Annotated in this window: 51 protein-coding genes and 2 tRNA genes (1 of these 53 only partly in view); 26 read left to right on the forward strand and 27 right to left on the reverse strand. The window is 74.1% G+C overall.

What is annotated here, in order from left to right:
• Window positions 1-28: 28 nt before the first annotated feature.
• Window positions 29-688 (reverse strand): SDR family oxidoreductase, encoded by a 660-nt coding sequence (locus ACH9D3_RS06125; protein ID WP_396398593.1) that lies wholly within the window; start codon window positions 686-688, stop codon window positions 29-31.
• A gap of 184 nt (window positions 689-872) precedes the next feature.
• Here ACH9D3_RS06125 and ACH9D3_RS06130 point away from each other — a divergent pair, with 184 nt between their 5' ends.
• On the forward strand, window positions 873-1,040 hold the full coding sequence (locus ACH9D3_RS06130; protein WP_396398594.1) for a hypothetical protein: 168 nt from the start codon (window positions 873-875) through the stop codon (window positions 1,038-1,040).
• A gap of 72 nt (window positions 1,041-1,112) precedes the next feature.
• On the opposite strand, the gene ACH9D3_RS06135 is transcribed toward ACH9D3_RS06130, so the two are convergent.
• The 3 genes from ACH9D3_RS06135 to ACH9D3_RS06145 form a co-directional block, all read right to left on the reverse strand.
• Complete coding sequence (locus ACH9D3_RS06135; protein WP_396398595.1) at window positions 1,113-1,445, reverse strand: cupin domain-containing protein; 333 nt, start codon at window positions 1,443-1,445, stop codon at window positions 1,113-1,115.
• Complete coding sequence (locus ACH9D3_RS06140) at window positions 1,433-1,726, reverse strand: hypothetical protein (RefSeq protein ID WP_396410259.1); 294 nt, start codon at window positions 1,724-1,726, stop codon at window positions 1,433-1,435. The genes ACH9D3_RS06135 and ACH9D3_RS06140 overlap by 13 nt, the downstream gene beginning before the upstream one ends.
• Window positions 1,727-1,826: 100 nt before the next feature.
• Entirely contained in the window at window positions 1,827-2,327 is a 501-nt protein-coding gene (locus ACH9D3_RS06145; protein ID WP_396398597.1) for a pyridoxamine 5'-phosphate oxidase family protein, read from the reverse strand.
• 170 nt (window positions 2,328-2,497) lie between these two features.
• Between ACH9D3_RS06145 and ACH9D3_RS06150 the strand changes: the two genes are divergently transcribed.
• Complete coding sequence (locus tag ACH9D3_RS06150) at window positions 2,498-3,340, forward strand: NAD-dependent epimerase/dehydratase family protein (protein WP_396410260.1); 843 nt, start codon at window positions 2,498-2,500, stop codon at window positions 3,338-3,340.
• Here ACH9D3_RS06150 and ACH9D3_RS06155 read toward each other — a convergent pair.
• Window positions 3,298-4,596: a cytochrome P450 gene (locus ACH9D3_RS06155; protein WP_396410261.1), complete on the reverse strand. Its 1,299-nt coding sequence runs from the start codon at window positions 4,594-4,596 to the stop codon at window positions 3,298-3,300. The genes ACH9D3_RS06150 and ACH9D3_RS06155 overlap by 43 nt on opposite strands.
• 126 nt (window positions 4,597-4,722) lie before the next feature.
• Window positions 4,723-4,929, reverse strand: a complete 207-nt coding sequence (locus ACH9D3_RS06160; RefSeq protein ID WP_396410262.1) for a hypothetical protein — start codon at window positions 4,927-4,929, stop codon at window positions 4,723-4,725.
• Between the two features lie 212 nt (window positions 4,930-5,141).
• On the opposite strand from ACH9D3_RS06160, the gene ACH9D3_RS06165 reads away from it, so the two are divergent.
• A complete protein-coding gene (locus tag ACH9D3_RS06165; RefSeq protein WP_396410263.1) occupies window positions 5,142-6,152 on the forward strand; it encodes an ABC transporter ATP-binding protein in 1,011 nt (336 codons plus the stop codon).
• On the forward strand, window positions 6,149-7,753 hold the full coding sequence (locus ACH9D3_RS06170) for an ABC transporter permease (RefSeq protein WP_396410264.1): 1,605 nt from the start codon (window positions 6,149-6,151) through the stop codon (window positions 7,751-7,753). The genes ACH9D3_RS06165 and ACH9D3_RS06170 overlap by 4 nt, the downstream gene beginning before the upstream one ends.
• A gap of 162 nt (window positions 7,754-7,915) precedes the next feature.
• Here ACH9D3_RS06170 and ACH9D3_RS06175 read toward each other — a convergent pair whose 3' ends face one another.
• Window positions 7,916-8,458, reverse strand: coding sequence for a DJ-1/PfpI/YhbO family deglycase/protease (locus ACH9D3_RS06175; RefSeq protein ID WP_396410265.1), 543 nt, complete (start codon window positions 8,456-8,458; stop codon window positions 7,916-7,918).
• Between the two features lie 494 nt (window positions 8,459-8,952).
• On the opposite strand from ACH9D3_RS06175, the gene ACH9D3_RS06180 reads away from it, so the two are divergent.
• Entirely contained in the window at window positions 8,953-10,023 is a 1,071-nt protein-coding gene (locus ACH9D3_RS06180) for a HoxN/HupN/NixA family nickel/cobalt transporter (protein ID WP_396410266.1), read from the forward strand.
• Between the two features lie 5 nt (window positions 10,024-10,028).
• Window positions 10,029-10,532: a YfcE family phosphodiesterase gene (locus tag ACH9D3_RS06185; protein WP_396410267.1), complete on the forward strand. Its 504-nt coding sequence runs from the start codon at window positions 10,029-10,031 to the stop codon at window positions 10,530-10,532.
• A gap of 55 nt (window positions 10,533-10,587) precedes the next feature.
• On the opposite strand, the gene ACH9D3_RS06190 is transcribed toward ACH9D3_RS06185, so the two are convergent.
• Window positions 10,588-11,157 carry a hypothetical protein gene (locus tag ACH9D3_RS06190; RefSeq protein ID WP_396410268.1) on the reverse strand — a complete coding sequence of 190 codons (570 nt, stop codon included), beginning with the start codon at window positions 11,155-11,157 and terminating at the stop codon, window positions 10,588-10,590.
• A gap of 241 nt (window positions 11,158-11,398) precedes the next feature.
• Between ACH9D3_RS06190 and ACH9D3_RS06195 the strand changes: the two genes are divergently transcribed.
• The 6 genes from ACH9D3_RS06195 to ACH9D3_RS06220 all read left to right on the forward strand — a co-directional run bounded on the left by ACH9D3_RS06195 (window position 11,399) and on the right by ACH9D3_RS06220 (window position 17,327).
• Entirely contained in the window at window positions 11,399-11,929 is a 531-nt protein-coding gene (locus ACH9D3_RS06195) for a carboxymuconolactone decarboxylase family protein (protein WP_396410269.1), read from the forward strand.
• Entirely contained in the window at window positions 11,926-12,948 is a 1,023-nt protein-coding gene (locus ACH9D3_RS06200; RefSeq protein WP_396410270.1) for a pirin family protein, read from the forward strand. The genes ACH9D3_RS06195 and ACH9D3_RS06200 overlap by 4 nt, the downstream gene beginning before the upstream one ends.
• Before the next feature lie 21 nt (window positions 12,949-12,969).
• Window positions 12,970-13,317, forward strand: a complete 348-nt coding sequence (locus tag ACH9D3_RS06205; RefSeq protein ID WP_396398611.1) for a GNAT family N-acetyltransferase — start codon at window positions 12,970-12,972, stop codon at window positions 13,315-13,317.
• A 188-nt stretch (window positions 13,318-13,505) separates the two neighbouring features.
• Window positions 13,506-14,288 carry a cyclase family protein gene (locus ACH9D3_RS06210; protein WP_396410271.1) on the forward strand — a complete coding sequence of 261 codons (783 nt, stop codon included), beginning with the start codon at window positions 13,506-13,508 and terminating at the stop codon, window positions 14,286-14,288.
• Window positions 14,285-16,054 (forward strand): thiamine pyrophosphate-binding protein, encoded by a 1,770-nt coding sequence (locus ACH9D3_RS06215; RefSeq protein WP_396410272.1) that lies wholly within the window; start codon window positions 14,285-14,287, stop codon window positions 16,052-16,054. Before ACH9D3_RS06210 ends, ACH9D3_RS06215 begins: the two co-directional genes overlap by 4 nt.
• A 370-nt stretch (window positions 16,055-16,424) precedes the next feature.
• Window positions 16,425-17,327 carry an ion channel gene (locus ACH9D3_RS06220; RefSeq protein WP_396410273.1) on the forward strand — a complete coding sequence of 301 codons (903 nt, stop codon included), beginning with the start codon at window positions 16,425-16,427 and terminating at the stop codon, window positions 17,325-17,327.
• 93 nt (window positions 17,328-17,420) lie between these two features.
• Here ACH9D3_RS06220 and ACH9D3_RS06225 read toward each other — a convergent pair whose 3' ends face one another.
• The 5 genes from ACH9D3_RS06225 to ACH9D3_RS06245 form a co-directional block, all read right to left on the reverse strand.
• Window positions 17,421-17,633 (reverse strand): hypothetical protein, encoded by a 213-nt coding sequence (locus tag ACH9D3_RS06225; protein ID WP_396410274.1) that lies wholly within the window; start codon window positions 17,631-17,633, stop codon window positions 17,421-17,423.
• A gap of 134 nt (window positions 17,634-17,767) precedes the next feature.
• Window positions 17,768-18,673: an ATP-binding cassette domain-containing protein gene (locus ACH9D3_RS06230; RefSeq protein ID WP_396410275.1), complete on the reverse strand. Its 906-nt coding sequence runs from the start codon at window positions 18,671-18,673 to the stop codon at window positions 17,768-17,770.
• Complete coding sequence (locus tag ACH9D3_RS06235) at window positions 18,663-19,436, reverse strand: ABC transporter permease (protein ID WP_396398617.1); 774 nt, start codon at window positions 19,434-19,436, stop codon at window positions 18,663-18,665. The genes ACH9D3_RS06230 and ACH9D3_RS06235 overlap by 11 nt, the downstream gene beginning before the upstream one ends.
• Complete coding sequence (locus ACH9D3_RS06240; protein ID WP_396398618.1) at window positions 19,433-20,227, reverse strand: ABC transporter permease; 795 nt, start codon at window positions 20,225-20,227, stop codon at window positions 19,433-19,435. Before ACH9D3_RS06240 ends, ACH9D3_RS06235 begins: the two co-directional genes overlap by 4 nt.
• A gap of 39 nt (window positions 20,228-20,266) precedes the next feature.
• On the reverse strand, window positions 20,267-21,220 hold the full coding sequence (locus tag ACH9D3_RS06245; protein WP_396398652.1) for an ABC transporter substrate-binding protein: 954 nt from the start codon (window positions 21,218-21,220) through the stop codon (window positions 20,267-20,269).
• Between the two features lie 244 nt (window positions 21,221-21,464).
• Here ACH9D3_RS06245 and ACH9D3_RS06250 point away from each other — a divergent pair, with 244 nt between their 5' ends.
• Entirely contained in the window at window positions 21,465-22,415 is a 951-nt protein-coding gene (locus ACH9D3_RS06250) for a LysR family transcriptional regulator (protein ID WP_396398619.1), read from the forward strand.
• A gap of 96 nt (window positions 22,416-22,511) precedes the next feature.
• Here the strand turns inward: ACH9D3_RS06250 and manA are convergent, their stop codons facing one another.
• A complete protein-coding gene (gene manA, locus ACH9D3_RS06255) occupies window positions 22,512-23,615 on the reverse strand; it encodes a mannose-6-phosphate isomerase, class I (RefSeq protein WP_396398620.1) in 1,104 nt (367 codons plus the stop codon).
• A gap of 73 nt (window positions 23,616-23,688) precedes the next feature.
• Between manA and ACH9D3_RS06260 the strand changes: the two genes are divergently transcribed.
• Window positions 23,689-25,089, forward strand: a complete 1,401-nt coding sequence (locus ACH9D3_RS06260; protein WP_396410276.1) for a phosphomannomutase/phosphoglucomutase — start codon at window positions 23,689-23,691, stop codon at window positions 25,087-25,089.
• A 67-nt stretch (window positions 25,090-25,156) separates the two neighbouring features.
• On the opposite strand, the gene ACH9D3_RS06265 is transcribed toward ACH9D3_RS06260, so the two are convergent.
• The 3 genes from ACH9D3_RS06265 to ACH9D3_RS06275 all read right to left on the reverse strand — a co-directional run bounded on the left by ACH9D3_RS06265 (window position 25,157) and on the right by ACH9D3_RS06275 (window position 28,937).
• Entirely contained in the window at window positions 25,157-26,344 is a 1,188-nt protein-coding gene (locus tag ACH9D3_RS06265; protein ID WP_396410277.1) for a globin domain-containing protein, read from the reverse strand.
• A gap of 58 nt (window positions 26,345-26,402) precedes the next feature.
• Complete coding sequence (locus tag ACH9D3_RS06270; RefSeq protein WP_396410278.1) at window positions 26,403-26,894, reverse strand: Rrf2 family transcriptional regulator; 492 nt, start codon at window positions 26,892-26,894, stop codon at window positions 26,403-26,405.
• A gap of 177 nt (window positions 26,895-27,071) precedes the next feature.
• Window positions 27,072-28,937 carry a phosphoenolpyruvate carboxykinase (GTP) gene (locus ACH9D3_RS06275; protein ID WP_396410279.1) on the reverse strand — a complete coding sequence of 622 codons (1,866 nt, stop codon included), beginning with the start codon at window positions 28,935-28,937 and terminating at the stop codon, window positions 27,072-27,074.
• Between the two features lie 287 nt (window positions 28,938-29,224).
• On the opposite strand from ACH9D3_RS06275, the gene ACH9D3_RS06280 reads away from it, so the two are divergent.
• Window positions 29,225-29,300, forward strand: a tRNA-Arg gene (locus ACH9D3_RS06280).
• Window positions 29,301-29,389: 89 nt separating this feature from the next.
• On the opposite strand, the gene ACH9D3_RS06285 is transcribed toward ACH9D3_RS06280, so the two are convergent.
• The 5 genes from ACH9D3_RS06285 to upp form a co-directional block, all read right to left on the reverse strand.
• A complete protein-coding gene (locus ACH9D3_RS06285) occupies window positions 29,390-30,574 on the reverse strand; it encodes an FAD-dependent oxidoreductase (protein WP_396410280.1) in 1,185 nt (394 codons plus the stop codon).
• Between the two features lie 11 nt (window positions 30,575-30,585).
• A complete protein-coding gene (locus tag ACH9D3_RS06290; RefSeq protein ID WP_396410281.1) occupies window positions 30,586-31,572 on the reverse strand; it encodes an aldo/keto reductase in 987 nt (328 codons plus the stop codon).
• Window positions 31,573-31,683: 111 nt separating this feature from the next.
• Entirely contained in the window at window positions 31,684-32,223 is a 540-nt protein-coding gene (locus ACH9D3_RS06295) for a SixA phosphatase family protein (RefSeq protein ID WP_396398628.1), read from the reverse strand.
• 100 nt (window positions 32,224-32,323) lie between these two features.
• The gene (locus tag ACH9D3_RS06300) at window positions 32,324-33,148 is read right to left on the reverse strand and encodes a winged helix-turn-helix domain-containing protein (RefSeq protein ID WP_396398629.1); all 825 of its coding nucleotides are present in this window, start codon (window positions 33,146-33,148) and stop codon (window positions 32,324-32,326) included.
• Between the two features lie 506 nt (window positions 33,149-33,654).
• Window positions 33,655-34,290: a uracil phosphoribosyltransferase gene (upp, locus tag ACH9D3_RS06305; RefSeq protein ID WP_380214748.1), complete on the reverse strand. Its 636-nt coding sequence runs from the start codon at window positions 34,288-34,290 to the stop codon at window positions 33,655-33,657.
• Between the two features lie 102 nt (window positions 34,291-34,392).
• Here upp and tadA point away from each other — a divergent pair, with 102 nt between their 5' ends.
• From tadA to ACH9D3_RS06355, 10 genes are all read left to right on the forward strand, one after another.
• A complete protein-coding gene (gene tadA, locus ACH9D3_RS06310; RefSeq protein WP_396410282.1) occupies window positions 34,393-34,938 on the forward strand; it encodes a tRNA adenosine(34) deaminase TadA in 546 nt (181 codons plus the stop codon).
• Window positions 34,939-34,967: 29 nt separating this feature from the next.
• Window positions 34,968-35,057: transfer RNA gene (locus ACH9D3_RS06315), tRNA-Ser, on the forward strand.
• A 133-nt stretch (window positions 35,058-35,190) separates the two neighbouring features.
• Window positions 35,191-35,937 carry an ion channel gene (locus ACH9D3_RS06320; protein ID WP_396410283.1) on the forward strand — a complete coding sequence of 249 codons (747 nt, stop codon included), beginning with the start codon at window positions 35,191-35,193 and terminating at the stop codon, window positions 35,935-35,937.
• A 160-nt stretch (window positions 35,938-36,097) separates the two neighbouring features.
• The gene (locus ACH9D3_RS06325; RefSeq protein WP_396410284.1) at window positions 36,098-36,931 is read left to right on the forward strand and encodes an acyl-CoA thioesterase domain-containing protein; all 834 of its coding nucleotides are present in this window, start codon (window positions 36,098-36,100) and stop codon (window positions 36,929-36,931) included.
• Between the two features lie 214 nt (window positions 36,932-37,145).
• Window positions 37,146-37,472 carry a 2Fe-2S iron-sulfur cluster-binding protein gene (locus ACH9D3_RS06330; RefSeq protein WP_396398655.1) on the forward strand — a complete coding sequence of 109 codons (327 nt, stop codon included), beginning with the start codon at window positions 37,146-37,148 and terminating at the stop codon, window positions 37,470-37,472.
• Window positions 37,473-37,556: 84 nt separating this feature from the next.
• Window positions 37,557-40,427, forward strand: a complete 2,871-nt coding sequence (locus tag ACH9D3_RS06335; RefSeq protein ID WP_396410285.1) for an FAD-linked oxidase C-terminal domain-containing protein — start codon at window positions 37,557-37,559, stop codon at window positions 40,425-40,427.
• Window positions 40,428-40,570: 143 nt separating this feature from the next.
• The gene (locus ACH9D3_RS06340; protein WP_396410286.1) at window positions 40,571-40,759 is read left to right on the forward strand and encodes a hypothetical protein; all 189 of its coding nucleotides are present in this window, start codon (window positions 40,571-40,573) and stop codon (window positions 40,757-40,759) included.
• Window positions 40,749-45,890 carry an Lhr family ATP-dependent helicase gene (locus tag ACH9D3_RS06345; RefSeq protein ID WP_396410287.1) on the forward strand — a complete coding sequence of 1,714 codons (5,142 nt, stop codon included), beginning with the start codon at window positions 40,749-40,751 and terminating at the stop codon, window positions 45,888-45,890. Before ACH9D3_RS06340 ends, ACH9D3_RS06345 begins: the two co-directional genes overlap by 11 nt.
• A gap of 27 nt (window positions 45,891-45,917) precedes the next feature.
• Window positions 45,918-46,760 (forward strand): DNA-formamidopyrimidine glycosylase family protein, encoded by an 843-nt coding sequence (locus ACH9D3_RS06350; protein WP_396398660.1) that lies wholly within the window; start codon window positions 45,918-45,920, stop codon window positions 46,758-46,760.
• Window positions 46,761-46,836: 76 nt separating this feature from the next.
• Window positions 46,837-48,417 carry a stealth conserved region 3 domain-containing protein gene (locus tag ACH9D3_RS06355; protein WP_396410308.1) on the forward strand — a complete coding sequence of 527 codons (1,581 nt, stop codon included), beginning with the start codon at window positions 46,837-46,839 and terminating at the stop codon, window positions 48,415-48,417.
• Window positions 48,418-48,492: 75 nt separating this feature from the next.
• Here ACH9D3_RS06355 and ACH9D3_RS06360 read toward each other — a convergent pair whose 3' ends face one another.
• On the reverse strand, window positions 48,493-49,587 hold the full coding sequence (locus tag ACH9D3_RS06360; protein WP_396410288.1) for an aminotransferase class V-fold PLP-dependent enzyme: 1,095 nt from the start codon (window positions 49,585-49,587) through the stop codon (window positions 48,493-48,495).
• Between the two features lie 133 nt (window positions 49,588-49,720).
• Window positions 49,721-50,083 (reverse strand): hypothetical protein, encoded by a 363-nt coding sequence (locus ACH9D3_RS06365; protein ID WP_396410289.1) that lies wholly within the window; start codon window positions 50,081-50,083, stop codon window positions 49,721-49,723.
• Window positions 50,084-50,499: 416 nt separating this feature from the next.
• Between ACH9D3_RS06365 and ACH9D3_RS06370 the strand changes: the two genes are divergently transcribed.
• A complete protein-coding gene (locus ACH9D3_RS06370) occupies window positions 50,500-50,991 on the forward strand; it encodes a deaminase (RefSeq protein ID WP_396410290.1) in 492 nt (163 codons plus the stop codon).
• A gap of 351 nt (window positions 50,992-51,342) precedes the next feature.
• Here the strand turns inward: ACH9D3_RS06370 and xdhC are convergent, their stop codons facing one another.
• The 3 genes in view from xdhC to ACH9D3_RS06385 are tightly spaced (at most 1 nt apart) and all read right to left on the reverse strand, a layout consistent with a single transcriptional unit that may run on beyond the window.
• Window positions 51,343-52,158: a xanthine dehydrogenase accessory protein XdhC gene (xdhC, locus tag ACH9D3_RS06375; protein ID WP_396410291.1), complete on the reverse strand. Its 816-nt coding sequence runs from the start codon at window positions 52,156-52,158 to the stop codon at window positions 51,343-51,345.
• 1 nt (window position 52,159) lies between these two features.
• On the reverse strand, window positions 52,160-54,532 hold the full coding sequence (xdhB, locus tag ACH9D3_RS06380) for a xanthine dehydrogenase molybdopterin binding subunit (RefSeq protein ID WP_396410292.1): 2,373 nt from the start codon (window positions 54,530-54,532) through the stop codon (window positions 52,160-52,162).
• Window positions 54,529-56,028: the 3' portion of an FAD binding domain-containing protein gene (locus ACH9D3_RS06385; RefSeq protein WP_396410293.1), read on the reverse strand. The gene runs 9 nt beyond the window's last position; only the last 1,500 of its 1,509 coding nucleotides appear in the window; its start codon lies beyond the right edge, outside the window; it ends in the stop codon at window positions 54,529-54,531. Before ACH9D3_RS06385 ends, xdhB begins: the two co-directional genes overlap by 4 nt.

Raw genomic sequence — 56,028 nt, forward strand, 5'->3', positions numbered from 1 at the left:
CCGCCCCTCGTCGGGTGCGCTCAGGCGGTCACGCCTGCACCTCGAGCGCGTCGGCGATCAGCGTGCTCCCGTCGGAGAACTCGATGGTCTTCCCGATCGTGGAGGGGTCGTCCAGCACGGCCGCGATCACGAGCGCCACGTTGGCCCGGGAGGTCTTGTGGTCGCCCTCGCGGTCGCCGGTGGGCACCTCGATCGTGCCGGTCCCCTCGTCGTCGGTGAGGGCGCCGGGACCCACGATCGTCCAGTCCAGCGACGAGGCGCGCAGGTGGTCGTCCGCGTCCGCCTTGGCCTGGGCGTAGGCGTGGAAGGGATCGTCCTCGGGAATGCCGTGGTCCTGGCCGGCGCCGAAGTAGGAGACCATGACGAAGCGCTTGGCGCCGGCCATCACGGCCGCGTCCATCGCGCGGGTCGCCGCGTCCCGGTCCACGGCGTAGGTGCGCTCGGGGCTGCCGCCGCCGGCGCCGGCGCTCCACACCACGGCGTCGTGGCCCTCGAGCAGATCGGCGAGCTGCGCGACCGAGAGCTGCTCGACGTCGGCCACCGAGGGACTCGCACCGGTGTCCTCGACGTCCTGCGTGTGGTCGGGGTTGCGGAAGATGCTCGTGACGTCGTGACCGCCGGTCTTGAGCAGCTGGGAGAGGATGAGTGCGACCTTGCCGTGGCCGCCGATGATGGCTGTGCGGGACATGGGAGTGCTCCTTCGGGTGCAGAGGGGACGTGGTGTTCCTCCCCGACGCTAGCCCTGTCACCTCCGCAGGGACACGCCTCACGCGGAGGGCGAAACCGGGAATGCGCAGCACCCTGCCGGTCCGGGGCGCCGCCGGCTCGGGTAGCCTCGATGCGGCCCGTGATTCCCGACCGAAGGCTCCCCCGTGCTGATCTTCCAGATCCTGCTGTCCGTGATCGCCCTGGTCCTGCTGGTCGCCGCGCTGATCGACGGCGCGTGGACGCTCGCGCTCATCGCCGCGATGATGCTGCTGATCGCCCTCACCGGCGTGTTCGTCGCCTACCGCAGGGAGCAGCACCTGGGCCGCCGCTGACCCGGCCGGCCCCCTGCCGGCACGCCGCGGCGCCCGTCCGGCGGCCCCGGGGGATGCGCGGCGGCGCTGCGGCTACTCCGCGGCGTCCTGGATGCCGGTCACGGCGGTGAGGATGAACACCGAGTCCTCCACGGCCTCCACGGAGTGGCGCTCCACCGGGATGACGTGCAGCTGACCGGCCTCGAGCACCAGGTCCTCGCTCGAGGAGACGCGGATCCGCCCGTGCAGCACCTGCAGGCTCCCGGCGTACGGGGCGCTGTGCTCGGCGAGCACCGTGCCCTCCCTCATGGCCAGCAGGGTCTGGCGCAGCACCTTCTGGTGCAGCAGCCGCTCCGAGCTGCGGCCGTGGCCGTTGTGCCGGGCCTCGTTGAGGTGCTGCAGGGCGATCTCGTTCAGGTGCTGCATGGTTCTCCTCCTGGGTGGGTGATCCGGTCTCCCTCGACCACGGCGACGTCCCGCGGCGTCGCGGGGTTCGGCTGGCCGGGGCCCATGATGTGCTGGACGTCGTACCCGCGCAGCAGCAGGGCCTCGGCCCCGAGGGAGCGGTGGCGGGGCCGCCGGACCGGCTCCGCGCACTCGGTCGCGACGACGACGAGGCGCTGCGCACCGGACTCCTGCAGCAGCTCCACGGACTCCTCGGCGGAGTGTGCGGAGTGCCCCACGGTGTGGACGGTGTGCGCTGCCATGCCCCCACTCTAGTGAGGGTCGTCACCCGGGCACGGGTCGCACCGCGCCGGGGCGCGGCGGCGCGCCCGGGGAGGCAACCGCCCCGGGCGCCGCGGGCGCTCAGCTGCTCCCGGGGTCGTGCTGGACCCAGCGGATCGAGCCCGTGGGCGTCCTCCGGTCGCCGCCCAGCCGGGAGTTCCACGCCTCGTGGTCGGCCATGGTGAAGCGGCGGCCCGTCACCGTCGTCGCGACGACGCGGACGAACCGGTCCTTCACCCCCTCCTGCCAGGGGAACAGCGGCAGCTGCAGGGCCTCCATCAGGGCATGGCCGGGCCGGACGGCCTCTGCCTCGCCCTTGACGACCACGCTCCACGCCGTGGCGGTCGCCGGGTCGTGCCCGTCGATCTCGAGGGCGACCGGCAGGTCCGCGAGCGCTCCGCTCACCTTCGTGCCCAGGCCGGAGCGGAAGACGACCGTGTCGCGGTCGACCACGTAGTTGACGGGGAAGATCTCCGGCGCCCCGTCCACCACGACGGCCAGGCGGCCGACGCCGTCCGCCCGCAGCAGCTCCCAGCACTCGTCGGGCGAGAGCTCCTCCACGTCCTTCCGGTACCACTCCACCGTCGTCCCCTTCCCGTGCGCCTCGGCTGCCCGGACGTGCCCGGCCACCACCTCCCAACCTACGGCGCCGCCCCCGCCGACGGAACAGGACCTCCCGCGCCGACCCGGTCCCGGGACCCGGTCCCCGCTCCAGCTCGGTGCGCGGAGGGGGACGTGGAAGAATCGGCGGCATGAGCGTGGTGATCGCGGGATGCGGAGACCTGGGCACGGAGATCGGGCTGCGGCTGGCCGAGCAGGGGCACGAGGTGCTGGGGCTGCGCCGCCGGGCGGAGCTGCTGGGGCCGCCCCTGATCGGGCTGCCGGTCGATCTGAGCACGGAGGTGCCCGAGCTCCCCGGAGACGTCGAGCTGCTCGTCGTGGCCACCGCCGCGGACGGGCGGACGCCGGAGGCCTACCGGGCGGCCTACGTCGACGGGCTGCGGCACCTGTTCGACGGGCTGAGGGCGGCCGGCGCGCTCCCGCGGCGGGCCCTGCTGATCTCCTCGACCGCCGTGTGCGGGGACGCCGACGGCGCGGAGGTCTCGGAGGACACCCCGCCGGACCCCTCGACCCACACCGCGCAGGTCCTGCTGGAGGCCGAGGAGCTGTTCCACGAGCAGTTCCCGCACGGCACCGTCCTGCGGCTGTCCGGGATCTACGGGCCGGGCCGGACGCGGCTGATCGACAAGGTGCGCTCGGGGGACAGCGCCGCCGGGGCCGCGTGGACCAACCGCATCCACCGGGACGACGCCGCGGCGGCCGCCGTGCACCTGCTCACCATGGACGACCAGCCCCTCACGCTCTACCTCGGCACGGACGACGAGCCCGTGCCCGAGCTCGAGGTCCTCGAGTTCCTGGCGCAGGAGCTCGGCGTCCCGCGACCGGAGGACGTGCCGGAGGCGGACGCTCCCCGCCGCGGCTCGAAGCGGCTGTCCAACCGCCGGCTGCGGGAGTCCGGCGTCGAGCTCCGCCACCCCACCTACCGGGAGGGCTACCGGGCGGTGCTCGCCGGGGAGGGTGTGCGCCACCCCTGACCGGCCCGCACCCGCAGCGCGACGTCGCGCACCTCGTAGGCGGCGATCAGCTCGAGCCACGAGACCTTCGGCGGGCGCGCGAACTCCAGGGGCAGCCGCAGCAGGCGCTGCAGGAAGATGTCGGTCTCCTGGATCGCGATGAACCCGCCCGGGCAGCGGTGCGCGCCGTCCCCGAAGGACAGCACCTCGGGCCGGACCCCCCGTGGCCGGGCCCGCTCCGGGCACAGCTGCCGGGCGTCCTCCCCGAGGGCGTGCTCGTCGGCGTTCGCCTGGCGGACGTAGAGGTCCAGCAGGGTCCCGGCGGGAACCTCGTGCCGCTCGTCGCCGTCCTCCAGGACCAGGTCCTGGGTGGTCCGGCGGTACAGGTGGCCCACCACGGGCTCCAGGCGCAGGATCTCGTGCAGCACGGCGTGCCGGGCCGGTTCGTCGGCCTCGAGGTACTCCTCCCGCAGCCGGTCGTCCTCGAACAGGTGCCAGGCCGCCACCGAGATGAACTCCCGGGTGGTGGCCATGCCGGCGGCGGCGTAGGTGACGCACTCCACGAGGATCTCCCGGTCGGTGTAGCCCTCCGCGAGCAGGTGCGAGACCACGTCCTCCCGGGGCTGCTCCCGCCGCGCCCTGATGGCCGGGCGCACGTCCCGGAGCCGGAAGGCGTTCATCGCCCACATCGGACGCAGGGAGCCGACCACGGCTCCCGCCCGGCCGGCGAGTCGCCGCGGCGCACCGGCGGACGCCGAGGATCCCGTGGGGTGCATGACCGGGCCGCTGAAGAAGCGCTCCAGGCGCCGCGACATCCCGTCGATGTCCGAGTTCGTCAGCCCCACCACCTGGGCGGCGACCTCCACGGAGTAGCGCAGGGTGATCGCCGAGAGCTCGGCCCCGCCGTCCTGCCGGATCCGCTCGACCAGCTCGTCGGCGCGCTCCTCCATCAGGTCCCGGTAGCGGCGGCTGACCGTGGCGGGGGTGAAGAACCGCGCGGTGGCGCTGCGCTGGCGACGGTGCTCGGGACCGTCCGCGTAGAGCACGGGGACGTGGTCTCCGGTCAGACCCCGGCTCGCGGTCTCGGCGCTGAACCCGGCCTGCACCGTGGCGTCGGCCTCCCGCAGCACCTGACGGACCATCGGCAGCGACCGGACGTGCCACACGCCGTCGACCACCTCCACCCGCGGCGTGGCGGACTCACCGGGCGGGGCGGTCCTGCGCCGGTCGCCGTGCGGGACGGGGCAGCGGATCTCGGGACGGGCGTCGTCGCTCATGGAGGACACACTAGCGGCCGGGTGTGACCGCGGACACGCGTCCCGTCCCGGGAACCACCCCCGTGCACGGCGGAGCTCCCCGGTGACCGTCCACCGAAGAGCTCCGCCGCAGGCCCGCGGGGAGGGTCAGTCGTCCTCCTCCTCGCCGCCCTCCTGCTCCTGGCCCTGGTCGTCCTCCTCCTCGCCCCCCTCCTGCTCCTGTCCTTGCTCCTGCTCCTCGCCGCCGCCGGCGGTCTCGGTGTTCTCGCAGCCGGCGACGCCGAGCGCGGCGAACGGGAGGATCCCGATCGCCAGCGCCCTGCGCCACGCGTGCTTGTCGATCTGTACGGTCATGGCTTCACCTCCGGTGCTCCAACGGTAGGCCCGTGACCCCGGGCGGGACAGCCCTCCGGCCCGATCCGTGGCCGGCTCACCGCGACGCCGATCCGCCGGCCGGAAGGCCGGGGCTCCCGGCCACCACGGAGCGCCTCCCTTGTCCCGCCCCGGGCCCGTGCCTAGCGTGGGCGCAGGACCCCCTCGCCGGCACCGACCCGTCAGGAGCACCCATGGACACCCCGGTCATCGAGGCCCGCGGGCTCGTCAAGACCTTCGGCCCCACCGCGGCCCTGGACGGCTTCGACCTCACCGTGGCGCCGGGGCAGGTGGCGGGGTTCCTGGGACCCAACGGCTCCGGGAAGTCCACGGCGATCCGGGTGCTGCTGGGCCTGCTCCGGGCGGACTCGGGGACGGCCACGGTCCTGGGCCTGGACGCCTGGGCGGACGCCGTGGCGATCCACCGCCGCACCGCCTACGTCCCCGGGGACACGAACCTGTGGCCCAACCTGACCGGCGGGGAGATCGTGGACCTGCTCACCGGCATCCGCGGCGGCCGACGACGGCGCCGCCGCCGCGACGAGCTCATCGAGCGCTTCGAGCTCGACCCCACCAAGAAGGCGCGCAGCTACTCGAAGGGCAACCGGCAGAAGGTGGCGCTGGTGGCGGCCCTGGGCGCCGAGGCGGAGCTCTACGTCCTGGACGAGCCGACCTCCGGGCTGGACCCGCTCATGGAGGCCGTGTTCACGGACGAGGTGCGGCGGCTGAGCGAGCAGGGCAGCACCGTCCTGCTCTCGAGCCACATCCTGGCGGAGGTCGAGAAGCTGTGCGACACCGTGACCATCATCCGCGCCGGCCGGGACGTGGAGAGCGGCACCCTCGCCCAGCTGCGCCACCTCACCCGCTCCGCCGTCACGGCCACGACGTCCGCCGCCCCCGGCCGGCTGCGCGACCTGCCGGGCGTGCACCACCTCGAGCACGACGACGGGAGGCTGAGCTTCGACGTCGACGACGCCCGGGTCCCCGAGGTCCTCCGGGCGCTCGCGGACCTGCGGGTGCAGAACCTGACCGTCACGCCGCCCTCGCTCGAGGAGCTCTTCCTGCGCCACTACGGCGACCGGCCGGGTCGGGGCGGCACCGGGCACGACAGCGGGGACGGCAACGGGGACCGCACGGGCAGCGGGGACCGCACGGGCAGCGGCACCGGGGACGACGCCGGGCGGCCCGCGGCGGCGCCGCGATGAGGACCGCCGAGCCGTGGGCCGGGACCGGGCGCCTGTTCCGGCTCAACCTGCGACTGGACCGGGTGCGGGTCCTCGTGTGGGTGCTCGCACTCAGCGGCACCGTCTTCGCGACGGTGCTGGCCCTCGAGGAGACCTTCCCGGACGGCGAGGCCCGCCAGGCCCGCGCGGCCCTGCTGGACAACCCGTCCGCCGTGATGATGACCGGCCCGGCCTTCGGCGCGGACGACTACACGCTGGGGGCCATGACGGTCAACGAGCTGAGCCTGTCGGTGCTCGTGGCGACCGCGATCATGAGCATCCTGCTGGCGAGCCGGCACGTGCGGGCCGAGGAGGAGTCCGGGCGGCTCGAGGTGGTCCGCGCCCTGCCGGTGGGCCGGTTCGCACCGGCCGCCGCCGCGCTCGGGGCGGTCGCCGTGGCGGACGCGGCGGTCGGCGCGGGGATCACGGCGGGGTTGTCCGCCGCGGGCCTGGGCGGGGTCGACGCCGTGGCGTGGGGGCTGGCCACGGCTCTCACGGGTCTCGTGTTCGGGTCCGTGGCGGCCGTGACCGCCCAGCTCACCGAGCACGCGCGGACCGCGTCCGGCACGGCGATGGCCGTGCTCGGCGCTGCCTTCCTGGTGCGCGGGATCGGTGACGTCCTGGAGCCCACCGGCTCGTGGCTGTCCTGGTTCTCGCCGATCGCCTGGGCCCAGCAGACCCGGCTCTACGTGGACCTGCGGTGGTGGCCGCTGGCGCTCTCGGCGGCACTGACAGCGGTGCTGCTCGCAGCGGCCGTGCTCCTGGCCCAGCGGAGGGACCTGGGCGCCGGGCTGCGGCCGGCCCGGCCCGGTCCGGCCGCCGCGCGCCCGTCCCTGCTCTCCGCGACCGGGCTCGCGCGCCGGCTGCTGCGCGGCACGTTCCTCGGGTGGACCGCGGGACTCGTCCTGTTCGGACTGGCGTTCGGGTCGCTGGCCGACTCCCTGGAGGACAGCATCGCGGACATCCCGTCGATCACCGAGTGGCTCGCGATGGACCTCGACGCGCTCACCGAGTCCTTCGCCGCCGCGACGCTGTCCTACCTCGCGCTCGGGGTGGCCGCGTTCGCCGTCTCGGGCGTGCTGCGGCTGCGCGCGGAGGAGGACGCCGGCCGCACCGCCCTCGTCCTCTCGACGGGTCCCACCCGGGTGCGCTGGGTGCTGGGCTGGCTCGCCGTCGTCGTCGTGCAGGCCCTGCTGGCCCTGGTGCTGGCCGGGGCGGCGCTGGGCGCCGGCGTCACGGCGACCACGGGCGACCCGCGCTGGACCGGTGAGCTCGCCCTGGCGGCCCTGGCCTACTACCCCGCGGTGCTCGTCGTGGCCGGGGTCGCCGCCGCGCTGGTGGGTCTCGCCCCGCGGGCCGCCGCGCTGAGCTGGGCCCTGGTCGCGTACGTGGTCTTCGTCGCGTGGTTCGGCCTGCTGCTGGACATGCCCGACTGGGCCATGGACCTCTCCCCCGTGCAGCTCACGCCGCTCGTGCCCTCCGAGGACCGGGCGGCCGCCCCCCTCCTGGGTCTGGGGGCGCTGGCGCTCGTGCTCCTGGCCGCGGGCGTCGCCGGGTTCCGCCGCCGGGACCTGCTGACCTGAGGCCGGCCGCCCTGCGACGGCCCTGCTCCTGCCGTCCTGGGCCTGCCGCCGCACAGCACCGAGGGGGCGCTGCCGGAGGGCATCGCATCGGATGCCGTCCGGGAGCGCCCCCTCGGCGTGCAGGTGGACGGGAGGAGCCCCCTCGGGGGAGGAGGGAGCCGGTCAGCCCGCGATCAGCTTCAGCGCCTCCCGGTTGAAGGCCTCGAGGTCGCCCGGGTTGCGGGAGGTGACGAGCCGGCCGTCGACGACGACCTCCTCGTCGACCCAGTCCGCGCCCGCGTTCCTGAGGTCCGTGGCGAGGGAGGTGTAGGACGTCAGCCGCTTGCCCTGCGCGAGCCCGGCCTCGATGAGGATCCAGGGGGCGTGGCAGATGGCGGCGATCGGCTTGCCCGCGGCGTCGAACTCCTGGACGAGGCGCAGCGCGTCCTGGTCCACGCGCACGTTGTCGGCGTTGAGGGTGCCGCCGGGCAGGACCAGCGCGTCGAAGTCCTCGGCCCTGGCCTCGGCGAGGGTGCCGTCGACGTCGTAGCTGCCGGCCCGGTCCCAGTCGCCGGTCAGGGCGGTGATGCTGCCGGACTCGGCGGAGAGCAGCACGGGGGTGCCGCCTGCCTGCTCGACGGCCTTCCAGGGCTCGGTGAGCTCCGGCTCCTCGACGCCGTTCGTGGCGATGAACGCGATCTTCTTGCCGGTGATGTCGGTGGTCATGGACTGCCTCCTGGTGCGGTGGAACGGTGCTGCGGACGTGCGCTCGAGGTGTGTGCCGCGGGGCGCCGGCGGCCGCTGCGGCCGGACGGCGCCGAGGTGCTTCCCGAACGCGCCGCGGACGTCGACCTCGGTGCGGTCCGCGTCGCGACCCGTCCACTGTTGGCACGCCGGGCCCGGAAAGGGAAGCGCAGGAGGGCCGCGTTCTCACTGGGCGATATGGCGGACCGCCGGGCACCGGCGGCACGCCGGCCCCCGGAACACTGCCGTAACACCCCGCCGGTACCGTCGAGACGCCCGGCGGCGCCCGCCGGTCGCCGGGCGGGACACACCGTGGACGTCGTCGACGCCCCCGCCCCGGGGGCCGCAGCCACCTCGTCCAGGAGCTGATCCGCAGATCGACGGGGCATCCGGGGCCCTCCGTGCGCACGGTCCCGGCCGACGCCACCTGTCCCACTGACCTCTCCCCCGAAGACCACCCCGGCGAAAGGCCCGTCGTGACCACCTCCCGCACCGTCCCACCGTCCGCCGCCGGACGGCGCACCGTGACCGTGATCGGCACTGCCGTCGTCCTCCTGCACCTGGTGGGCTGGGGCGCGCTGCTCGCCCTCGCGCCGGGCGCCGAAACCTCGCAGGGCGGCACGGGACTGTTCGTGGGGCTCGCCCTCAGCGCCTACGCCTTGGGGATCCGGCACGCCTTCGACGCCGACCACATCGCGGCCATCGACAACGCGACCCGTGCGCTGATGGCGCGCGGCCGCGAGTCCGCCGCGACCGGCTTCTGGTTCGCCCTGGGCCACTCCTCCGTGGTCCTCGTCTCCGTGCTGCTGCTGACCCTCGGCCTCGAGGCCTTCGCCGGCGGCCTCGCGGACGAGGGCTCCGGGCTGCGCCGGGCCGCCGGCATCTGGGGCGGCACCGTCTCCGGGCTGTTCCTCCTCACCGCCGGGGTGCTCAACCTGGCCGTCCTGCTCCGCCTGGGCCGCGCCCGGCGTGCCGCACGCACCGGCACCCTGGATGCCGCCGAACTGGACGCCCGCCTCGCCGACCGGGGCGTGCTGCACCGCGTGCTGCATCCCGTGACCCGCGTGGTGGACCGACCGGCGAAGATGTACCCGGTCGGTCTCCTCTTCGGCCTCGGCCTGGACACCGCGGCCTCGATCGGGCTGTTCGTCATGGCCGGCGGGCTCGCACCCGAGCTGCCCTGGTACGCGGTGCTCGTGCTCCCCGTGCTCTTCACCGCGGGCATGACGACGTTCGACAGCGCCGACGGCGTCCTGATGCACCGGGTCTACGGGTGGGCATCGGTCGACGCCCACCGCCGGCTGGACTACAACCTCACGGTGACCACCGTCTCGGTGGCCATCGCCTTGGTGATCGGCGGGACGAGCCTGCTGTCCGTGCTCGCCGAGCTCGTGCGGCCGACCGGCGGGGTGCTCGCCCTCGTGGCGGCGGTCGACCTCAACTTCCTCGGGATGGCCGTGATCGTCTTCTTCGGGACCGTCTGGCTGGGCGCGCGGGGCCTGGACCGGATCCGCCGCGACGGACGACCGGCCCCTGTGCGAGGCTGATCCCCATGGTCCGACTGCTCCTGCTCGCCGACACGCACGTCCCCAAGCGCGCCCGTGATCTGCCCGCCGCGGTGTGGCGGGCCGTCGACGACGCCGACGTGGTGCTCCACGCGGGCGACTGGATCGACCTCGCGACCCTCGACCGGCTCGAGGAGCGGGCCGCGCGGCTGGTGGGCGTGTGGGGCAACAACGACGGACCCGAGCTGCGCGAGCGGCTGCCGGAGGTGGCCCGCGAGACGATCGGGGGCGTGCGCTTCGGCATGGTGCACGAGACCGGCGCCGCCGCCGGGCGGGAGGCCCGCATGGACCGGGAGTTCCCCGGCCTGGACGTCCTGGTCTTCGGCCACAGCCACATCCCGTGGGACAGCACCACGCCCGGGGGCCTGCGACTGCTCAATCCCGGCTCCCCGACGGACCGGCGGCGGCAGCCGCACTGCACCTACCTCACCGCGGTCGCCGGCGACGGCCGGCTCGCGGACGTCGAGCTCGTCCGCCTCCCGCGGCGCTGACGCACCGCGGCGCGGCCCGCAGGCCCGGCCCGGACGGACCGGCCGGGCCGTCCGCTCAGAGGAGGCCCCGCAGCTTGTAGTAGCGCCGGCCCACCAGGGTCCCGTTGATGCGGATCGCCGCCCACACCAGCACGAGCAGCAGGGCGAGCACCACGGCCGGGACGGGCACGAACAGCGCCCACACCACGAGCGCCATGCCGGACACGGTCAGCAGGATCGGCCAGGCGTACTGGACCATCTCCACCGCCATGTAGTCCTGCATCTCCCGCAGGGCCGGGTCCTGCGGCACGGCGCCGCGGCGCACCGACGTCCGCAGCCCCTTGGACGCCCGTGCCCGGGCGTCCATGAGATCGTTGCGGGGGGCGTCGTCCGCGCGGGTGAGCGACAGGATGATGCCGACGACGAGCAGCGCCGCCCCGCCCACCACGAGCCCCCACTGGACAGGGCTCAGGAACCCGCGCTCGCCCAGCAGCAGCGCGGCCGCGATGCCGCCCAGCAGCCCCACGACCAGGCTCGCCACGAGGGCGAGGACGATCCGCCGGGCCCAGATCGCATCGAGCTCCCCCAGCCGTGGGATCTGCACGTGCGGGTGGTCGGCCCCGCTGAGCCGGATCTCCTCGTCCATGGCCGTACCGTCCTCTCGTCGCTCTGCTTCTCCTGCGCGGTCACCCCCATTGTCCCGTGCACCGGACGTCGTGGCACGTCCGGCCCCGCCCCGGGCACGGACGGACCCGGGAGGGCACGCGCACGGCCGCCCCTGTCGCCGGTCCCGCCCTTGACGGAGCACCGCCGGGGGTATTCGCTGGGAGCAGGGCGGAGCCGCAGGGAGCAGGCGAGCGGATCCGTGACAACCGTGAGGAGAGTCCATGACCGCGAGTGACCACTTCTACCTCGACAAGGCGGAACCCGGCAGCTGGCGGGCGCTCAACGGTCTGGCGCGCAAGGTCGCCGCCGCGGCCGAGGAGGCCGGCCTGTCCCGGGCGCTGCTGGAGCTGCTCAACCTCAGGGTCTCCCAGCTCAACGGGTGCGCCTACTGCCTGGACCTGCACACCCGCTACGCGGAGGAGGCCGGCGTGGGTCCGCAGAAGCTGGCCGTGCTCACCGCCTGGCGCGAGACGGAGCTGTTCACCGAGCTGGAGCGGTCCGCGCTGGCCATCGGGGAGGCCGTGACCGAGCTGCCCGACGAGGAGACCCGGCTGGCGGAGCTGGCGGTGGCCCGGGCGGAGCTGACCGACGAGCAGTACTCCGCGCTGCAGTGGGCGGCGATCGCGATCAACGCCTTCAACCGGGTCTCGGTCCTCTCCCGGCACCGCGTCCGGCCCCGCCCGGACGCGGTGGAGGAGCCGGCGCCCGGTGCCGCGCGCACCTCCGCGGCCGCCGTCGGAGGCACGGCGTGACCAATCTGGACGTGGATCCGCAGGAGCTCCTGTGCACCGAGACCGGCGGGGCCGGCGCGCGGCTGCTGCCCCCGCGGGAGGTGCCCCTGGGCGGTCCCCGGGCCATGACCGTCCGCCGCACCCTGCCCCAGCGGCAGCGCAGCCTCATCGGGGCGTGGTGCTTCGTCGACCACTACGGCCCCGACCTCGTCGCGGAGACCGGAGGCATGCGGGTGGCACGCCACCCGCACACCGGTCTGGCCACGGTGAGCCTGCTGTTCACCGGGGGCGTCGCCCACCGGGACTCGGCCGGCTTCGCGGCGGACGTCCGGCCCGGGGAGGTGAACCTGATGATCGCCGGGCGCGGGATCTCCCACCAGGAGTTCTCCACCGAGGACACCACGACCCTGCACGGGGTGCAGCTCTGGTACGCCCTGCCGGACGCGACCCGGCACATGGCCCCGACGTTCGAGCACCACGCCCCGGAACCGGTGCTCGGCGAGGGCACCGAGCTGCGGGTCTTCCTGGGATCCCTGGCCGGCAGCACGTCGCCCGTGGACACCTTCACCCCGCCCCTGGTCGCCGCCGAGGCGCTGCTGGAGCCCGGGGCGCGGCTGGTCCTGGACCTGGACCCCGCTCTCGAGCACGGGGTCCTGCTGGACGCCGGGGACCTGGCGCTCAACGGCACGCCCGTGCCGGTGGACCACCTCGCCTACCTCCCGGTGGGACGGGGGTCCGTGGTGCTCGAGGCCGGCACCGACCCGGTCCGGCTGCTGCTCATCGGCGGAGAGCCGCTGGGCGAGCAGATCGTGATGTGGTGGAACTTCGTGGGCCGCACCCACGAGGAGGTCGTGGCCTACCGTACCGCGTGGCAGGCAGAGATCGGCGCGGAGATCGGCGCGGAGCCGGCGACCCCGCCCCCCGGCGGCGTCTACGCCGACGGGGCGCCGTACCCGCGCTTCGGCCCCTATCCTCCCGACCAGCCCGCCCCTCTGCCCGCGCCCGCACTGCCCACCGTCCAGCTGCGGCCCCGCGGCTGAGCCCGGCGTCAGGAGAACACCGTGGACACCACTGCCCTCGAGGTCCGGAACGATCCCGCCCGGCACCGCTACGAGCTCCTCGACGGGGAGACGGTCATCGGCGCTGCCCACTGGGTGGACGTCGAGGGCCCGGACGGGCCGCAGCGGATCTTCCACCACACCACCGTGGACGACGCCCGCAGCGGCCAGGGCCTGGGGTCCACGCTGGTCCGGCACGCCCTGGACGACACGATCGGCGCCGGCCTGGCGGTCGTCCCGGTGTGCCCCTACGTCGAGAACTGGCTGGGCAAGCATCCCGACCACCAGCGGCACGCCGTGCCCGTGCGGCCCGAGCACCTCGCCGCCGTCCCGCGGCCGGAGCGGCGCTGAGCACGCACGCCGGGGCGGACCGGGGCGCGCCGGCCCCGGCCGTGCGTCCGCTGCCGGACCCCGGGGACGCACGGCACGGCGCCCCCGGGCCGCGTCGGCCGGCAGCACCCCGCGCCGGGGGGAGAATGGGCGACGGAACGACAGCCAGGGCCCTGCCGACGGGGCATCGGATCACGGAGGGTGACGTCATGGGCGTGCTGGACGAACTGGGGGCGGCGCTGTCCGCCGGGACCGTGGAGATCGTGGACCTCACCACGCCCCTGGACCAGGAGACCCCGATCCTGCGGCTGCCGGAGCCCTTCGCCAACACGGTGGGCCTGTCCATGACCCCGGTGAGCGCCTTCGACGACGCCGGCCCCGGCTGGGCGTGGAACGACCTCCGGCTGGGCGAGCACGCCGGCACGCACCTGGACGCCCCCGTGCACTGGATCACCGGCCGGGACGGGCTGTCGGTGGACCGGATCGAGCCGGCACGGCTCGTGGGGCCGGCCGCCGTCCTGGACCTCACGGCCGAGGCCGAGGCGGACGCCGACGCGCTGCTGGAGCCCGAGCACCTGGAGCGGTGGGAGGCCGAGCACGGGCGCTTCCCCGAGAACTGCTGGGTGCTGCTGCGCACCGGCTGGTCCGCGCGCGGGGAGGACCCCGAGCGGTTCCTGAACGCCGACGAGAACGGCCTGCACGCCCCCGGCCCCTCCGTGGCCGCGGCGCGGTGGCTGGCGGCGCACCCGCACGTCAGCGGTTTCGGGGTGGAGACGGTCGGCATCGACGCGGGCATCGCCGGCGGCTTCGACCCGCCCTTCCCGGCGCACCACCACCTGCTGGGGCACGACAAGTACGGGCTGACCTCCCTGCGCCGTCTCGACCGGCTGCCGGTGCTCGGCGCGCAGCTGGTGGTCGCGCCCCTGCCCATCGTGGGCGGCACGGGCAGCCCCGCCCGGGTGCTCGCCCTCGTCGAGCGGCCCGGGGCGTGACCGGCACGGTCGCGGAGCTCGTGGGCCGCGCCCTCGCGGAGCTGGGGGCCGGGCACGTCTTCGGCGTGGTCGGCAGCGGGAACCTCCACCTCACCAACGCGCTGATCGCGGCGGGCGTCCCCTTCACGGCCGCCCGGCACGAGAACGGCGCCGCGACCATGGCCGACGCCTGGGCCCGCACGAGCGGGCGCGTGGCAGTGGTGACCACCCACCAGGGCTGCGGTCTGACCAACGCGACCACCGGCATCGGCGAGGCCGCGAAGTCCCGCACCCCGCTGATCGTGCTCACCGCCGACACCCAGGCCGCGGCCGTGCACTCGAACTTCCGCATCGACCAGGACGCCCTCGCCCGCTCCGTGGGCGCGGTGGCGGAGCGGGTGCACTCCCCCGCGAGCGCCGTGGCCGACGTCGTCCGCGCCTTCCGCCGCGCCCGCAACGACCGCCGCACCGTGGTGCTGAGCGTCCCGCTCGACGTCCAGGCCGCTCCCGCCCCCGCGTCCGTCGTGGTGCCGGTGCTCCCGCCCGCGCCGCGGGTGCGCCCGGACGACGACGCCGTGGCGCGCCTGGCCGCGGTGCTGGCCGCCGCGCGCCGGCCGGTGTTCGTGGCGGGACGCGGAGCCCGGGCCGCCCGCGCCGAACTGGCGGCCCTCGCCGAGCGCACGGGCGCCCTGCTGGCGACCTCGGCGGTGGCCAAGGGCCTGTTCTCCGGGGAGGACTTCGACCTCGGCATCTCCGGCGGCTTCTCCTCCCCGCTGACCGCCCGGCTGATCGGTGAGGCCGACCTCGTCGTGGGGTGGGGCTGCGCCCTGAACATGTGGACCACGCGGCACGGCCGCCTCATCGACCCGGCGGCCGCGGTCGTGCAGGTCGACCTCGAGGAGTCCGCGCTCGGCGCCCACCGGCCCGTGGACCGGCCCCTGGAGCTCGGGGTCGTGGGCGACTGCGCGCTCACCGCGCAGGACGTCCTCGCCGCACTAGGGCCCGCTGCAGCTCCGCGGGACGGTGCGCCTCCGCAGGACGGTGCGTCCCCGGAGAACAGCGCCGAGGCCGGGGACAGGGCGGAGGGCGGTGCCCCGCGGGAAGGTGCCGCCCCGGCGTCGTCGTGGCGCACGCCCGAACTGGCGGCGCGGATCGCACGGGAGGGCAGCTGGCGGGACGTCCCGTTCGAGGACCTGTCCACGGCGGAGCGGATCGACCCGCGGGTGCTGTCCCGCGAGCTGGACGCCGTCCTGCCCGCCGAGCGCGTGGTCGCGGTGGACAGCGGCAACTTCATGGGCTACCCCAGCCAGTACCTGTCCGTGCCGGACGAGCACGGGTTCTGCTTCACGCAGGCCTTCCAGTCGGTCGGGCTGGGCCTGGCCACCGCCGTCGGCGCCGCCCTGGCGCAGCCGCACCGGCTGCCGGTGCTCGGCACCGGGGACGGCGGCTTCCTCATGGGGATCGCGGAGCTCGAGACCGCGGTCCGGCTGGGGCTGCCCCTGGTGTGCGTCGTCTACGACGACGCCGCGTACGGCGCGGAGGTGCACCACTTCGCCGGCCGGGAGGACGGGGACGTGCCGCTGGACACGGTCGTCTTCCCGGACGTCGACATCGCGGCGATCGGCCGGGGCTTCGGCGCCGACGGCGTGGTGGTGCGCACCGTCGAGGACCTGGCCGCCGTGCGCGCCTGGACGGAGGGCCCGCGGGACCGCCCGCTGGTCGTCGACGCCAAGATCGCCTCCGACGGCGGGGCGTGGTGGCTGGCCGAGGCCTTCCGCGGGCACTGACGCCCCGGGCAGCTCCCGCGCGCGGCCGCCGGCGCCGGCGCCGGCGGGAAGGGAACGAGCCGCACCGCGTCCCGCGGAGACCGGGGCCGGGTGCACGACCTCGGCCGGGCGGCGCTCGCCCGCCGCGACGACGTCCGGGAGGATCGAGCGGGAGCCGGGCCGGTGCCGCCCGGCCGGAGGGCGTTCCGTGCCGGAGGGCGTTCCGTGCCGCACCGGTATCCTGGGGCGGTCGACGACCGGGACGGCCGGTGCCCCGGGACGGCCGGCGCCGGTGCGGAGGGAACGGGCGGTGACCGGCCGCCGAACCGGGCCGCGCTCCGGGTCGCACACCGGGTCGCACACCGGGTCGCACACCGGGGAAGGGAGCTCCATGGAAGCGGTGTTCACCGTGCTCGGTCTCGGCCTCGTGGTGTTCGGGCTCTACGACGTGTTCCGCGGGCTGCTCTACCCCAGCGGCCGCGGCACGATCAGCTACTGGGTCCTGCGGGTGGTGTGGCGGCTGTCCCGGGGCACGGGCCATCGTTGGGGGTCCTTCTCGGGGCCGTTGGGCGTGGTGCTCGTCATCGTGCTGTGGGGCATGCTCCAGGCGTTCGGGTGGGCCCTGGTGTACTACCCCCACATTCCCGAGGGCTTCTACTACGCGGAGGGGATGAACCCCGACAACTACGACGACTTCGCCGAGGCGCTCTACATCTCGCTCGTGACCCTCGGCACGCTCGGCTTCGGGGACGTCGTCCCCACCGGGGCGTGGCTGCGCTTCGTCTCGCCCGTCGAGGCCCTGATCGGGTTCGCCCTGCTGACCGCGACACTGTCCTGGTTCACCCAGATCTATCCTGCCCTGGCCCGGCGTCGCGCCCTCGCGGTGCGATTGCGTGCTCTGCAGGCGGTCGGCTACGCGGACCGCGTCCCGTTCCTGGAACGCGCCGGGGCCAGCCGGACCCTGGACCAGCTCACCACGGACATCGTCGACGTGCACGTGGCGCTCGTCCAGAACGCGGAGTCCTACTACTTCCGCGAGATCAAGGAGGACGCGGCGCTGGCCGTCTCCCTGCCCTACGCCATGGAGATCGCCGCCCGCGCCGAGGACGCTCCCGCCGAGGAGGTCCGGCTCAGCGGCGCGATGCTCTCCTCGGCCGTGGCCGACTTCGGTCAGCTCCTGCGCGAGGAGTTCCACGGCGCGGGCGAGAACACCGAGGAGGTGCTCGGCGCCTACGCGACGGACCACGGATACCCCGCGGCCCCCGCCTGGCGGAGCGAGCGGCCCCGGGACTGACGGGACTGCCGCTCCGCCGTCAGGACGGACGGGGGGCCGAAGGCACGGACCACCGGGGACCGGGGAGCCCCACCGGCCGGGGACCGGCGGACCTCACCAGAGGTGCCGGCACTGCCCGTTCTGGCACGAGAACTCGGGGGCGCGCCCGTCGGCCAGCATCATCGACGGGGACGCCAGCTCGACGTCGCGCGCCTGGTCCCAGTCGTCGGGCATGATCTGCACGTACACCAGCTCGAACCCGGTGGCGCCGCAGCGCGGGCAGGTCGCGGTGGTGCCGCGCAGACCGTCGGACGGGGTGGTGCTCATGGCGTGCCTCCCGATGGGGGACCAGGGCCCGGGCGCTCCGGAGCCGGTGGGCCCAGTGTAGTGGGCCCACCGGCTCCCGGCAGGGCCGGACGGGGCTCGGGGCCGGCGTCGCGCAGGGCCCGGCGCCGGACGGCTCAGGCCCTCGTGCCGGCCTCGCGCTTGGCCCGCTGGATCTCCTCGTAGACGTGGCCGCGCAGCTCGGTGAACCGCGGCATGCCACGGGTGGTGAGCTGGTCGCGCTCGTCGGGCAGGTCGATCGGGAGGTCCTCCTGGACCACCGTGGGCGAGCTCGAGAGGATGATGACGCGCTCGCCGAGGTAGACGGACTCGTCGATGTCGTGGGTCACGAACAGGACGGTCACGCCCATGCGGTGCCACACGTCCCGGATGAGGTCCTCGAGATCGGCGCGGGTCTGGGCGTCGACCGCCGCGAAGGGCTCGTCCATGAGCAGGATCTTCGGCTGGTAGGCGACGGCCCGGGCGATCGCCACGCGCTGCTGCATGCCGCCGGAGAGCTGCCACGGGTACTTCTTGTCCGCGCCGGTCAGGTCCACCGCGTCGATCGACTCCTCCACGAGGCGCCGGCGCTCGTCCCGCGGGAGCTTGGCGTTCTTGAGCGGCAGCTCCACGTTCTCCCGGACGGTCATCCAGGGGAAGAGGCTGCGCCCGTACTCCTGGAAGACCACGGCCATGTCCTTGGGCGGGCCCGTCACCGTCTCGCCGCCCAGCAGCACCTCCCCGGAGGTCGGTGCCATGAGCCCCGAGATGCACTTGAGCAGCGTGGTCTTGCCGGATCCCGAGGGCCCCACGAGGCACGCCAGCTCGCCGCGGTTGAGGTCGAACGTGAGGTCGCGGACGGCCTCCACGTCGCCGTGGTCGCTCTGGTAGATCTTCTGCAGCCCGCGCACGGACAGCAGCACGTCCTTCCCGCCCGTGCGTCCGGCGCCGGTGCCGGACGCCCCGGGACCGGGCTCCGCCGTGCCGTTCGACGGTGCGGTCGCGCTGCCGCCCACTGCCGAGCTTCCTGATTCAGCCTGCATTCTCCACCTCTTTCAGGCCCCGGTACCAGGCGAGGACCTTGCTTTCGACACGTTGGAAGACGAACGCCAGCACCACTCCGATGAGCCCGAGGACGGCGATGCCGCTCCACATCTCGGGAATGGCGAACGATCGCTGGAACTGCACGATGGTGAAGCCGAGCCCCGAGGACGAGGCGAACATCTCCGAGATCACCATGAGGATCAGCCCGATCGACAGGGCCTGCCGGATGCCGGCCATCATCTGGGGGCTGGCCGCGGGGACCACCAGGTGGACGATCCTCGACCACCCGTGGATCCCGTACGAGCGCGCCGTCTCGTTCATCACGGAGTCGACCGAGCGCACGCCCTCGATGGTGTTCAGCAGGACGGGCCACACGGACCCGAGCACGATCACCACGACCTTCATCTGGTCGTTGACGCCGATGAGCAGCATCAGCACCGGCACCAGGACCGGCGGCGGGATCGCCCGGAAGAACTCGAGCACGGGCTCCAGCAGGTTCCGCAGCCAGCGCACGGAGCCGATCACGAGGCCGGCCACGATCCCGAGCAGGATGGACAGCGCCAGTCCCACCAGGAGCCGCCCGACGCTCGGGAGCACGTCGTCGAAGAACCGGTCCCCGAACCAGACGTCCACGAACGTCGTGGCGAACTCGCCCGGCTCCGGGACGTAGAAGCTGGTTTCCACCAGGGTGTACGCCCACCACAGCAGGATCAGCAGCACGGGCAGCGTCAGCGCGTAGCCCAGGGTCCTGACGAGTCTCATGCCGCCACCTCTCCGCGGACGGACGAGTGCCAGGCCAGCGCCCGGCGCTCGAGCGCCCGCATCACCAGGTTGATGAGCACGCCCAGCAGCCCGGCCGTGACGATGAACGCGTACATGGCCGTCACGGCGCCGCCGGACTGGGCCAGCGAGATCTCCCGGCCCAGCCCGGGCGTGCCGATCACGAGCTGGGCCGTCACCGCCAGGATCAGCGCCACGGCGGCGCCGAGCCGCAGCCCGGTGATCACGTAGGGCAGCGACGTGGGCCACGTGACGTACCGGACGCGCGCCAGCGGTCCGAGGCCGTAGCTCTTGGCGGTGTCCTGCGCCACGGTGTCCACGTCGCCCACGCCGTACAGGACCTGGATGAGGATCTGCCAGAAGGACGCGTACACCACCAGCAGCAGGGTGGACTCCAGCTGCACCCCGAACAGCAGCACGGCGAGCGGGATCAGGGCGACCGACGGGATGGGCCGGAGGAACTCGATCGTGCTGTGCGTGGCCCGGCGCAGGAACGCGCTGTTGCCGATGACCAGTCCCAGGACGATCGCGGCGACCGCCGCGATGAGCAGTCCGAGGAACCAGGCCCGGACGGTCTGCCAGACCGCCAGCCAGAAGCCGGCCGAGCCGAGCTGCTCCCCGAGCTCCAGCAGCACCTCGCTGGCCGGGGGCAGGTACCGCGGGTCGACGATCCCGGTCAGCGGCAGCAGCTCCCAGGTGAGCAGGAATCCGAGGATCCCCAGCACCCCGAGGACCACGGGTCTCCAGTCGCGTCCTGTGCGCGTTCTCGCCATGTCGTGCTCCCTCCTCTGCGTCCCGTGTCCGTGTCCGGGCTACGGCAGCAGCACGTCGAGGTCGGGGGCTTCCTCGAGAGTCCCGTACTCGACGGCGGCGTCGCCCAGCTTCTGCATCGCCTCGCGGTCGAACTCGGTGCGGAAGCGGGGCAGCGCCATCTGCTCGCGCAGCTCGTCGCTGATCTCCGTGTAGGTGCCGACGATCTCGCGGACCTCCTCCGGGTTCTCGTTCGCGTACTCGAGCGACCTGTTCATGGCGTTCTGGAAGCTCTCGACCAGCTCGGGGTCCTCCTCGACCTTCTGGGCGGTCGTGAAGTAGCCGGCGATGTCGAGCTCGGGGTCGAACTCGACGTAGTTGTAGGACACCACGCGGGCGCCGTCCTCGAGGACCTGGGTCAGGAACGGGTCGAGGATCCAGGCCGCGTCCACCTGGCCGCGGTCGAGGGCCGCCGGCGCGTCCGGGAAGCCGACCTCCACGAAGTCGATGCTCTGCGGGTCCCCGCCGGCCTCGTCGACGACGTGGCGGATCGTGGTGTCGCCGATGTTGTTGAGGTTGTTCACCGAGACCGTCTTCCCGGCCAGGTCCTCGGGGCCCTGGATGTCCGAGTCCGCGGGCACCACCACGGCGCCGAAGTCGCGCTCGGCGTCGCCCGACGTCGTGGTGCCGTTGGCGACGTACCGCAGGTCCAGGCCCTCGCCCTGCGCGACCATGAGGGACAGCGTGTTGCCGAAGGCGAAGTCGAAGTCCCCGCTGACCACACCGGGCACGGCGGCGGCCCCGCCGCTGGTGGTCTGGATGTCGAGGTTGATCCCCTCCTCCTCGAAGAAGCCCTGCTCCTCGCCCAGCCAGAGAGCGGCCGTGTCGACGATGGGGATGACGCCGACGGTGACGTCCTGCATGCCCCCCTCGGCCTCGGTGCCGCCGTCGCCACCGCACGCGGCCAGCGCCAGTACGGACCCTGCTGCTCCTGCTGCCATGAGCGGACGCCGCATCATGCCTCCCTGTGTCGTCTGCGTTCCTCTGCCGTGATCCCGTGCTGTGATCACGTGCCGTGATCTCGTGCCGTGATCCCGTGTCGTGGTCTGCCGCCGGGTCCGCCCGCGCACCGCACGGTGCGCACTCGGCCCCGCCGCCTGTGATAGGGATCACTCTAGTGTCGTAGCATGCACGGACCAGTGCATGTTGTCGATGGTCCGATACATGACGTCTATGAGTCGCTGTCCGAGGAGCGTCCCCGTGGAACTCGACCTGAACCTGATGCGGGTGTTCTGCACGGTCTACGAGCAGGGCAGCGTCACGGCGGCCGCCGCCGAGCTGCACCTGACCCAGCCCACGGTGAGCCACGCCCTGAAGAACCTGCGCCGGCAGTGCAGCGACCAGCTCTTCGTCCGGGAGGGCCGGGGCCTGAGCCCCACCCCCTTCGCCGAGAGCATCTTCCCGCAGGTGAAGGCGGGGATCGCGCAGGTGACCGCGGCCGTCTCCTCCGGTGGCCGGTTCGAGCCGTCGACCGCCGGCGACCGTTTCACCCTCGCGCTGACCGACCTCGGCGAGCTGGCGTTCCTGCCGTCCGTCATGGTGGCGCTGCGGGAGACGGCCCCCGGCGTGGAGCTGACGGTCCTGCCCCTGGACGTGGAGAACGTCCCGGAGGACCTGCTGCGCAACCAGGTGGACGCCGCGATCTGCGCCCCGTACATCGGCGGACCCGGCATCGTCCGGACGGTCATCGGCACGGACGACTACGTGGTGATCGCCGCCCGGGACCACCCCCGCGTCCAGGAGCGGCTCACGCTCGAGCAGTTCGCGGAGGAGCCGCGGATCCGGCTCGCCCCCTCGATGGGGCACGAGCTCGCCGAGATCGCGGCGGAGCGGGCGGGAGCACCGGGCAGCACGGCCCTGCGGCTGTCCCACTTCACGGGCCTGGTGTCCGTCGTGGAGCGCACCGACTGCCTCGCGGTGCTGCCGAGGTTCCTCGCCGAGACGCTGGAGGAGGCCGCCGGGATCCGCGCCTTCCCGCACCCGGTCGAGATGCCCCGGCTGCAGCTGGCCGTCTACGCGCGCGAGCCGGATCACCAGCGGCCCGCGCAGCGGTGGTTCGCGCAGCTGCTCGTGGACACGCTGCGGGAGTCCGTCTCGCCGGACCCGTCCGCCGCGCTGCATCCGGGACCGTGGCACCGCCGCCGTCCGTGAGCCGATGGACGGCATCGACCGGCCGCACGCTCGTCGAGGGCCGCACGGGGCCGACCCTTCCCCGAAGGGCACTCCCCGCAGGGCACCGGCGGCGGCTCAGCGGCAGGAGACGGTGAACACCCGGCCCGCGCCGGAGAGCTCGACGGCGCTGGGGCCACCCCGGTGGAGCAGCGACTCCCCGCCGCCGAGCTCCCACTCCCGGCCCGCGGCGCGCACCAGCGCACGGTCCCCGGTGCCCAGCAGGACCGTGGTCCCCCGCAGCTCGACCGGCACGGTGCGCCCCGGTCCGAGCTCGTGGGCGGACAGCGACAGCCGCTCGTCCCACAGGGGATAGCTGCGGCGGCCGTGCTCGTCGGCCGGCGGGTCGACGACGTCCGGCGCGGCCTGCTCGTCGGCCAGCACGGCGAGCAGCTCGGGCACGTCGACGTGCTTGCCCGTCAGCCCGGCGCGCAGGACGTTGTCGGACGAGCTCATCACCTCGATCGCCGTTCCGCACAGGTAGGCGTGGAGCTGGCCGGCCGGGGTGTGCAGGGACTGTCCCGGTGCGAGGAAGACGTGGTGCATGCACAGCGCGACCAGCAGGCCGCGGTCGCCCGGGTGCCGGTCGTGCACGTGGCGGACCAGCGCGGCCACGGGATCGTCCGTCGCCGCGGTCCGGGCCGCGGCGACGGTCGCCGCCACCGCCGCTCCGGCGTCGTCGTCGTCGAGCGTGAGGACCTCCGGCAGGACGGGGCGCCCGCCGTCGGCGACGGCGCGCAGCCAGTCCAGCCCCAGCCTCTCCGCCGTGCTCCGCAGCCGGTCGGCCGGCTGCACGCCGGTGAGCAGCTCCACGCCGGTGAGCGCCACCACGGTCTCGGGCTTGGCGGAGGGGTCCTTGTAGTTGCGCCGCGGGTCGTCGAGCGGGATCCCGGCGCGCTGCTCGCGCTCGTAGCCCGCCACGGCCTGTGCCGGCGAGGGGTGGACCTGGATGGACAGCGGGGCGTCGATGGCCAGGATCTTGAGCAGGAACGGCAGGTCCTCCAGCGGCTCGTCCCGTCCGTCCCGGAGGAGCACGGACGGCGCACCGGGGTGCGCGCCCACCCACAGCTCCGCCTCCGGCTCGGGGCTCGGCACCGCCCTGCCCTGGAGACGTGCCAGCACCTCGCGGGACCCCCACGCATAGTGCTGGATCGGATTGCGCATGCGGAGGATCTCGGCCATGTTCGCCATCAAATCACAGGACCGACCGCGCCAGGCGGCACCCCGGGACAGCGGTGGCCTAGGATCACCCCTTGTGACTATCGATCTCTCAGCCTCGTTCAAGGCCTACGACGTCCGCGGCATCGTGGGCGAGTCCATCACCGCCGAGACGGTCCGGGCCACCGGCGCCGCGTTCGTGGACGTCCTGGGCCTCACCGGCCTGACGGTCCTGGTGGGCGGGGACATGCGGCCCTCCTCGCCGGAGTTCGTGGACGCCTTCGCCGAGGGGGCGGCCCGCCGCGGCGCGGACGTCGTGAAGATCGGTCTGATCTCCACCGACGAGCTGTACTTCGCGTCCGGGACGTTCGACGCCGCCGGGGTGACCTTCACCGCGAGTCACAATCCGGCCGAGTACAACGGCATGAAGATGTCGAAGGCCGGCGCCGTCCCGGTCTCGTCCGAGACGGGCCTCTACGAGATCCGCGACCTCGCCCAGCGGTACCTGGACGAGGACTCCGTCCCCGCCGCGCAGCAGCCCGGGGCGGTCACCGAGCGGGACGTCCTGGCCGGGTACGCGGAGTACCTGCGCTCCCTCGTGGACCTGTCGGGGACGCGCCCGCTCAAGGTCGTGGTCGACGCCGGCAACGGCATGGCCGGGCTGACCACGCCCGCCGTGCTCGGCGGCGCCGTGCTGGAGCCGCTCCCGCTGGAGGTCGTGCCCCTGTACTTCGAGCTGGACGGCACCTTCCCCAACCACCCCGCCAACCCGCTGGAACCGGAGAACCTCGCGGACCTGCAGCGGGCCGTGCGCGAGCACGGCGCGGACCTGGGCATCGCGTTCGACGGCGACGCCGACCGCTGCTTCGTGGTCGACGAGCAGGGCGGGGCCGTCTCGCCGTCGGCCGTCACCGCGCTGGTCGCCGAGCGGGAGATCGCGCGTGCGCAGGCCGAGGGCGTCGAGCACCCGGTGATCATCCACAACCTCATCACGTCACGGGCCGTCCCCGAGCTGGTCACCGCGCGGGGCGGGCGCCCGGTGCGGACCCGGGTGGGCCACTCGTTCATCAAGGCCGTCATGGCGGAGGAGGGCGCCGTGTTCGGCGGCGAGCACTCCGCGCACTACTACTTCAAGGACTTCTTCAACGCGGACACCGGCATGCTCGCCGCGATGCACCTCCTGGCCGCCCTCGGCGAGCAGGACCGCCCGCTGAGCGAGCTGATGCACCAGTACGACCCGTACGCGGCGTCCGGGGAGATCAACTCCACGGTCGAGGACAAGGCCGGCGCCGTCCGGCGCGTCGTCGACGCCCTGGCCGGCCGGGACGTGACCGTGGAGGAGCTGGACGGCACCACGCTCAGCTGCCCGGACGAGGACTGGTGGTTCAACCTGCGCCCCTCCAACACCGAGCCGTTCCTGCGCCTCAACGTCGAGGCCAGGGACGAGGAGACGATGGAGCGCGTCAGGGACCGGGTGCTGGGCATCGTGCGCGCCTGAACGCCTCCGGCACCGCGCACGGGCCCCGCCGGACGAGTTCGTCCGGCGGGGCCCCGTGCGTGGTGGCTCAGACCGCGGCGGTCTCGCGCGCGTCGTCGTGGAGCATCCACTGGTCCGGGCCCAGGATCTCGTAGGCCACGCTGCGGCCCGGGACGCCCTGGGCGATCACGGCGGAGCGGGCGGCCTTCATGAAGGGCAGCGGGCCGCACAGCACCACCTGGGCGTCGGCCGGGATCCGCACGGCGTCGAGATCCATGAACCCGTCGTGGTCGCCCTCGCCCGGGGTCTCCATCCAGGTCTCCAGACGGGCGTGGGGCAGCTCGGCGACCAGGAGCTCGTGCAGCCCGCGCAGGGACCAGGTCGCGACCGAGCGGTCCGCGTGCAGGACGAGGACCCGGCGCTGGGACTCCTCGCGGACGAGCCGGTCCAGGAACGCGAGCATGGGGGTGACGCCGATCCCGGCGGAGGCCAGCACGAGCGGTCCGTCCCCCTCCGGGAGCAGCACGTCGCCGTAGGGGTTGGAGACCCGCAGGACGTCGCCCACCTGCACGTCGTGGTGCAGCACGGGGGTGACCTCTCCGCGCTCGTCGAGGCGGACGGCGATGCGGCGGGTCCCCTCCGGCCCCGGGACCAGCGTGAACTGCCGCGGCTGGTCCACCCCGTCGGGCATCCGGACCTCGACGGTCACGTACTGGCCCGCCGCGGCAGGGGTCATCGGGGTGTCGTCGGCGGGCTCGAGGGTGATGGCCGTGGTGGTGTCCCCGGTGCGCTCCTTGGCGGCGACCCGGAACGGGGCGAACACCACGTCGTTGGCCTGCCCCGCGTAGAGCCCCTCCTCGATCCTGATCAGGGCGTCGGCCATCAGCCAGTACACCTCGTCCCAGGCCGCCACGACCTCGGGCGTCGCGGCGTCCCCGAGATCCCGGGCGATCGCGCCGAAGAGGTGCTCGTGGACGATGGGGTAGTGCTCGGGCAGGATGCCCAGGGACGCGTGCTTGTGCGCCACGCGGGAGAGCAGCTCGTCCGGGTACCCCTCGGGGTGGGACAGCAGCCACGAGGCGAACATCGCGATGGAGCCAGCCAGGGCCTGGGCCTGGGTCCCGTTCTCCTGGTTGGCGCGGCTGAACATGCCGTCCAGCAGGTCGGGGCGCGCCTCGAACATGGACCGGTAGAACTCGGGGGTGATGAACGGGATGCGCTCGGCGACGACGCCGACGGTCTGCTCGATGACGGGACGGGACTGGTCGGACAGCACGGTTGCCTCCTGGGGTGCCGGTGGATGACATCCCAAAACTAGCATCCCGAATACTTTATTAAGGAATCGGTGCGGACCCGACCGTCGCACGCCCGTCCGGCGGATCCGGGGGGCGCAGACCGATGGACACCAGGACGGGGCCGACCTGGCGCTCGCTGCCGAGGTCCCGCACCCGCACGTCGTCGAGCGCACCGTAGAAGGCCTCCCGCGCGTCCGCGAGGGCCCTGCGCAACCGGCACCCGTGGTCCAGCGGGCAGTCCCCGCCGGCCGACTCGCACTCGACCATCGCGGAGCTCGACTCGAGCTCCCGGAGCAGGGAGCCCACGGTGGCGTCCAGGCCGGCGGCGGTGATCGACACACCGCCGGTGCGGCCGCGGCTCGAGGCCAGCAGGCCGAGCCCGCTGAGCCGGCCGACGGTCTTCGTCACGTGGTGGTAGGGGGCGCCCACGCCCTCGGCGATGGCGCGCGTGGTGAGCTTCTCCCCGTCGGGAACCGCCGCGGTCAGCAGCAGGACACGCAGGGCGATGTCGGAGAAGGCTGTCAGCCGCACGGCCACGTCCTCCCCTCGCGCATGGCGGCTCCTTCCGGATGTCCCGTACCTCCCGGCCGTCCACGGGAGGTCCTCCATTGTCCCACGCGGATACCGGGCACGGACGAGGGGCCCCCGCACGGGAGGCCCCTCGTCCGTCCGTCCACCGGGCCCGGGCACCGCGCTCCGGGCCGGAGCTCACTCCTGGTTCAGGCGGTTCTCCAGGCCGGCGCGCTGCTCGAGGATGGGCTCGGGCACGTGACCGAGCTTCTGGAACCACTCGTCGATGCTGGGCAGCTCGGCCTTCCACTCCTCGACGTCGACCGCCAGGGCGGCGTCGAGATCGTCGTCGGAGATGTCCAGGCCGGTGAGGTCCAGGTCCTCCTTCGTGGGCACGGTGCCGATCGGGGTCTCCCGGCCGCCGGCCCTGCCCTCGAGCCGCTCCGCGATCCACTTGACCACGCGCGAGTTCTCGCCGAAGCCCGGCCAGGCGAAGCCGCCGCTCGGGGTGCGCCGGAACCAGTTGACGTAGAAGACCTCCGGCATGTTCTCCTCGCCCACGCGCGCACCGATCTCGACCCAGTGCTCGAGGTAGTCGTTGGCGTTGTAGCCGATGAACGGCAGCATGGCCATCGGGTCGCGGCGCACCACGCCGACGGCGCCCTTGGCCGCGGCGGTGGTCTCCGAGGACAGGGTGGCGCCCTGGAAGACGCCGTGCTCCCAGCCGAAGGCCTGGGACACGAGCGGGACCGTGGTCTTGCGGCGGCCGCCGAAGACGATCGCGGACAGCGGCACGCCCTCGGGGTCGTCGTACTCGGGGGCCAGGATGTCGACCTGCTTGATCGGGGTGCAGAACCGCGAGTTCGGGTGCGCGGCGGGCCGCCCGGAGTCGGGGGTCCAGTCCCGGCCCTTCCAGTCGGTCAGGCGCGCCGGCACCTCCTCGGTCATGCCCTCCCACCAGACGCCGCCGTCCTCGGTCAGGGCGACGTTGGTGAAGATGGTGTTGCCCCGGGCGATCGCCCGCATGGCGTTGGGGTTCGTGGGCCACCCGGTGCCCGGGGCGACCCCAAACAGACCGGCCTCGGGGTTGGTCACCCGGGCCTGACCGTCCTTGCCGAAGCGGATCCAGGCGATGTCGTCGCCGACCATCTCCGCCTTCCAGCCCTCGATCGTGGGTTCCAGCATCGCGAAGTTGGTCTTGCCGCACGCGGACGGGAAGGCGCCCGAGATGAACCTGCTCTCGCCCTCGGGGCTGGTGATCTTGAGGATGAGCATGTGCTCCGCGAGCCAGCCCTCGTCGTGGGCGATGGCCGAGGCGATGCGCAGGGCGTAGCACTTCTTGCCGAGCAGGGCGTTGCCGCCGTAGCCGGAGCCGAAGGACCAGATGGCGCGGTCCTCGGGGAAGTGCACGATGTACTTGGCGGGGTTGCACGGCCAGGGCACGTCCTCCTCGCCGGGGGCCAGCGGGGCGCCCAGCGAGTGCATGCACTCGACGAAGAACCCGTTCTGCTCGGTCATCTTCTCGAGCACCGGGGTGCCGATGGTCGACATGATGCGCATGGAGCACACCACGTAGGCGGAGTCGGTGATCTCCACGCCGTAGCTGGGCTTCGACGCCTCCAGGTGGCCCATGACGAAGGGGATGACGTACATGGTGCGCCCCCGCATGGCGCCGCGGAACCTCTTGCGCAGCGACTCCGTCATCGCCGCCGGATCCTCCCAGTTGTTCGTGGGCCCGGCGCCCTTCTCGGTCCTGGTGCAGATGAACGTGCGCTCCTCGACCCGGGCGACGTCGTCCGGGTCGGAGAACGCGGCGAAGGAGTTGGGGAACTTCTCCTCGTCGAGGCGGACGAAGGTGCCGGCGTCCACGAGCTCGTCGGTGAGCCGTGTCCACTCGTCCTCCGAGCCGTCGACCCAGTGGATGCGGTCCGGCTGGGTCAGCTCCGCCATCTCCCGCACCCACGAGAGGAGGTGCGCGTGCGTGGTGGGCGCGTTGTCCAGCGCGTCCTTCACAGCCTCGTTCAGCCCGGTGGTCTCCGTCGTTGCAGTGGGGTTGTCAGCCATTGACATGTCTCCTCGTTGAGGCCGTCCGCCGACCGCCCGGGGCTCTCGTGGTGGTGCTCGTCGTCGAACACTCGACCCGGCGTCGTCGGGCCCACAGTGAGCGGCGTGGAGGTGGGCGGCCGGTCTCTACTGTGATGTGGGCTCATCCTATCGCCCCGGCACCGGCCGCCACAGACGGATTACGCGCGCCGGAGCGCCTCGAGTCGCACCCCGGCGGATTTTGCGCAGCCGGAGGCCGGAGGTACAGTTGTGTCCGGCTCGGACGGCGGTGACGCCGAGGAGCCGATGCGCCTGTAGCTCAACGGATAGAGCATCTGACTACGGATCAGAAGGTTGGGGGTTCGAATCCCTTCGGGCGCACCACCCCGAGAAGCCCCTCACCAGCGGAGACGCCGATGAGGGGCTTCTTCGTGCCCGGCGTCGTACGGGGCCGGGCACGGGCGGCGGACGGCTCAGGCCGGGGCCTCGGCGAGGGCGCGGACGTCTCCCCCGGCGCGCCCCACGAGGCCGCGCGTCACCACGGCGTCGAGCCCGGGCAGCCCGGCCGCCCGCAGCGCCAGGCGCCGGGCCTGCCGGCGCGCCCGGGAGGACGGCAGGAACCACTGCGCGCCGCTCCGGGCGACGCGCTGCTTCTCGGCCACGACCGGCCGCCAGACCCGCTCCCAGGCCCGCAGGCCCTCCTCGACCGACGCCGCCCGGGCGAGCCGCTCCGCCAGGAGCCAGGCCCCGGCCACACCCAGCGAGGCGCCCTGGCCGCCCAGCAGGGACACCGCCTGCCCCGAGTCCCCGAGCAGCACGACCCGGCCGCGGCTCCAGCGCGGCGCCTCGATCTGCGCCACCTGGTCGTAGTACAGCCGGTCCGCGCCGGGGCAGGCCGCGAGGGCGCGGGGCGCGATCCAGCCGAGCGGTCCGTGGACGTCGCGCAGGGTCTCACGGGGGTCGGCCGGCAGGGCCGGTCCGGTGGCCCGGTGCACGGCGAACGCGGCCACGCGTCCGTCGCGCAGCCCGTAGAAGCCCATGGCACGGTCGATGCTGTCCGTGAGGCAGAAGCGGTTGCCGATCTCCCGGTAGGCCTCCGGGTCCTCGAAGACGTACGCCGCCGTGTGCAGGCCCAGCCAGCGGCGGAAGCGCTCCTCGGGACCGAACACCGAGCCCCGGACGGCCGAGTGCACGCCGTCGGCGCCGACGAGCAGGTCGGCCTCGAGCACCGTGCCGTCGTCGAGCACCGCCCCCGCCCCGCCGGGCCGCTCCCGGACCGCGACGACGCGCCGCCCGAAGCGGAGCTCTGCCACGTCCCGGGCGTGCTCGCGGAGCACCCGCTCGAGGTCGGGCCGCATCACGCTGACGAGGCGTCCGTCGAGGGCGCCCGCGAACCGGGCGAACGGCAGCCCCGCCCGGTCCCGGCCGCGGTCGTCCACGTAGCTGAGCCGGTCCACCCTGTAGCCGAGCTCCAGGATCCCGGGCAGCACGCCCATCGCCTCGGCCGCGTCCCAGCCGGGGCCGAAGTAGTCCATCATGTAGCCCTGCTCCCGGGGTCGCGGCGCCCGCTCCAGGACGACGACGTCCCAGCCCCGCCGGCCCAGGCACCCTGCCAGGGACAGCCCGGCGATGCCCGCCCCGCAGACGACCGCGCGCACGGCCGTCCCCCTCAGTACCGGTCGCCGACGGCGACGACGCCGTCCAGCAGCTCGAGGTCCTCGGCCGTGAGGCGCAGCCCGGCGGCCGTCGCGTCCTCCCGCAGGTGGCCGGGGTCGGTGGTGCCGGGGATGGGCAGCACGTGCTCGCCCGGCGCCATGGTCCAGGCGATCGCGACCGCCGCGAGGGACGCCTCGTGCCGGTGGGCGACCTCCCGGAGCGGCCCGAGCACGGCGTCCTCGTTGGCGGCCACGGCCTCCGCCGTGAACCGGGGGTTGCGCGAGCGGAAGTCGGAGGCGGAGAACGTCCGGCCGGCGAGGCCGCCGGTGAGGTAGCCACGGCCCAGCGGGGAGAAGGGGACGAACATCGCCCCGTGATCCGCGCACCAGGAGACGACGTCGCCCGAGGGGTCACCGTCCGCGGTGGGACCGGATCCGCCGGGGTTGCGGGTCCACAGGGAGTACTCCGACTGCACGGCCGCGACCGGGTGGATCGCGTGCGCCCGGTCGGCCTGCTCCGTGCTCACCTCGGAGAGCCCCACGTGGCGGACCTTGCCCGCGGCTACGAGCTCGGCCATCGCGCCCCACGTCTCCTCCAGGGGCACGCCGGGGTCCACCCGGTGGAGGTAGTAGAGGTCCACGACGTCGGTGCGCAGCCGGCGCAGGCTGTCCTCGACGGAGCGGCGCACCTCGTCCGGGTGCCCGCAGCGCTCCGTCCGGGGCGGTTCCAGGGACGCCGCGCGCAGACCGGTCTTGGAGCAGAGGAACACCTCGTCCCGGCGCCCGCCGAGGGCGGCACCGACGAGCTCCTCGTTGGCTCCCCCGCCGTAGAGCACCGCGGTGTCCACGAAGTTCGCGCCGAGGTCCACGGCGAGCCCGAGCACCTCGTGCTTCTGCCGCTCGGTCAGCCCGTGCCGGTCGTAGACCCAGCTCAGGCCCATGGCCCCGTACCCGACCGCGCCCACACGCTCCCCCGACGGGGTGAACTCCACCTGCCGCATCCTCGTTCCTCCGTCCTGGCTGCTGCCCTGGCGCCGTCCTTGCTGCCCTGGCGCCGTCCTTGCTGCCCTGGCGCCGTCCTTGCTGCCGCCGCGCGGCGGCAGGGTTCCGGATCAGCCCTCCCCCTCGGACGCTCGCGGCACGGTGAAGTGCATCAGGCGGGCGTCCGCGCCGTCCAGTCCGGCCCAGGCACCGGCGACGTCCAGGACCGCCAGTCCCGAGGTGGGGCAGCCGTCCGCGAGAGCCATCACGGCGTCGTAGTCGGAGTCCGGCGTGGCCAGGCGGAGGGCGGCGTCCCGCAGTCCGGGCAGGTGTCCGATCAGCAATAGGGACTGCACGGTCTCGGGCACGTGGTTGACCGCCGCGATGATCCGCGTGTCCGGGGCCGCGTAGAGCGACTCGTCGAGCCGGGCGGTCGGCGCGAGGTCGCCGAGGACGCTGCACACCCATGTGCAGGTCTGGCGCGCGCGCAGAGCGCTCGAGCACAGGATCATGTCCGGCACGGGCCCGTGCTCCAGCAGCCAGCGCCCGGCCGCGGCGGCATCCGCGGCCCCGCCCCGGTCGAGCGGGCGGTCGTGGTCGGACACGCCCCAGGGGTGCTCTGCCTCCGCGTGGCGCATGAGGACGAGCTTCTTGCGGTCGTGGCGGGTCATCGGTTCATGATGTCACGCGCCCGCCGGGCACAGGGCGGCCCCTGAGCCTCGAAGAAGGGTGCCGGGGCCTGCGCAGTCCGGCTGCGGACGAGTGGGCGGATCAGATCGAGTACTCGGGCGCGGCCCAGACCACGACCTCGGGGTGCTCGTAGAAGCGGTAGCCCTGGCCGCGGACGGTGCGCACGGTGTTGGCGAGCCGGCCGAGCTTGGAGCGCAGGCGCCGGATGTGGACGTCGATGGTCCGCTCGTTGGGCACTTCCTCCGAGTCGCGCCACAGGCTGTGCAGGAGCTCGTGGCGGCCGACCGTCCGGCTGCCGTTCTCCACGAGGTAGTTCAGCAGCTCGAACTCCTTGAAGGTGAGGTTCAGGAGACCGCCGTCGAGGAAGACCTCCCGGCGGGAGAGGTCGATCAGCACTCCGGTGGACTGACTGGTCTTCGTCTCGGGCGCCGGCGCCGGCGCGGCGGGCGCCGCAGGTCGCACGGTCCCGGAGGTGGGGTCCCCCAGGGCGTTGCGGACGACCTCGAGGTCGGTGCCGGCGGTCTGGGCGGGCGCCAGTGCCACTGCGGCGTAGGAGTCGGCCTGGGGGACGAGCTGCTGGGCGTAGGCCCGGATGCTCTGGACCATCTTCACCAGCGAGGTGCCGCTGGCCGCCGCGGTCTCCTCGTTGAGGCCCACGTAGATCACGAAGCCGCGCGCCTCGTTCTCCTGCGCCTGGGGTCGGGGCGCGGTGTCCCGCTGCAGGCGGGTGGGCAGCGGCGGCTCCCCGGGCGTGGCCGGCATGGGGCCGAGCGTGTTCCGGAGACTGCGGTAGTCGGCGGGGGCCGTCTGCCCCCGCTCGGGAGCCGCGGCAGGACCGCGCGCACCGCGGGACTCGCCCGCGCGGTTGCGCTGAGAAATGTGCACGTATCCCGGTGTGCCTGGCATCTGGTGCGCCTCGTCTCTGCTTCGTGCGGCGGACGACGCTCCGTCCACCTAGGTCGCCCCGCCCCTCGGAACGACCCCACCACTCCCAGCTCCCGGACCGCCGGCTCCGTGGTGGGTCGGGGAGGGTCCCCGCGAAGCTGACAAATCCCTGACAGTGGCGTCCAGCTCATGGTCCACCAGGCCCATCCATCGCGCAAGTAATAATCATGACGCTATCTCACCATGTGAGATTGGGACGACAGTCGTACAAGTCGACGGTCAAAATAAACCCCCTTCACTTGCCCTCGCTTCTCATCGCTCGAGGAAAAGCCCGGGATATCAGACATCAGGCGGTCGATCCGCTCCCGCCGGTCTCTATACACTTCCGGATTCTGTTGTCAAGACACCAATTTCGGTGAACATTCCGTCTCACGATGTGGATACCCGCTTTCGGGGACGACAACGGCCCGCCGACCGGGTCGACGGGCCGTTCCGGCGGGCAATCCGCCGATTGCCGGGGGTCGTGGTCAGTCGACCACGCCGTAGAGCCGGTCCCCGGCGTCGCCGAGGCCCGGGACGATGTAGGAGTTCTCGTCGAGCCGTTCGTCCCTCGCAGCCAGGACGATGCTGACCTCGGAGTCCCCCAGTTCCTCCTCGAGGGCGGCCAGTCCCTCGGGGGCGGCCAGCAGGCAGACGCACGTGATCTGCTCCGCCCCGCGGCGGTAGAGGAACTTGATGGCCTCCCGCAGGGTGCCGCCCGTGGCCAGCATCGGGTCGAGGACGAAGACCTGCCGCCCGGTGAGGTCGTCGGGCAGGCGCTCGGCGTAGGTGATGATGTCCAGGGTGTCCTCGTTGCGGGCCATGCCCAGGAAGCCCACCTCGGCCGTCGGGACCAGCCGGGTCATGCCCTCGAGCATGCCGAGGCCGGCACGCAGGATCGGCACGACCAGGGGCCGGGGCTTCGACAGCCCCACCCCCGTGGTGCGCGTGACCGGGGTGTCGATCTCCACCGGCTCCACCCGGACCCCCCGGGTGGCCTCGTACGCGAGCAGCGTCACGAGCTCCTCGACGAGCAGGCGGAACACCGGGGACGTGGTGTTCTTGTCCCGGAGCACGGTCAGTTTGTGTGCCACCAGTGGGTGGTCGAGAACGGTCACTCGCATGGATCAAAATTACCACCGGGCCACGGAGGCACCCCGCCCCCTCGCCGGGCCCCTCTCCTCCCCGCGATCCGCCGAGGAGGAGACAGGAGGAGAGGACTCCGCATGGCACTGCCCCCGCGCACTCGGTCCGAAGCACGGGCGGAGGAGTGGATGCGGCTGGCCCTGGCCGAGGCCCGGGCCGCGCTCGAGACGCGGGACGTGCCGATCGGCGCCGTCGTCGTCGGCCCGGACGGGACGGTGGCGGGGCGCGGGCGCAACCGCCGGGAGGCCGATCGCGACCCCACCGCCCACGCCGAGATCCTGGCCCTGCGCGACGCCGCCCGCACGCTGGGCTCGTGGCGGCTGGACGGCTGCACGCTCGTGGTGACGCTCGAGCCCTGCGCGATGTGCGCGGGCGGGATCGTCCTGGCCCGTGTGCCCCGGGTGGTGCTGGGTGCCTGGGACGACAAGGCCGGGGCCGCGGGCTCGGTGCTCGACGTGCTCCGGGAGCGGCGGCTCAACCACTGGGTGGAGGTGACCGGCGGCGTCCTGCAGGAGGAGTGCTCCCGCCTGCTCCTCGACTTCTTCGCCGGGCACCGGCGCGGCGGGGACGACGACGCCGGGGCGCCCGGTCCCGGCCCTGCCGGCTCCGCGGGTTTTGGCGCTTGAGCACGCCAGCCGGTACAGTACTGCGAGCTGGTGACGTGTCCGAGCGGCCGAAGGTGCATCACTCGAAATGATGTTTGGTGTAAGAGCCAACGAGGGTTCAAATCCCTCCGTCACCGCCAGTCGAGAAGGCCCCTGCTCCCCCGGGACGCAGGGGCCTTCCGCATGTCCTGGCGTGGCCGGACAGGCCCCAGACCGGCTCGGGGATCGGAGCGGTTGATCCGTCGCCGCGCCGCGGTGCGGTTCACTGGTGGCATGACCCTGGAACGATGGCAGAACATCACGGAGTGGCCGATGATGCTGGCGGCCGTGCTCTACCTGGCCGTGTACAGCTGGCAGGTGCTCGACCCCGAGACGCTTCCGGACCGGACCGCGGAGACGGTCCTGGTGGGCATCTGGCTCCTGTTCGCCCTGCACTACGTGGTGAGCCTGGCGCTGGCCCCCGCCAGGCTGTCCTGGTTCCTGCGGCACCTGCACGAGCTGGTCATCGTGGCCCTGCCCATGCTCAGGCCTCTCCGCCTGCTCCGGCTGCTCACCACGCTCAGCGTCCTCCACCGGGTCGCCGGCGTCGCCCTGCGGGGCCGGGTCGTGATCTACATCAGCGGCGCCTCGGTCCTGCTCGTCTACATCGCGGCCCTGGCCATGTACGACACCGAGCGGGACCACCCGGACGCGCTCATCACCACCTTCTGGGACGCCCTGTGGTGGGCCGTCGTCAGCATCACGACCGTCGGCTACGGCGACCTCTACCCCGTGACCGCCACCGGGCGGGTCATCGCGATCGCGCTGATGATCTACGGCATCGCGCTCCTCGGCGTCGTCACCGCCACGCTGGCCTCGTGGCTCATCCAGCAGGTCGCGGAGGAGGGGGACCAGAACGCAGCGGCGACCGAGGCCCACGTCCACCGGCTTCAGGAGGAGATCGCCGAGCTCCGCGAGCTCCTGGTGGAGCACCCGGAGCGCCCCCGGCACCCCGAGCAGCCCGAGTCGCCGGCCCGCTGACCACGGGGCCCGGCGGATCGTGGCTCTCCGTGTCCCGCAGGGAGAGCCCCGGTCACCGGCGGGAGGCGTGGAGGCGTGCTGCCGGTCGCGGCGGTCGCATCCGCTACCGTGGTGCCGTCACGGCCCGCCGTCCGGCGGGCGGCGAACGGAGGGGTGCAGCATGACGACGACGGCGCGGGCGGCCGGACACCTGGGCGCGGACGGGGAGGAGTACCCGGACGCGTACTTCGTGCGGCTGGACGGCACCAGGTTCCGCTCGACGCTGCACTCGCAGGGCGCGTGGAGCGACGCCGAGCAGCACATGGGTGCCGCCTCGGGTCTGCTCGCCCACGCCGTGGACGTCGACCACCCCCGCGAGGACCTGCTGCCCGTGCGCTTCTCCTACGACATCCTCGGCTTCATCCCCGGCGGCGAGGTCGAGGTGACGACGCGCGTGGTCCGCCCGGGCCGCACCATCGAGCTGGTCGAGGCCACGATGAGCCACGCGGGCCGCTCCTGCATCCGGCTCAGCGTGTGGCGGCTGGTCCGCGGGGAGACCGCCGGGTCCGCCGGCACGCACCGGGAGGCCCTGCCGCCCGTGACCGACACGCTGCCCACCACGATGACCGGGCGCTGGCCCGGCGGGTACATCGCGTCCCTCGAGGGCCGCACCGTGCGGGAGCACCGGCCGGGCCGGGCCGCCATGTGGCTGCGCGCGCCGCACGCCGTCGTCGCCGGCGAGGAGTCGTCCACCACGGCGCGGTTCCTGGCGGCGGTGGACGCCGCCAACGGCATCGCCGTGCGGGTGGGCCCGGACGAGATGGCCTTCCCGAACGTGGACCTCGGCGTGCACCTGGTCCGGGAGCCGGTCTCCCCGTGGGTGGGCCTCGACACGCACGTCACCTTCGGCGACACCGGCGTGGGTCTCACCGAGTCGGCGCTGCACGACGAGGCCGGCTACCTGGGCCAGGTGGCCCAGTCCCTGACGATCCGGCCCCTCCCCGCCTCCGGCTGAGCCGGACCGGCCGACCGGCGCGGACCCGGCCGCACCACTGGGGCCGCACCGCCCGAACCGCGCACCGGGCAGGGGGCACCCTGGACGGGCCGCCCGCTCGGCACGCCTCGGGACTGCCCGGCCCGTCCGGGGCGCCCGCCGCGCGACCGTACAATGGGCGGCGGGATTTCCGACGTCGAGACCAGGGGCGGCCACGCCCCGAGGAGGCCATTCAGTGAGCAGCATCAACATCACCGTGATCGATCGCGAGGGCAACCGCACCGAGGGTGTCGAGTGGAAGGACTTCGAGAGCCTCATGGAGGCCCTCACCCGCCACAAGTACCCGATCCTGGCGACCTGCGGCGGCAACGCCTCGTGCTCCACCTGCCACTCCTACCTCGACCAGGGCGCCTTCGCGAAGGCCAACGAGATCAACGACGAGGAGGAGGACCTCCTCGACATGCTCGACGACACCCGGCACGACACCTCGCGGCTGAGCTGCCAGGTGGAGTGGGCCGAGGAGCTCGACGGCGCCGAGGTCACCATCGCCCCCGAGTGGTGAGGCCTCCGTCCCCGCAGGGACGATCCCGCCAGCTCTGACCAGACCCCGGACGGACCGGCGCTGCCGGCGCGCAGGAAGTGGACCATGACCGACATCCGTGAGGACCTCACGACCCGCGCCGCCTACGTCTCGGACGCGTCGATCTACCGCCGGCTCCCCGAGGCGGTGGCGGAGCCGCGCAGCGTCGAGGAGGTGCGCGAGCTGCTGGCGCTGGCCCGTGAGCGCGGGTGGCCGGTGGTCTCCCGCGGGGGCGGGACGTCGGTGGCGGGCAACGCGATCGGCGACGGACTGGTCATCGACACGTCCCGGCACTTCAACCGGATCCTGTCGATCAACCCCGAGGCGATGACCGCCACGATAGAGCCCGGGGTGATCTGCGACCAGCTGCGGTCCGCGGCGTCCGAGTTCGGACTCACCTACGGCCCCGACCCCTCGACGCACTCGCGGTGCACGATCGGCGGGATGGTCGCCAACAACGCGTGCGGCTCCCACTCCGTGGCGTGGGGCACGTCCGCCGACAACCTGGTGTCGCTGAAGGTCATGCTCGCCGACGGCCGGGTGGTCGAGCTGCACGAGGGCGGCACCTCCGAGCCGGCGATCACCCGGGCCCTCACCGGGATCCGGGACCGCCACCTCGCGATGCTGCGCACCGAGCTCGGCCAGTTCCCGCGCCAGGTCTCCGGCTACGGGCTGCACTACCTGCTCGGGGAGAAGGGCTTCGACGCCGCCAAGGCCTTCGCGGGGACGGAGGGCACCTGCGGGGTCATCACGGAGCTCACGGTCCGCCTGGTCCGCAGGCCGGCCCACACGGCCCTGGCCGTACTGGGCTTCGAGGACGCCTTCGAGGCCGCGACCGCGGCGCCGAGGCTGCGGGTCCCGGGCGTGTACACGATCGAGGGCATGGGCTCGGACCTGCTCGACGCCCTGCGCACCCGCCAGGGGCAGGAGCATGCCGGCGAGGAGCTGCCCCGCGGCGGCGGCTGGCTCTACTGCGAGGTCGGCGCGGACACCCCCGAGGAGGCCGAGGCGGGTGCCCGGGCGCTGCCGGGGCTCGTGGAGGAGAACGTCGTGGACTCCGTGGTCGTCTCCGACACGGCGCGGGTCCGGGCCCTGTGGCGGATCCGCGAGGCCGGCGCGGGCATCGTGACCCGCCTGCCCGACGGCGGGGAGGCCTGGCCCGGGTGGGAGGACTCCGCGGTCCCGCCCGCGCGCCTGGGCGAGTACCTGCGCGACCTCTACGACCTCCTGCACGAGCTGGGCCTCACCGGCATCCCCTTCGGGCACTTCGGAGAGGGCTGCGTGCACATCCGCATCTCCTTCGACTTCGCCGACGACGCCGGGGTCGCGGCGTACCGGACGTTCATCGAACGGGCCGCGGAGCTCGTGCACCGCTACGGCGGCTCCGTCTCCGGCGAGCACGGGGACGGCCGGGCCCGCTCGGAGCTGCTGGCCACGATCTACTCGCCCGAAGCACGGGCCGCCTTCGCGGAGTTCAAGCGCGTCTTCGACCCGGACGGGCTCTTCAACCCCGGCGTGCTCGTGGACCCGGAGCCCGTCGACCAGGGCATCCGCCCCGGTCCGGGGGCTCGGACGTTCGAGCTCACGCCCGTGCACGCGTTCTCCCGCGACGGCGGCTCGTTCTCCAGCGCCGTGAACCGGTGCGTGGGGGTGGGCGCGTGCCGTTCCGACGTCGGGGCCATGTGCCCGTCCTTCCAGGCGACCCACGACGAGGTGCACTCGACCCGCGGCCGCGCCCGGTCCCTGGCCGAGATGCTGCGCGGGGAGTCCATCACGGACGGCTGGAAGTCGAAGGAGACCCTCGAGGCGCTCGACCTGTGCCTGTCCTGCAAGGCCTGCGCCTCCGAGTGCCCGGTCAACGTGGACATGGCGACCTACAAGGCCGAGTTCCTGCACCACCACTACCGGCACGGCCTGCTCTCCTTCCTCGGCCGGGACCGCCGGCCGATGGCGCAGTTCACGATGGGCTGGATGCCGCTCTTGATGCGGATCGTGGAGAAGGTGCCCCTCTCCTTCCGGCTGATCAACCTGCTGGAGTCCAACCGGGCCGTCGAGGAGCTGACCAAGCGCCTCGGCGGGATCGAGCCGAAGCGCCGGATGATCTCCTTCGCCGACCAGCCGCTCACCCGGTGGTTCCGCGGCCGCTCCGCCGACCAGCGCCCGGGCGACGACGCGGACGGCCGGCCCACCGTGGTGCTGTGGCCGGACACGTTCACCAACTTCGCCGCGGACGCCCCCGGCAAGGCCGCCGTGGAGGTGCTCGAGGCCATGGGCTACCGGGTGCTGCTACCCATGGGCAACGTCTGCTGCGGGCTGACCTGGCACTCCACCGGGCAGCTGGACATGACGCAGAGGGTGCTGCGCGACACCCTCGACGTGATGGAGCCGCTGCTGGCGGCCGGCTACCCGATCGTCGGGCTCGAGCCCTCGTGCACCGTGATGCTCCAGGACGAGATCACGGAGCTGCTCCCCGACGACCCCCGCGCCCGGCGGGTCAGCGAGCTGACGACGACGATCGGCGCGTTCGCGGCCCGCCACCTGGCCGAGGGCGGCCCGTGGCCGTTCCAGGAGCTGGCCACCGAGACCGGTCCCGCCGGCGCCGTGTGCCAGGTGCACTGCCACCAGCAGTCGATGAGCGGCTACGGCCGGGAGCTGGAGGTCCTCGCGAAGCTGGGCGTGGACACCGCCGTGGTCGGCGGCGGCTGCTGCGGGCTCGCGGGCAACTGGGGCTTCGAGCCCGGCCACTACGAGGTCTCGCAGACCCTCGGCGAGCGCGAGCTGTTCCCCGCGATCCGCGCGGCCGCGGACGGGACGATCGTGCTGGCCGACGGCTTCTCGTGCCGCACCCAGATCGCCCAGGGCACCGGGGCCGACGGCGTCCACCTCGCCGAGGTGCTGCGCGCGGCGCTGCCCCCCGCCGAGGACGGCCGGCCGTAGCGCACGCCCCTGGGTCCCTCGGCGGCGACGGCGGCACTCCCGGGGCCTCGTGTCGGTGGCCCGCCCTAGAATGAGGGCCCCGGGGAGCTCCCTCCCCGGGGCGTGGTCCTCCACGTCCGTCCGTCCGAGGAGAAGAGCCCCCCATGTCCTCGCTCCTCCCCGCCGCCCGGGCCTTCCCGGCCGGCGACCACCCGGCGCGCGGCGCCCGGACGGGCCCGGACCGGCGCGTGCGCCCGACCGGGAGCACGGAGCCCGTCCCGAGCCCCGTCCCCGCCGAGGTCTGCGGCGCTCCGCGGATCCACCAGCCCGGGATCCAGGGCCTTGGCGCCTGACCCGGCCCTGAGCCTGTTCACCGAGCACACGCGGACCTGGTTCGCAGGTGCGTTCGCCGCGCCCACCGCCGCCCAGGAGGGCGCGTGGCGGGCGATCGCCGCCGGGCGGCACGCCCTGATCGTCGCGCCCACCGGTTCCGGCAAGACCCTGGCCGCCTTCCTGTGGGCGCTGGACCGCTTCGTGGCCGAGGCCGCTCCGGGGGGTGTCCCGGCCGGCGGGGCAGCGTCCCCCCGCGGGACCACGGCCGCCCGCCGCGCGGCGCCCGGCAGCACGGACGGCAGCACGGGCGGCCCCGCGTCCGGGACCGCGGACGGCACGGCCTCCGCCGGCGGCAGCCTGCGGGCCAAGGCCCGCTCGGCGAGCGCCCGGGGCGAGCGGCGCGGGACCCGGGTCCTCTACATCTCCCCCCTGAAGGCCCTGGGCGTCGACGTGGAGCGCAACCTGCGGGCCCCGCTGATCGGGATCTCGCAGACGGCGCGCCACGCCGGGGTCGAGCCGCCGGAGATCAGCGTGGGCGTCCGTTCCGGGGACACCCCCCAGGCGATCCGCCGGGCCCTGCTGACCAGTCCCCCGGACATCCTCATCACCACGCCCGAGTCGCTGTACCTGATGCTGACCTCCAAGGCGCGGGAGACCCTCACTGACGTGCAGACGGTCATCGTGGACGAGGTGCACGCCGTGGCCGGCACCAAGCGGGGGGCGCACCTGGCGGTCACGCTCGAACGCCTGGACGCCCTGCTGGAGCGGCCGGTGCAGCGCATCGGGCTGTCCGCGACCGTCGAGCCGATCGAGACGGTCGCCCGGTTCCTGGGCGGCCGGGAGCCGGTCTCCGTCGTCGCGCCGCGGGCGGAGAAGTCGTGGGACCTCACGGTCTCGGTGCCGATCCCGGACATGACGGTGCTGGGCGGTCCGAGCGCCTCGCCGTCCCTGGCCGGGTCCGGCTTCGGGGACGACGACCTCGACGCCCTCGCCCCCACGACCACCGCGTCGATCTGGCCGCACGTCGAGGAGCGGGTCGTGGACCTGGTGCTCGAGAACCGGTCGACCATCGTGTTCGCCAACTCCCGCGGCCTCTCCGAGAAGCTCACGGCACGGCTGAACGAGATCTACGCCTTCCGCCTGGAGCACGCGGGCCAGGAGGGCGCCGGCCACGACGGTACCCTCCCCGACGGCGCGGGCCAGGACGGCACCCTCCCGGACGGCACCCTCCCGGACGGCGCCGGCCGGCACGGCTCCGGCGCACCCGACGACTGGGCGCGCGGGCTCCCGGTGGGCTCCGCCCCGCAGCAGGTCGGGGACGTGCTGCGCTCCGCCCTGTCCGGAGGCCACGGGGCCGGCGGGTCCACCGACCCCGGGCCCGCGGACCTGCGCCGGCAGACCGGCCACTACGAGGGCGCGGCGCCGGTGCTGGCGCGCGCCCACCACGGGTCGGTGTCGAAGGACCAGCGGGCGGTCATCGAGGACGACCTCAAGACCGGTCGGCTGCGCTGCGTCGTGGCCACGTCCTCCCTCGAGCTGGGCATCGACATGGGCGCGGTGGACCTGGTGGTCCAGATCGAGGCCCCGCCCTCCGCGGCCTCGGGCCTGCAGCGCGTGGGCCGCGCCGGCCACCAGGTGGGCGAGGTCTCGCGCGGCTGGTTCTACCCGAAGCACCGCGGGGACCTGCTGGACGCCGCGGTCACGGTGGAGCGGATGCTGCAGGGCAGGATCGAGCCGCTCGCGGTCCCGCTCAACCCCCTGGACGTCCTGGCGCAGCAGACCGTCGCGGCGACCGCGCTGGGCCCGGTCGACGTCGAGGAGTGGTTCGACACCGTCCGCCGGTCCTGCCCGTTCCTGACCCTGCCCCGGTCCGCCTACGACGCCACCCTGGACCTGCTCTCGGGCCGCTACCCGTCCGACGAGTTCGCCGAGCTGCGCCCGCGGATCGTGTGGGACCGGGAGACCGGCACCATCGAGGGCCGGCCCGGGGCGCAGCGCCTGGCCGTGACCTCGGGCGGCACCATCCCGGACCGCGGCCTGTTCGCGGTCTACCTCGTGGGCGAGCAGGACGGGAAGAACTCCAAGCGGGTGGGCGAGCTCGACGAGGAGATGGTCTACGAGTCCCGCGTGGGGGACGTCATCGCCCTGGGCGCCTCCAGCTGGCGGATCGAGGAGATCACGCACGACCGCGTCGTCGTCTCCCCCGCCCCGGGCGTCCCCGGCAAGCTGCCGTTCTGGCACGGCGACGGCCCCGGCCGTCCCGTGGAGCTGGGCCGCGCGGTGGGCCGCTTCAACCGCGAGATCGCCGGGGCCCCGGAGCCGGAGGCCCGCGCCCGGCTGCGCACGGCCGGTCTCGACGAGTGGGCCGCCGACAACCTGCTCGCCTACGTGGGCGAGCAGAAGGAGGCGGTGGGGCAGGTGCCCTCGGACCGGCTGTTCGTCGTCGAGCGCTTCCACGACGAGCTCGGGGACTGGCGCGTGGTGCTGCACTCGCCGTTCGGGATGCCCGTGCACGCCCCGTGGGCGCTGGCCGTGGGAGCCCGGCTGCACGAGCGGTACGGGCTGGACGGCTCCGCGCAGGCCGCCGACGACGGGATCGTGCTCCGCGTGCCGGCCATGGAGGACGAGCCCCCGGGGGCGGAGCTGTTCCTCTTCGACGCCGACGAGCTCGACCGGATCGTCACCGAGGAGGTGGGCGGCTCGGCGCTGTTCGCGTCCCGGTTCCGGGAGTGCGCCGCCCGCGCCCTGCTGCTGCCCCGGCGCGACCCCGGCCGGCGCTCCCCGCTGTGGCAGCAGCGCCAGCGCTCGGCGCAGCTGCTGGACGTCGCCCGGAAGTACCCGCAGTTCCCGATCATCCTGGAGACCATCCGCGAGTGCCTCCAGGACGTCTACGACCTGCCGGCGCTCAAGGAGCTGCACCGGGCGGTCGAGCGGCGGGCCATCCGGGTGGTCGAGACCACCACGGAGCAGCCGTCCCCGTTCGCCCGCACGCTGCTCTTCGGCTACGTGGCGCAGTTCCTCTACGAGGGGGACTCGCCGCTGGCCGAGCGCAAGGCGGCCGTCCTGTCCCTCGACGCCGCCCTGCTCAACGAGCTCCTGGGCCGGGCCGAGCTGCGGGAGCTGCTGGACCCCGAGGTCCTCGAGCGCACGGAGGCCGAGCTGCAGCGCCTGGCCCCGGACCGCCGGCTGCGCGGGATCGAGGGCGCGGCCGACCTGCTGCGCCTGCTCGGCCCGCTCACCACCGCCGAGGCTGTCCGCCGGCTCCAGGACCCCGGGGACCCGGACGCCCCGTGCCCCGAGGACGTCGCCGGCGGGTGGCTCGACCAGCTCGTGTCCGCCAACCGCGCCCTGCGGGTGCACCTGCGCGGCGTCGAGCACTGGGCCGCGATCGAGGACGCCTCCCGGCTGCGCGACGCCCTGGGCGTCCCCCTGCCCATGGGGGTGCCGCTGGCCTTCGTGGAGCCGGTCGAGGACCCGCTGGCCGACCTCGTCTCACGCTACGCCCGCACCCACGGTCCCTTCACGGTGGACGAGGCCGCCGCGCGGCTCGGGCTGGGCACGGCCGTGGTGCGCACCACGCTGGAGCGGCTCGCCGCGGACCGGCGGGTGGTCGAGGGCGAGTTCCGGCCGGTGCGCGACGACGGCGGGGCCGGCCCGGCGGCGTCCGAGTGGTGCGAGGCCGAGGTGCTGCGCCGGATCCGGCGCCGTTCGCTGGCCGCGCTGCGCCGCGACGTGGAACCCGTGTCCGGGCAGGTCTACGCCCGGTTCCTGCCGGCCTGGCAGCACGTCGGCCGGGGCCACCAGCTGCGCGGCGAGGACGGGGTGCTCACCGTGGTGGACCAGCTCGCGGGTGTCCCCGTCCCCGCCTCGGCCTGGGAGCCGCTCGTGCTCGCGGCCCGGGTGGCCGACTACCGGCCCGAGCTGCTGGACGAGCTGACCGCCACCGGGGAGATCCTCTGGTCCGGGGCCGGGTCCCTCGCCGGCGACGACGGGTGGGTGTCGCTGCACCTGAGCGAGGCCGCCCAGCTCACCCTGCCCCCGGCCGAGACCCTCGCGGCCGCGGCCGCGGCCCTGGACTCCACGCTGGAGCGGCGCGTGCTCGACGTCCTCGCCCCCGGCGGCGCGTGGTTCTTCCCGCAGCTGCTGGGTCTGCTCGACGCGGCCGGGGACCCGGTCCCCGCCGCCGGGCTGACCACGGCGCTGTGGAACCTCGTCTGGTCCGGGCTGGTCACCAACGACACCTTCCTGCCCGTGCGCTCCCTGCTCTCCGGCGGGCAGGCCGCCCACCGGCACAGGCCCCGGGCGCCCCGGGGCCGCACCACGTCCCGGCGGGGCGCCGCCCGGCTGCGGCCCGGCGGCGCCCCCGCCCGGCCCGGGACCGGTGGCGCGCTGCGCGCCCCGGCCGGAGCGGCCACCCTGGAGCGCCACGACTCCCCGCTCGTGGCCGGGCGCTGGTCGATGCTGCGCCCCGAGCCCCTCGACCCCACGCTGCGGGCGTCGGCCACCGCGGAGCTGCTCATGGACCGCTACGGCGTGGTGACCAAGGGCCCTGTGGCGGTCGAGGAGATCCCCGGCGGCTTCGCCACCGTGTACAAGGTGCTCTCCACGCTCGAGGACACGGGCCGGGCCCGCCGCGGCTACTTCATCGAGGGCCTGGGCGCGGCCCAGTTCGCGCAGGCCGCCACGGTGGACCACCTCCGGACGTTCAGCACCGACGACCAGGTCCGCGCCGAGGAGCCCGTGGCGCTGGCGCTGGCCGCGACCGACCCCGCCAGCCCCTACGGGGCCGCCCTCGAGTGGCCCGAGCCCGTGTCCGTGGCCGCTCCGGACGGCGGGGACGCGCCCGCGGGGCGGCACCGGCCCGGGCGGAAGGCCGGCGCCGTCGTCGTGCTCGTGGACGGCGCCCTGGTCCTGTACGTCGAGCGCGGCGGCAGGACCGTCCTCGCGTTCACGGACGAGCCTGCCGTCCTGGCCGCCGCCGGGCCCGCGGTGGCCGAGACCGTCCGCCGGGGCGCGGTGGACAAGCTGACCGTCGAGAAGGTCAACGGCGCCGGCGTCCTGGGTCACGGCCCGGTCGAGACCGCGGTGCGGGACTCCCTGCTGACCGGCGGGTTCTACTCGACACCGCGCGGGCTGAGGATGCGGCGTTGAGCGCGGGACCGAGCAGCGGGGGCGGCCGTGCCCGAGGGTGACACCGTCTACCGCCAGGCCGCCCTGCTGCGCCGCGCCCTGGACGGCAGGGTCCTGACCCGCAGCGACCTCCGGTTCCCGTCGATCGCCACCGCGGACCTGTCCGGGCGCACCGTGACCGCGGTGGTGCCGCGCGGCAAGCACCTGCTGGTCCGCACCGACGGCGGACCGGACGGCCTGCCGCCGCTCACCCTGCACTCCCACCTGCTCATGGAGGGCATGTGGCACGTCTATCCGCGCGGCGCCCGGTGGCGGCGCCCCGCCTTCCAGGCGCGGGCGGTGCTCGAGAACGCGGCCGCGCAGGCCGTCGGCTTCGACCTCGGCATGCTCGACCTCGTGGCCACGGCGGACGAGGACGAGCTCGTGGGCCACCTCGGCCCGGACCTGCTGGGCCCCGACTGGGACCGGGCCGCGGCCCTGGCCCGGCTCGCGCGCCATCCGCGACGGCACGTGGGGGCCGCGCTCATGGACCAGCGCAACCTCGCCGGGATCGGCAACGTCTACCGCAACGAGATCCTCTTCCTGCAGCGGCTGCACCCCTTCACCCCGGTGGCCGACGTCCCGGACCTCGGCGCGGTCGTGGACCTCTCCCACCGGCTGCTGCACGTCAACCGGGACCGCTCGCAGCGCTCCACGGTGGGCGGCCCGGCCCGTCGGGGCGAACAGTTCTGGGTCTACGGCCGCGGCCGGCAGCCGTGCCGCCGGTGCGGGTCCCCGGTCCGGGAGGCCCGGATCGACGACGCCGAGCTGGTGCCCGGTGAACCGTACCCGGGGCCGCCGCGGGACCGTGCGGTGTGGTTCTGCGACCGCTGCCAGCCCCTCCCCCGCTGAGTCCGGCCGTCCCGGCTTATCATGAGATCGCCGCCACGGCGGCCCGACTTCATGAGGAGGCACCATCAACACGACCCTGCTCGGCGCAGAGTACTTCGCCGCCCCCGAGGACGGCGCGGACGGCGAGGAGTTCCGCTCCGCCTCCCGTGCCTCCGCCGCCGCCCTGGACCAGCGCGAGGACGTGGTCCGCTACAAGGACCGCTTCGCCCTGCGGATCACGGACCAGACCCCGCACGACGTCATGGTGCAGAACCTGCTTTTCCTGCGCGGGGTCCTGGACTCCGCGGGCGTCGACTACCTGCTGGTGCGGGGCAACGACGAGCGCCCCGTCGTCGCGGTGGACGTCAAGGACCGGCCCCGGCTGCGGCAGGCCCTGGTGGACGCGGCCGTGGGCGAGCCGTTCTACGTCAAGCCGATGGACACCAAGAAGAAGACCGTGCAGCTGCTGGCCGACGGGGAGCTGTCCTCGCGCCGCAACGCCCGGGTCCTGCGGCTGTTCCGGCCCCACTACTCCGCGGAGGCCAAGCTCTACTACGGCGCCGGCACCGGCGTGCAGGTGGAGCTGTGGGAGTTCGGCGCGGACGAGATCCGGCTGCCCATCGAGAACTCGCTGACCCGGCGCACCGTCCCGGCGAACGAGGCGGTGCGCGGCACGGTGGAGCGCTTCGGCACCACCTGGCCGACCATCGAGAACATGTTCGCCGACCACGCCATCGACATCGACTTCGAGATCGACATGATCTTCTCGTGGGTGGACGGGACCGACGAGGAGTACCGCAGGATCCGGGCCTCGTACATGGCCGGCGCCGTGGTGGGCGAGGGCGACGCCCACGAGGCCCGCTTCCGGCAGGTCGACGAGCTGAAGTACGCCCTGCGCTCGGTGCACATGTACGCCCCGTGGGTGCGCAACATCTACATCGCCACCGACTCCCGGCCGCCGGCGTGGCTGGCCGAGCACCCGCGTGTGCGGCTCGTGCGCAGCGAGGAGTTCTTCGCGGACACCTCGGCGCTGCCGATCTACAACTCCCAGGCGGTGGAGGCGCAGCTGCACCGCATCGAGGGGCTCTCGGAGCACTACCTGTACTCCAACGACGACATGTTCTTCGGCCGTCCGGTCGGCCCGGCGCTGTTCTTCTCGCCCGGGGGGATCACGAAGTTCGTGGAGAACGAGACCCGCATCGGCCTCGGTGAGAACTCCGCCGAGCGCTCCGGCTTCGAGAACGCCGCCCGCGTCAACCGCCGGCTCCTGTGGGAGCGCTTCGGACGGATCACGACCCGCCACCTGCAGCACTGCGCGGCGCCCCTCCGGCGCAGCGTGGTGGCCGAGATGGAGCAGGAGTTCCCGGGGGAGTTCGCCCGCACCGCGTCCAGCCGCTTCCGCGCCGCGGACAACATCTCGGTCACGAACTCCCTGTACCACTACTACGCGCTGCTGACGGGCCGGGCCGTCACCCAGGAGACGGCCCGCACGGAGTACGTGGACACCACCACGCGCTCCGGGCTGCAGCAGATGGAGAAGCTGCTCGGCCGGCGCAGCCTGGACATGTTCTGCCTCAACGACGGCAGCTTCCCCGAGGTGCCCGGACCCGAGCGCGCGGAGCGGATGACGGAGTTCCTGGAGCGCTACTACCCCATCAGGGCCCCCTGGGAGAAGTGACCGGGCCGGCGGCCGGGGCGGGGAGCCCCTGTCGCCGGCCGCCCCGGGTGTGTGCCCGCGAGGGTCGCCCCGGCGTCAGCCGGCCGTCCGCAGCGCCTCCTGCAGGGCGCCCAGCACGAGGGACACCGAGCCGGGATTCGCGTTGGGCCCCATCAGCCCGATCCGCCACACCGTGTCCGCGTACTCCTTCACGCCCGCCCCGATCTCCAGGGAGAAGTGCTCCAGCAGGTGGGAGCGCACCCGGGCCGAGTCGACGCCCTCGGGCACCCTGACCGTGGTCAGCTCCGGCAGGCGGTGCCCCTCGGCGGCGAACAGCTCCAGGCCCATGTCCTGCAGGCCCGTCTGCAGGGCGTCGCCCGCGGCCCGGTGCCGGTCCCAGACGTTCTCCAGGCCCTCCTCGGCGATCCGGCGCAGCGCGGCGTCCAGGGACGCGATCATCGCCGTGGGGGCGGTGTGGTGGTAGGTCCGGGCGCGGCCCCGGGCCTCGCCCGCGTAGCCGCCGAGCATGCCCAGGTCGAGGTACCACGAGCGGGGGTGCTGCACCCGGCGCTCGAACGCGGCGTCCGAGATCGTGAACGGCGCCAGCCCCGGGGCGACGCCCAGGCACTTCTGGGTGCCGGCGTAGCCGAGGTCCACGCCCCAGTCGTCCGCGCGCAGCTCGATCCCGCCGATGGACGTGACCGCGTCCACGAGCAGCAGCGCGTCGCCCTTGAGCTCGCCCAGCCCGGCGATGTCCGAGCGCACGCCCGTGGAGGTCTCCGCGTGCACCACCGCGATGATCTTGGGGGACGGGTGCGCCTCCGCGACCCGCTGCGGGTCGACCGGCTCCCCGTACGGGAAGTCCACGCGCACCACCTCCGCGCCGCAGCGGGCCGCGACGTCGCACATCCGCTCGCCGAACAGCCCGTTGACGGCGACGACGACGACGTCGCCCTCCTCCACCGTGTTGACGAACGCCGCCTCCATGCCGGCGGAGCCCGTGGCGCTCAGCGGCAGGGTGCGCCGGTTGTCCGTGCCCCAGACCGTGCGCAGACCGTCGCAGGCGCTGTCCATGACGTCGAGGAAGGCCGGGTCCAGGTGGCCGAGCAGCGGGTGACCCAGCGCCGCGGTGGCCTCCGGGTAGGGGTTGGTCGGGCCGGGGCCGAACAGGTGGCGCTGGATCAGGGGCACGGTGCACTCCTCGGGGAACGGGTGGGCAGGTCCGCGGCCCAGCCTATGGCCTGCCCCGGAGCGGGCTCGTCCGGGGCCGGCCGCGGCGGGGCCCCGCCGTGCGGCCCGCCGCGGCCGGCACCCGCCCCCGCTGTCACCGGCGTCCGAGCAGGCGGAGCGCTGCGCGGATCCGTGGCCGCGGTGCGCGGCGCAGGGCCGCGACGCGGCGCGGGGCCCGGCGTGGTGGCAGCCGCGCGGTGCGGGACCAGGAGTCGAACATCGCGCTCCCCTCGGTGGCCGCCATCCGGTCCTGGAGCGTGGTCCGCCCGGCGGGGCCCTGGACCACTCCCGTGCGCTTGTCGTAGGTGAAGCCGTCGTCGAGGACGATGTGCTCGGCGGTCTCGGCGACCACGGAGTACAGCACCACGTGCTCGCCCGGGTCCGCCCCGGGGTGGACGGCGGCGCGCGCGCCGGGATGGGTGGCGCCGCCGTGGTTGAGGTCGAAGAGGTCGGCCATGGGAGGTGCGGTCTCCTGGTGGGCTCGGGAGCTCGGTCGCCCGTACGGCGGCGGTGGGTCTGCCCCGGTGCTTCCCGGTGCGGCCCCACCGTGGGGTTCGGTGTCCTCATCCTAGTGACGGCACCGCGGAGCCCCGGCGACGGACCTCACACGTTCCGCGGGGTGGGCAGCGCGCCGGCGGCCCTCCGGCGGCTCTCCGGCCGCTCCGTCCGGACGGGACGCCGCCGCGACCGTTGTGGTCCGCCGCCCTCCTCGATAGCCTCTGGGCAGGCCCACGGCGGGCCCGGGCGACCGGACCGTCCACCGGGCGGACAGGCAGAACTGCACCATCGATCACGCAGCGGCCGCCGTCGGTGCCCTTCCTGTCCCGGCCCGGGAGGCGCCGCGGCACCACTGCCCCACTCCGGGAGCTCCGCATGGACACGAGCCGCACCCCGCCCCCCGACGCCCGGCAGCTGCTGCGCGAGGCCATCGACCTGGCGGTGGGCAACGCCACCGTCGACGGCGGCCCGTTCGGCGCCGTCGTCGTCACCGCGGACGGTCGCCGTTTCTCCGGGGTCAACCGCGTCACCGCCGACAACGACCCCACCGCGCACGCGGAGGTCATGGCGATCCGCAACGCCTGCCGCGAGCTGCGCACCTTCGACCTCTCGGGCGCGAACCTCTACTCGAGCTGCGAGCCGTGCCCCATGTGCCTGTCGGCAGCCCTGTGGGCCCGCCTGGGCGCCGTCTGGTTCGCCGCCGACCGGCACGACGCGGCCGCCGGCGGCTTCGACGACGCCGAGTTCTACGAGTACTTCGCCACTCCGGAGGACCGACGGTCCCTGCCGGTGCGGCCGGTCCCGCTCGACGAGCGCACCGCGCCGTTCGAGGCCTGGGCGAGGAACACCGCGCGCACCGCCTACTGAAGCCCGTCCGACCGCCTCCGCCGGCATCGCCCGCGCCGCCCGTACGGCCCTCCGCTCGACGACGCTCCCCGCCACGGCCCGCATCGTCGCACGTCGGAGGGGACAGGACCGAACAGGGCTCCGGACTGTGAGCCGCCTTACGAAATTGTGAAGACTTATTACAGATTAGTAGCATGACAGTGATGGGTCCTGGTCGGCTCACGGGTCCGATGTGCGATGCACGTGGGGGGACACCGGAGCACAGCCGACCGGACTCTCCCGGTGCCGCTCTCGTCCTGATCCCGCGGGGGCGGCACCCCTCCCGGGCGGCGGCCCGGAGCCGCTGCCCGGTCCACGTCGGACGGCGTGCCGTCAGGCGGTGGGCAGATCGCCGGAGTCCGTGAGGGTCCGCAGCAGGTCCGCGGCCACGCTGACGGCGATGACGGCGGGGGCCTTGCCCGGGATGCCGGGGAGCCCGATGGGGCAGGCGACGCGGTCGAGGGCGGCGTCGTCGTGCCCCTCCTCGCGCAGCCGCACCCGGAACCGGGACCACTTGGCCGAGGAGCCGATCAGCCCCACGGTGCCGAGGTCGCCCCGGCGCAGTGCTGCGTCGCACAGGATGAGGTCCTCCGCGTGGTCGTGGCTCATGATGAGCACGTGCGCACGGGCCGGCAGCGCGGCGAGGACCGTCTCGGGTGCGGGGACGGCGTGCACGTGGACCTGCGCGGTCCCGTCGGTGACGTCGGCCAGCCGGGCGGGGTCCAGCTGCCCCTCCCGGCTGTCCACCAGGTGCAGGTGCAGGGGCAGGCGGGACAGCACCCGGGCCAGCTCGTGGCCCACGTGCCCCACGCCGAACACGGCGACCGCCGGCCGGGCGCGCTGAGGTTCGAGCAGGACGCTGACCACGCCACCGCAGCACTGCCGGCCGTGCTCCACGGTGGCGTGCTCGTGGAGCGGGAACACCATGGTCTCCGGGCTCGTCGCCCCGGTGGTCAGGAGCACCCGCGCCCGTTCGACGACGGTCGCCTCGAGGTTGCCGCCGCCGACGCTGTCCCAGGCGCCGCCGGCGCCGACGACCATCTTCGCGCCGGCCTCCCGGGGGGCGTGCCCGCGCACCTCGGTCACGGTGACGAGCACGCCGGGCAGGCCGGCGGTGCGCAGGTGCTGCAGCGCGTCCAGCCAGTCCACGTCAGCGTGCCGGGGTGGCCGGCGCGGGCGCCGCGTCCGCCGGGTGTGCGCGGCGGGCCTCCTGGACCGCCCAGAACACGGCCTCCGGGGTGGCCGGGCTGGCGAGCGCCGTGCTCCTGCCGCCGGGCCCGAAGGCGGCGGCCGCCTCCCGCAGCGCCTCGCGCACGCTGAGGGCGAGCATGAGGGGTGGCTCCCCCACGGCCTTGGAGCCGTAGACGACGCCGCTCTCGGTGGCCTCCTCGAACAGGTGGACGTTGAATTCCTCGGGCATCTCCGAGAAGCTCGGCAGCTTGTAGGTGCTGGCCGACTGCGTGGCCAGCCGCCCTCGGTGCGGCCCGTCGGACTCGTCCCAGCGCAGCTCCTCGAGGGTGAGCCAGCCGGTGCCCTGCACGAAGCCGCCCTCGATCTGGCCCGTGTCGACGAGCGGGGACAGGCTGTCGCCCACGTCGTGGACGATGTCGGTGCGCAGCAGCCGGTACGCGCCCGTGAAGCCGTCGACCTCGACCTCGGAGACCGCCGCCCCGTAGGAGAAGTACTTGAACGGCTCGCCCTGCATCCGGGAGCTGTCCCAGTGCAGCCCCTCGGTGCGGTAGTAGCCGGCGGCCCACAGCGAGACCCGCTGGAACCAGGCGTCCCGCGCCAGGTCCGCGAACGCGATGTCCCGGTCGGTGAAGCCGATCCCGGTGATCCGCCCGTCCGTGAAGCGCACGTCGTCGGGATGGATGTTCAGCTGCCGGGCGGCGACTTCCGCCAGCCGGTCGCGGATCTGCTCGCAGGCGTTCCTCACGGCTCCGCCGTTGAGGTCGGACCCCGAGCTGGCGGCCGTCGCGGAGGTGTTGGGGACCTTGTCCGTGCGGGTGGGCGCCAGGCGCACGGACGCCAGCGGGACGCCGAGCGCGGTGGCCGCGACCTGGCGCATCTTGGTGTGCAGGCCCTGCCCCATCTCGGTGCCGCCGTGGTTGATGAGCACGGACCCGTCCCGGTAGACGTGCACGAGCGCACCGGCCTGGTTGAACGCCGTGAAGTTGAACGAGATGCCGAACTTCACGGGGGTCACCGCCAGGGCTCGCCGGGTGTCGGGGTGCGTCGCGTTGAAGACCGCGATCTCCTCCCGGCGGCGCTCGACCTCGGCCCGGTCCAGCAGCTGCGTCCAGATGGTGCGCAGCCGCTCGGCGTGCCGGACGGGCTGCCCGTAGGGCGTGGACTGGCCGGGCGCGTAGAAGTTCCGCCGGCGCAGCTCGGTGGGATCCAGCCCGAGCCGCGGGGCGCACCGGCCCATGACCTCCTCGAGCACGAGCATGCCCTGGGGCCCGCCGAAGCCGCGGAACGCGGTCTGGGAGGTCTTGTGGGTCCGCGCGATCCGGCCGTGGACCTCGACGTCGGGGATCCAGTAGGCGTTGTCCACGTGGCACAGCGCCCGCGCCAGCACGGGTTCGGAGAGGTCCAGGCTCCAGCCGCCGTCGCTGGTCAGGGTCGCCCGCAGCGCCCGGAGGAGACCCGCGGCGTCGAAGCCGGCCTCCCAGCGGACGTGGAACGGGTGCCGCTTGCCGGTCATGGTGATGTCCTGGGTGCGGTTGAGCCGCAGCCGGACCGGCCGGCCGGTGAGGACCGCGCCCAGCGCGGCGACCGCGGCGAAGCCGTGCGGCTGCATCTCCTTGCCGCCGAACCCGCCGCCCATGCGCAGGCACTGCACGGTGACCTCGTGGCTGTGCAGGCCCAGCACGTGGGCGACGATCTCCTGGGTCTCCGTGGGGTGCTGGGTGCTGGACTGGACGAAGACCTGGCCGGCCTCGTCGAGGTGGGCGGTGGAGGCGTGGGTCTCCAGGTAGAAGTGCTCCTGGCCACCGATCTCGAGCTCACCGCTGAAGCGGTGCTCGGCGGTCGCCAGTGCCGCGCCGGCGTCCCCGCGGCGCACGGTGGGCCGCATCCCCTGGAAGCTCCCGGCCTCGATCGCCTCGGTGAGGGTGAGCAGGGACGGGAGCGGCTCGTAGTCGACCTCGACCGCCTCCGCACCGCGGCGCGCGGCCTCCTGCGTCTCACCCAGCACCCAGCACACGGCGTGCCCGTAGTACATGACCTCGCGGGGGAACAGGGGCTCGTCGTGCTTGGTGCCGGCGTCGTTGACCCCCGGCACGTCGTCGGCGGTCAGCACCCGGACCACCCCGGGCACCTCGAGGGCGGGGGTCGTGCGCAGCCCGGCCACCCGGGCGTGGGCGTGCGGGGCCTGGACGGGCCAGGCGTGCAGCACGTCACGGCTGCGCACGGTCAGGTCGTCGGTGTACAGGGCCGTGCCCGTGACGTGCAGGCCCGCGCTCTCGTGGGGGACGGCCACACCCACCACGGGGTCGGCGGGACGGTCGGCGAGGGACGTCACCGGGTCACCTCCGGGCCGGGCGCGGCGGCTGCCTGCGCCCAGAACCTGAGCAGGGACTGCTCGAGCATCGCCGATCGGTAGCGGGCGCTGGCCCGCAGGTCGTCGATCGGGGTGCCCTCCCCGGCCATCGTGGCGGCGGCCGCGGCGACCGTCTCCCGGGTCCACGGGCGGCCGGTGAGCGCGTCCTCGGTGGCCCGCGCCCGGATCGGCGTGGCGGCCACCCCGCCCAGACCGATCCGCACGGCGGACACGGTCCCCTCCTCGAGCTGCACGGCGATCCCGACCGCCACGCTGGAGATGTCGTCGAAGCGCCGCTTGGCGATCTTGTGGAAGGCGCTGTGCCGGGCGAGGGGCAGCGGGATCCGCACCGCGCGGATGATCTCCCCCGGGTCCCGCACGCTGCGCCGGTACCCCGTGTAGTACTCGTCCAGGGGGACCTCGCGCTCACCCCGGCCCGAGGCCAGCACCAGGGACGCGCCCAGGGCCAGCAGGGCGGGGGCGGAGTCGCCGATCGGCGAGCCGGTCCCCAGGTTGCCCCCGAGGGTCGCGGCGTTGCGGATCAGCCGGGACGCGAACTGCGGGAAGAGCTCGTCCAGCAGCGGCACCCGTCCCGCCAGTGCGCCCGCGACCTCCGACAGGCTCAGCGCCGCTCCGATCTCGATCCGCTCCCCGCCCACCTCGAACGTGCGCAGCTCCTCGAGGTGGTCCACGGCCAGCGCCAGCCGGGGGCGGGCGTGCCGGAGGTTGACCTCCACGCCCGTGTCGGTGGCCCCGGCGACGAGCTGCGCGTCGGGGTGCTCCCGGAGCCGCTCGAAGACCTCGCCGAGAGAGGCGGGGCGGACGAACGCGGCGCCGCCGGAGTCCACCCGGGTGGGACGGGGAGGCGGTGCGGCCTCCGCCTGGCGCCGCAGCAGCGCGTCGTCGCCCGTGGGGCTGCCCAGGGCGTACGCGGCGTCCCGGATGGGCCGGTACCCGGTGCAGCGGCAGAGGTTGCCGCTCAGGGCGTGCAGGTCGAAGCCGTTGGGGCCGTGCTCGTGGTCGGCCGCGTGCTGCGCCCCGGCGACCGCGGTGCCGGTGCGGGGGTCGTCCGCGCCGGGGGTGCGCCGATCGGGCCGGTAGTACTCGGCGGCCATGGAGCAGACGAAGCCGGGGGTGCAGTAGCCGCACTGGGAGCCGCCCCGGTCCGCCATCTCGCGCTGGACGGGGTGCAGCCGCTCCGGTGTGCAGGCGCCGGCGGCCGTGCCGAGGCCCTCCGCCGTGACGATCTCCTGGCCGTCGAAGGCGGCGGCGGGCGGCAGGCACGCGTTGACGGACGTCCAGCGGCTCCGGCCGGGCCCGTCGGGGCGGGCCACCAGGACGGCGCAGGCGCCGCACTCGCCCTCGGCGCAGCCCTCCTTGGAACCGGTCAGTCCCTCGGAGCGCAGCCAGTCGAGCAGCCGGGTGTGCGGCCCGGCGCCGGTGCCGGCACGTTCCTCGCCGTTGACGGTCACGCGGAT

It is taken from the genome of Kocuria kalidii, from assembly GCF_044462225.1.
Classification (GTDB): Bacteria; Actinomycetota; Actinomycetes; order Actinomycetales; family Micrococcaceae; genus Kocuria; species Kocuria kalidii.

Excerpts from the sequence above, each read along its gene's own strand:
- ACH9D3_RS06125 (WP_396398593.1), bottom strand. The coding sequence starts at position 688 with ATGTCCCGCACAGCCATCATCGGCGGCCACGGCAAGGTCGCACTCATC.
- ACH9D3_RS06135 (WP_396398595.1), bottom strand. The coding sequence starts at position 1,445 with ATGCAGCACCTGAACGAGATCGCCCTGCAGCACCTCAACGAGGCCCGG.
- ACH9D3_RS06140 (WP_396410259.1), bottom strand. The coding sequence starts at position 1,726 with ATGGCAGCGCACACCGTCCACACCGTGGGGCACTCCGCACACTCCGCC.
- ACH9D3_RS06150 (WP_396410260.1), top strand. The coding sequence starts at position 2,498 with ATGAGCGTGGTGATCGCGGGATGCGGAGACCTGGGCACGGAGATCGGG.
- ACH9D3_RS06155 (WP_396410261.1), bottom strand. The coding sequence starts at position 4,596 with ATGAGCGACGACGCCCGTCCCGAGATCCGCTGCCCCGTCCCGCACGGC.
- ACH9D3_RS06160 (WP_396410262.1), bottom strand. The coding sequence starts at position 4,929 with ATGACCGTACAGATCGACAAGCACGCGTGGCGCAGGGCGCTGGCGATC.
- ACH9D3_RS06165 (WP_396410263.1), top strand. The coding sequence starts at position 5,142 with ATGGACACCCCGGTCATCGAGGCCCGCGGGCTCGTCAAGACCTTCGGC.
- ACH9D3_RS06170 (WP_396410264.1), top strand. The coding sequence starts at position 6,149 with ATGAGGACCGCCGAGCCGTGGGCCGGGACCGGGCGCCTGTTCCGGCTC.
- ACH9D3_RS06175 (WP_396410265.1), bottom strand. The coding sequence starts at position 8,458 with ATGACCACCGACATCACCGGCAAGAAGATCGCGTTCATCGCCACGAAC.
- ACH9D3_RS06185 (WP_396410267.1), top strand. The coding sequence starts at position 10,029 with ATGGTCCGACTGCTCCTGCTCGCCGACACGCACGTCCCCAAGCGCGCC.
- ACH9D3_RS06190 (WP_396410268.1), bottom strand. The coding sequence starts at position 11,157 with ATGGACGAGGAGATCCGGCTCAGCGGGGCCGACCACCCGCACGTGCAG.
- ACH9D3_RS06195 (WP_396410269.1), top strand. The coding sequence starts at position 11,399 with ATGACCGCGAGTGACCACTTCTACCTCGACAAGGCGGAACCCGGCAGC.
- ACH9D3_RS06210 (WP_396410271.1), top strand. The coding sequence starts at position 13,506 with ATGGGCGTGCTGGACGAACTGGGGGCGGCGCTGTCCGCCGGGACCGTG.
- ACH9D3_RS06220 (WP_396410273.1), top strand. The coding sequence starts at position 16,425 with ATGGAAGCGGTGTTCACCGTGCTCGGTCTCGGCCTCGTGGTGTTCGGG.
- ACH9D3_RS06225 (WP_396410274.1), bottom strand. The coding sequence starts at position 17,633 with ATGAGCACCACCCCGTCCGACGGTCTGCGCGGCACCACCGCGACCTGC.
- ACH9D3_RS06230 (WP_396410275.1), bottom strand. The coding sequence starts at position 18,673 with ATGCAGGCTGAATCAGGAAGCTCGGCAGTGGGCGGCAGCGCGACCGCA.
- ACH9D3_RS06235 (WP_396398617.1), bottom strand. The coding sequence starts at position 19,436 with ATGAGACTCGTCAGGACCCTGGGCTACGCGCTGACGCTGCCCGTGCTG.
- ACH9D3_RS06240 (WP_396398618.1), bottom strand. The coding sequence starts at position 20,227 with ATGGCGAGAACGCGCACAGGACGCGACTGGAGACCCGTGGTCCTCGGG.
- ACH9D3_RS06245 (WP_396398652.1), bottom strand. The coding sequence starts at position 21,220 with ATGCGGCGTCCGCTCATGGCAGCAGGAGCAGCAGGGTCCGTACTGGCG.
- manA (WP_396398620.1), bottom strand. The coding sequence starts at position 23,615 with ATGGCCGAGATCCTCCGCATGCGCAATCCGATCCAGCACTATGCGTGG.
- ACH9D3_RS06275 (WP_396410279.1), bottom strand. The coding sequence starts at position 28,937 with ATGGCTGACAACCCCACTGCAACGACGGAGACCACCGGGCTGAACGAG.
- ACH9D3_RS06290 (WP_396410281.1), bottom strand. The coding sequence starts at position 31,572 with ATGCGGCAGGTGGAGTTCACCCCGTCGGGGGAGCGTGTGGGCGCGGTC.
- ACH9D3_RS06295 (WP_396398628.1), bottom strand. The coding sequence starts at position 32,223 with ATGACCCGCCACGACCGCAAGAAGCTCGTCCTCATGCGCCACGCGGAG.
- ACH9D3_RS06300 (WP_396398629.1), bottom strand. The coding sequence starts at position 33,148 with ATGCCAGGCACACCGGGATACGTGCACATTTCTCAGCGCAACCGCGCG.
- upp (WP_380214748.1), bottom strand. The coding sequence starts at position 34,290 with ATGCGAGTGACCGTTCTCGACCACCCACTGGTGGCACACAAACTGACC.
- tadA (WP_396410282.1), top strand. The coding sequence starts at position 34,393 with ATGGCACTGCCCCCGCGCACTCGGTCCGAAGCACGGGCGGAGGAGTGG.
- ACH9D3_RS06320 (WP_396410283.1), top strand. The coding sequence starts at position 35,191 with ATGACCCTGGAACGATGGCAGAACATCACGGAGTGGCCGATGATGCTG.
- ACH9D3_RS06325 (WP_396410284.1), top strand. The coding sequence starts at position 36,098 with ATGACGACGACGGCGCGGGCGGCCGGACACCTGGGCGCGGACGGGGAG.
- ACH9D3_RS06335 (WP_396410285.1), top strand. The coding sequence starts at position 37,557 with ATGACCGACATCCGTGAGGACCTCACGACCCGCGCCGCCTACGTCTCG.
- ACH9D3_RS06340 (WP_396410286.1), top strand. The coding sequence starts at position 40,571 with ATGTCCTCGCTCCTCCCCGCCGCCCGGGCCTTCCCGGCCGGCGACCAC.
- ACH9D3_RS06365 (WP_396410289.1), bottom strand. The coding sequence starts at position 50,083 with ATGGCCGACCTCTTCGACCTCAACCACGGCGGCGCCACCCATCCCGGC.
- ACH9D3_RS06370 (WP_396410290.1), top strand. The coding sequence starts at position 50,500 with ATGGACACGAGCCGCACCCCGCCCCCCGACGCCCGGCAGCTGCTGCGC.